45 protein-coding genes and 1 pseudogene (1 of these 46 only partly in view) are annotated in these 57,671 nt (G+C 35.9%); 37 read left to right on the top strand and 9 right to left on the bottom strand.

What is annotated here, in order from left to right; all coding sequences use genetic code 11:
• The first annotated feature begins 234 nt into the window (after positions 1–234).
• From AC2CGN_RS19845 to AC2CGN_RS19815, 7 genes are all read left to right on the top strand, one after another.
• The gene (locus AC2CGN_RS19845; RefSeq protein ID WP_429984319.1) at positions 235–1,167 is read left to right on the top strand and encodes a C40 family peptidase; all 933 of its coding nucleotides are present in this window, start codon (positions 235–237) and stop codon (positions 1,165–1,167) included.
• 292 nt (positions 1,168–1,459) lie between these two features.
• Positions 1,460–3,307: an N-acetylmuramoyl-L-alanine amidase gene (locus AC2CGN_RS19840; protein ID WP_429980322.1), complete on the top strand. Its 1,848-nt coding sequence runs from the start codon at positions 1,460–1,462 to the stop codon at positions 3,305–3,307.
• Positions 3,308–3,509: 202 nt separating this feature from the next.
• On the top strand, positions 3,510–5,435 hold the full coding sequence (locus tag AC2CGN_RS19835) for an N-acetylmuramoyl-L-alanine amidase (protein ID WP_484515795.1): 1,926 nt from the start codon (positions 3,510–3,512) through the stop codon (positions 5,433–5,435).
• Positions 5,436–5,823: 388 nt separating this feature from the next.
• Complete coding sequence (locus AC2CGN_RS19830) at positions 5,824–6,471, top strand: response regulator transcription factor (RefSeq protein WP_429980324.1); 648 nt, start codon at positions 5,824–5,826, stop codon at positions 6,469–6,471.
• A 3-nt stretch (positions 6,472–6,474) separates the two neighbouring features.
• Entirely contained in the window at positions 6,475–7,872 is a 1,398-nt protein-coding gene (locus tag AC2CGN_RS19825; RefSeq protein WP_429984322.1) for a sensor histidine kinase, read from the top strand.
• An 83-nt stretch (positions 7,873–7,955) separates the two neighbouring features.
• The gene (locus AC2CGN_RS19820; protein ID WP_484515792.1) at positions 7,956–8,843 is read left to right on the top strand and encodes a hypothetical protein; all 888 of its coding nucleotides are present in this window, start codon (positions 7,956–7,958) and stop codon (positions 8,841–8,843) included.
• A 188-nt stretch (positions 8,844–9,031) separates the two neighbouring features.
• Positions 9,032–10,873 carry an N-acetylmuramoyl-L-alanine amidase gene (locus tag AC2CGN_RS19815; RefSeq protein WP_484515790.1) on the top strand — a complete coding sequence of 614 codons (1,842 nt, stop codon included), beginning with the start codon at positions 9,032–9,034 and terminating at the stop codon, positions 10,871–10,873.
• Positions 10,874–10,948: 75 nt separating this feature from the next.
• On the opposite strand, the gene AC2CGN_RS19810 is transcribed toward AC2CGN_RS19815, so the two are convergent.
• Positions 10,949–12,874 carry an S-layer homology domain-containing protein gene (locus tag AC2CGN_RS19810; protein ID WP_484515788.1) on the bottom strand — a complete coding sequence of 642 codons (1,926 nt, stop codon included), beginning with the start codon at positions 12,872–12,874 and terminating at the stop codon, positions 10,949–10,951.
• A gap of 347 nt (positions 12,875–13,221) precedes the next feature.
• On the opposite strand from AC2CGN_RS19810, the gene AC2CGN_RS19805 reads away from it, so the two are divergent.
• Positions 13,222–14,502, top strand: coding sequence for an oligosaccharide repeat unit polymerase (locus AC2CGN_RS19805; RefSeq protein WP_286925067.1), 1,281 nt, complete (start codon positions 13,222–13,224; stop codon positions 14,500–14,502).
• A 388-nt stretch (positions 14,503–14,890) separates the two neighbouring features.
• Here the strand turns inward: AC2CGN_RS19805 and AC2CGN_RS19800 are convergent, their stop codons facing one another.
• The gene (locus tag AC2CGN_RS19800) at positions 14,891–16,852 is read right to left on the bottom strand and encodes an S-layer homology domain-containing protein (RefSeq protein WP_484515786.1); all 1,962 of its coding nucleotides are present in this window, start codon (positions 16,850–16,852) and stop codon (positions 14,891–14,893) included.
• Positions 16,853–17,087: 235 nt separating this feature from the next.
• Between AC2CGN_RS19800 and AC2CGN_RS19795 the strand changes: the two genes are divergently transcribed.
• From AC2CGN_RS19795 to AC2CGN_RS19775, 5 genes are all read left to right on the top strand, one after another.
• A complete protein-coding gene (locus AC2CGN_RS19795; protein ID WP_484515784.1) occupies positions 17,088–19,358 on the top strand; it encodes an S-layer homology domain-containing protein in 2,271 nt (756 codons plus the stop codon).
• Between the two features lie 498 nt (positions 19,359–19,856).
• A complete protein-coding gene (locus tag AC2CGN_RS19790) occupies positions 19,857–21,002 on the top strand; it encodes a polysaccharide pyruvyl transferase family protein (protein WP_484515782.1) in 1,146 nt (381 codons plus the stop codon).
• Entirely contained in the window at positions 20,999–22,099 is a 1,101-nt protein-coding gene (locus AC2CGN_RS19785) for a glycosyltransferase (protein ID WP_429980333.1), read from the top strand. The genes AC2CGN_RS19790 and AC2CGN_RS19785 overlap by 4 nt, the downstream gene beginning before the upstream one ends.
• The gene (murJ, locus tag AC2CGN_RS19780; RefSeq protein ID WP_484515780.1) at positions 22,096–23,637 is read left to right on the top strand and encodes a murein biosynthesis integral membrane protein MurJ; all 1,542 of its coding nucleotides are present in this window, start codon (positions 22,096–22,098) and stop codon (positions 23,635–23,637) included. Before AC2CGN_RS19785 ends, murJ begins: the two co-directional genes overlap by 4 nt.
• A gap of 460 nt (positions 23,638–24,097) precedes the next feature.
• Positions 24,098–24,697 (top strand): TetR/AcrR family transcriptional regulator, encoded by a 600-nt coding sequence (locus AC2CGN_RS19775; protein WP_429980335.1) that lies wholly within the window; start codon positions 24,098–24,100, stop codon positions 24,695–24,697.
• 41 nt (positions 24,698–24,738) lie between these two features.
• Here AC2CGN_RS19775 and AC2CGN_RS19770 read toward each other — a convergent pair whose 3' ends face one another.
• Complete coding sequence (locus tag AC2CGN_RS19770) at positions 24,739–26,124, bottom strand: S41 family peptidase (protein WP_484515778.1); 1,386 nt, start codon at positions 26,122–26,124, stop codon at positions 24,739–24,741.
• A 92-nt stretch (positions 26,125–26,216) separates the two neighbouring features.
• Positions 26,217–27,536: a branched-chain amino acid transport system II carrier protein gene (gene brnQ / locus AC2CGN_RS19765; RefSeq protein ID WP_484515776.1), complete on the bottom strand. Its 1,320-nt coding sequence runs from the start codon at positions 27,534–27,536 to the stop codon at positions 26,217–26,219.
• 250 nt (positions 27,537–27,786) lie between these two features.
• Between brnQ and AC2CGN_RS19760 the strand changes: the two genes are divergently transcribed.
• Positions 27,787–28,701 (top strand): C40 family peptidase, encoded by a 915-nt coding sequence (locus tag AC2CGN_RS19760; protein ID WP_429984330.1) that lies wholly within the window; start codon positions 27,787–27,789, stop codon positions 28,699–28,701.
• 47 nt (positions 28,702–28,748) lie between these two features.
• Here the strand turns inward: AC2CGN_RS19760 and AC2CGN_RS19755 are convergent, their stop codons facing one another.
• Together AC2CGN_RS19755 and secA2 are read right to left on the bottom strand one after the other, a co-directional pair.
• Complete coding sequence (locus AC2CGN_RS19755; protein WP_054770184.1) at positions 28,749–29,651, bottom strand: accessory Sec system S-layer assembly protein; 903 nt, start codon at positions 29,649–29,651, stop codon at positions 28,749–28,751.
• A complete protein-coding gene (gene secA2, locus AC2CGN_RS19750) occupies positions 29,651–32,017 on the bottom strand; it encodes an accessory Sec system translocase SecA2 (protein WP_484515774.1) in 2,367 nt (788 codons plus the stop codon). Before secA2 ends, AC2CGN_RS19755 begins: the two co-directional genes overlap by 1 nt.
• Before the next feature lie 224 nt (positions 32,018–32,241).
• Between secA2 and AC2CGN_RS19745 the strand changes: the two genes are divergently transcribed.
• The 3 genes from AC2CGN_RS19745 (at position 32,242) to AC2CGN_RS19735 (ending at position 34,743) form a co-directional block, all read left to right on the top strand.
• Positions 32,242–33,321 (top strand): glycosyltransferase family 4 protein, encoded by a 1,080-nt coding sequence (locus tag AC2CGN_RS19745; RefSeq protein ID WP_429984332.1) that lies wholly within the window; start codon positions 32,242–32,244, stop codon positions 33,319–33,321.
• A 250-nt stretch (positions 33,322–33,571) separates the two neighbouring features.
• Positions 33,572–33,865, top strand: a complete 294-nt coding sequence (locus AC2CGN_RS19740; RefSeq protein ID WP_427505128.1) for a transposase — start codon at positions 33,572–33,574, stop codon at positions 33,863–33,865.
• Complete coding sequence (locus AC2CGN_RS19735) at positions 33,865–34,743, top strand: IS3 family transposase (protein WP_484515772.1); 879 nt, start codon at positions 33,865–33,867, stop codon at positions 34,741–34,743. The genes AC2CGN_RS19740 and AC2CGN_RS19735 overlap by 1 nt, the downstream gene beginning before the upstream one ends.
• 391 nt (positions 34,744–35,134) lie before the next feature.
• Here AC2CGN_RS19735 and AC2CGN_RS19730 read toward each other — a convergent pair whose 3' ends face one another.
• Positions 35,135–36,193, bottom strand: a complete 1,059-nt coding sequence (locus tag AC2CGN_RS19730; RefSeq protein ID WP_429980341.1) for an LCP family protein — start codon at positions 36,191–36,193, stop codon at positions 35,135–35,137.
• Between the two features lie 147 nt (positions 36,194–36,340).
• Positions 36,341–36,976 carry a YigZ family protein gene (locus AC2CGN_RS19725; protein ID WP_429980342.1) on the bottom strand — a complete coding sequence of 212 codons (636 nt, stop codon included), beginning with the start codon at positions 36,974–36,976 and terminating at the stop codon, positions 36,341–36,343.
• Between the two features lie 165 nt (positions 36,977–37,141).
• Between AC2CGN_RS19725 and AC2CGN_RS19720 the strand changes: the two genes are divergently transcribed.
• The 14 genes from AC2CGN_RS19720 (at position 37,142) to csrA (ending at position 48,895) form a co-directional block, all read left to right on the top strand.
• Positions 37,142–38,290, top strand: coding sequence for a sensor histidine kinase (locus AC2CGN_RS19720; RefSeq protein WP_429990950.1), 1,149 nt, complete (start codon positions 37,142–37,144; stop codon positions 38,288–38,290).
• Positions 38,291–38,326: 36 nt separating this feature from the next.
• Positions 38,327–39,001, top strand: a complete 675-nt coding sequence (locus AC2CGN_RS19715; RefSeq protein ID WP_054770182.1) for a response regulator transcription factor — start codon at positions 38,327–38,329, stop codon at positions 38,999–39,001.
• A 368-nt stretch (positions 39,002–39,369) separates the two neighbouring features.
• Positions 39,370–39,915, top strand: coding sequence for a nuclear transport factor 2 family protein (locus AC2CGN_RS19710; protein ID WP_286925084.1), 546 nt, complete (start codon positions 39,370–39,372; stop codon positions 39,913–39,915).
• A gap of 248 nt (positions 39,916–40,163) precedes the next feature.
• Positions 40,164–41,006: a DegV family protein gene (locus tag AC2CGN_RS19705; protein ID WP_484515768.1), complete on the top strand. Its 843-nt coding sequence runs from the start codon at positions 40,164–40,166 to the stop codon at positions 41,004–41,006.
• A gap of 339 nt (positions 41,007–41,345) precedes the next feature.
• A complete protein-coding gene (locus AC2CGN_RS19700) occupies positions 41,346–42,713 on the top strand; it encodes an ATP-dependent helicase ComFA (protein ID WP_484515767.1) in 1,368 nt (455 codons plus the stop codon).
• Positions 42,710–43,300 carry a ComF family protein gene (locus tag AC2CGN_RS19695; protein ID WP_484515765.1) on the top strand — a complete coding sequence of 197 codons (591 nt, stop codon included), beginning with the start codon at positions 42,710–42,712 and terminating at the stop codon, positions 43,298–43,300. The genes AC2CGN_RS19700 and AC2CGN_RS19695 overlap by 4 nt, the downstream gene beginning before the upstream one ends.
• A 309-nt stretch (positions 43,301–43,609) precedes the next feature.
• A complete protein-coding gene (locus AC2CGN_RS19690; protein ID WP_283870813.1) occupies positions 43,610–44,023 on the top strand; it encodes a TIGR03826 family flagellar region protein in 414 nt (137 codons plus the stop codon).
• Between the two features lie 122 nt (positions 44,024–44,145).
• The gene (gene flgM / locus AC2CGN_RS19685; protein WP_283870814.1) at positions 44,146–44,406 is read left to right on the top strand and encodes a flagellar biosynthesis anti-sigma factor FlgM; all 261 of its coding nucleotides are present in this window, start codon (positions 44,146–44,148) and stop codon (positions 44,404–44,406) included.
• A gap of 27 nt (positions 44,407–44,433) precedes the next feature.
• Entirely contained in the window at positions 44,434–44,937 is a 504-nt protein-coding gene (locus AC2CGN_RS19680) for a flagellar protein FlgN (RefSeq protein WP_484515763.1), read from the top strand.
• A 40-nt stretch (positions 44,938–44,977) separates the two neighbouring features.
• Complete coding sequence (flgK, locus tag AC2CGN_RS19675) at positions 44,978–46,573, top strand: flagellar hook-associated protein FlgK (protein ID WP_484515761.1); 1,596 nt, start codon at positions 44,978–44,980, stop codon at positions 46,571–46,573.
• 57 nt (positions 46,574–46,630) lie between these two features.
• On the top strand, positions 46,631–47,533 hold the full coding sequence (flgL, locus tag AC2CGN_RS19670; protein ID WP_484515759.1) for a flagellar hook-associated protein FlgL: 903 nt from the start codon (positions 46,631–46,633) through the stop codon (positions 47,531–47,533).
• 117 nt (positions 47,534–47,650) lie between these two features.
• Entirely contained in the window at positions 47,651–48,217 is a 567-nt protein-coding gene (locus AC2CGN_RS19665; protein ID WP_484515758.1) for a DUF6470 family protein, read from the top strand.
• A gap of 16 nt (positions 48,218–48,233) precedes the next feature.
• Positions 48,234–48,677 carry a flagellar assembly protein FliW gene (gene fliW / locus AC2CGN_RS19660; protein ID WP_484515756.1) on the top strand — a complete coding sequence of 148 codons (444 nt, stop codon included), beginning with the start codon at positions 48,234–48,236 and terminating at the stop codon, positions 48,675–48,677.
• On the top strand, positions 48,677–48,895 hold the full coding sequence (csrA, locus tag AC2CGN_RS19655) for a carbon storage regulator CsrA (RefSeq protein ID WP_484515754.1): 219 nt from the start codon (positions 48,677–48,679) through the stop codon (positions 48,893–48,895). The genes fliW and csrA overlap by 1 nt, the downstream gene beginning before the upstream one ends.
• 159 nt (positions 48,896–49,054) lie before the next feature.
• Here csrA and AC2CGN_RS19650 read toward each other — a convergent pair.
• Positions 49,055–50,117 (bottom strand): annotated as a pseudogene (locus tag AC2CGN_RS19650) (transposase).
• Positions 50,118–50,398: 281 nt separating this feature from the next.
• On the opposite strand from AC2CGN_RS19650, the gene hag reads away from it, so the two are divergent.
• From hag to AC2CGN_RS19620, 6 genes are all read left to right on the top strand, one after another.
• On the top strand, positions 50,399–51,214 hold the full coding sequence (hag, locus tag AC2CGN_RS19645) for a flagellin Hag (protein WP_484515752.1): 816 nt from the start codon (positions 50,399–50,401) through the stop codon (positions 51,212–51,214).
• Between the two features lie 94 nt (positions 51,215–51,308).
• Positions 51,309–52,949, top strand: coding sequence for a motility associated factor glycosyltransferase family protein (locus AC2CGN_RS19640; RefSeq protein ID WP_484515750.1), 1,641 nt, complete (start codon positions 51,309–51,311; stop codon positions 52,947–52,949).
• A 183-nt stretch (positions 52,950–53,132) separates the two neighbouring features.
• Positions 53,133–53,471 carry a DUF8042 domain-containing protein gene (locus tag AC2CGN_RS19635; protein ID WP_484515748.1) on the top strand — a complete coding sequence of 113 codons (339 nt, stop codon included), beginning with the start codon at positions 53,133–53,135 and terminating at the stop codon, positions 53,469–53,471.
• Positions 53,472–53,546: 75 nt separating this feature from the next.
• A complete protein-coding gene (locus tag AC2CGN_RS19630; protein WP_484515746.1) occupies positions 53,547–54,560 on the top strand; it encodes an acylneuraminate cytidylyltransferase family protein in 1,014 nt (337 codons plus the stop codon).
• A gap of 10 nt (positions 54,561–54,570) precedes the next feature.
• Entirely contained in the window at positions 54,571–56,061 is a 1,491-nt protein-coding gene (locus AC2CGN_RS19625; protein ID WP_484515744.1) for an N-acetylneuraminate synthase family protein, read from the top strand.
• Between the two features lie 24 nt (positions 56,062–56,085).
• Positions 56,086–57,671 carry the 5' portion of a sulfatase-like hydrolase/transferase gene (locus tag AC2CGN_RS19620; RefSeq protein ID WP_484515742.1) on the top strand. It continues 445 nt past the right edge of the window, so the window shows 1,586 of its 2,031 coding nt (coding positions 1–1,586); it begins with the start codon at positions 56,086–56,088; the stop codon falls past the right edge of the window.

Here is a 57,671-nt window from a genome sequence, read left to right as displayed (position 1 = left end):
ATTCAATATAGCAATCTATTATGACAAAATGTCGCTAATATTACAGGAATGTTACAAAACTCCGATATACCCATTATTTAATACCCATATTTTAGCGTTGGTAAACCAGCAAACGTTGGTATATCAGCGTTTTTTTGTATTCAAAAACCGTTACACAATTGAAAAATTAAAATAGCATCTTTTATGATAGTCTATGTATAGGCAAAAAAGTTCTGAGAGGGGTATACCGAAGCTATGAAAAAGAAATGGTTATTACCGATTTTTGCATCTTTCATGTTATTTTCAACAACTCAAATAGATAACGCTGAAGCAGCATCTTTAACTGATGTTACTGATACAGCAACAAAATATTTAGGTACTCCTTATGCTTATGGAGGCACAACTACTAGCGGATTTGACTGCTCAGGTTTCACTTCCAAGGTCTTTTCAGATTTAGGGATTAAATTAAATCGTACATCAGGCTCTCAATATCAACAAGGGACTGCAGTAGCAAAAAATGATCTTCAAGTAGGAGATTTATTATTCTTCAACACTAGTGGTAGTGGTATCTCACATGTAGCGATATACATAGGTGACGGAAAAATGATCCACTCTCAAACTGATAAAGGTGTTAGTTATTCAAATGTTAACGATCCATATTATTGGAATTCTCGTTATGTTGGTGCGAAACGTGTAGCAACATTTGATAGTGAACAAGCAGAAGCTGTTAAAGAAGAAGTTAAGAATGCTGCTATCGATTTCACTGTATATGCTTCTCGTGCAGAAGTGGCAGAGCAAATCGCGAAAGCACTTAACTTGGATACATCCGATAAAAACACAAAATTTACAGATGTTAAGCCAACATATGCACATGCTGGTGCAATTGCTGCTGTATCGAAGTTAGGTATTTTTGATGGTGATAGTAACGGTAAATTTAATCCTTCTTCACCAATTACACGTGCACAAGTTGCGAAAGTTTTAGTACATGCTTTCGGCTTAGAGCAAAAAGGTGAATTAATTGCATTTACTGATGTACCTGCTAATCATTGGGCAAATGAATTTATTTCAATTTTAGCTTCTAATGGTATTACAGAAGGTAAAGGTAACGGTAACTTTGGTTATGATGAAATGTTAAAAATTTCTCATCTTCAAGCATTTATTGAGCGAGCAAAACAAGTACAGAAATAATTGAATTCCGTTTCACTTTGAACAGGGCTACGTTTAAAGTGACACATTGCAAGGAAGTTCTTTAAAATATTGTATAAGTTGAGGAGAGTTTGCACTTGCAGACTCTCTTCTTTTTATGAAGTAAGTCACAATGATGGAGGTGATGCCGAAAACAGGAGAAAATTACATTCGTATGATAGTTTTGTCAGTGAAACTTTGCTAAAATGAACACGAGAACAGGAAGGGAGGAAATAAGACATTGTACCTCAAAAAGATCAGTCTTATATTATGCGTCTTATTCATTTCAGCTTCTATGTTTACTATACATAGCGCACAAGCAAGTGGCGGTTTTGTAGATGTTTCGAAAGATCATGAAGCTTATGAAGAGATCAATTATTTAGTTAGTTTAGGAGTTATTAAAGGATATACGGAAAATGGCAAAACGTATTACAAACCTTATAACTCAGTAACACGTGGACAAGTTGCCAAAATGGCTGTTGTTGCTTCAGGTAATAAGCCATTAGTTGTCAGTAAATCAAACTTTTCAGATGTAACAGTTGGAACAGAGCTTTCTGGCTATGTAGAACGTGCTGTACAACTTGGTTTCTTTAGAACCAATACAAAGGGACAATTCTTACCAAACAAGCCTTTAACTCGTGATGAAATGAGTTATGTCCTAACGAAAGCGTTTAAGCTGGATACAAGTGAATATGAAAATATTGATTCTCCATTTGTGGATGTAGGGATTACACATGCCTACGTTCAATATGTGAATACAATTTACTATAATGGTATTACAAAAGGTGACGGTTCATATTATAAACCAAGTAATCAAGTGACACGTGCACAGTTTGCGTTATTTGTCGCACGCGCAAAAAGTGAAAAATATCGCTTAGAACCCCCTGTTAAAGGTGTAGCAGTTCCTGATACATCACAAGTTATCGGATTGATTGCTAGTACATCTGATGGTTTAAATATTCGTAAATCAAAGGATTCCTCATCTTCTACTAATATTGTAGGCACAGTGAATAAAGGAGGTAAACTATCCGTCTATGCAGTAGAGGGAGACTGGTTAAAGATTACCTATAAAGGCGCCTTTGCCTATGTTTATAAAACGTACGCACAATTTTTAGATGCTGATGGAAATGCACTAGGGAATGTCCAAAAACAGGTCACAACAACGCAAGGTATCAATCTCTATGTTAAGCCAACATCTTCCTCAAAAATCATTGCCTCAGTGAAGAGTGATGTGAAATTACCAGTTTATAAGACTACAGGTGGCTATTATTTAACTGTAGTAAACGGTTTACCAGGTTATATTGTTGCTAATAGCACAGTCGATGTTGAAGTTGAGCAGCCTACTACGCCAGATCCAGACCCAACTCCTCCAATAGTGACAGGTGATTTACTTGGTCGTGTGACAGTAGATAATTTAAACATCCGCAAAGAAGCGAATTCTACTTCTACAGTACTAGGCAAACTTACTAAAGGTGAGTATGTCCAAGTGAACAACATTAACGGTTATTGGGCACAGGTTACGTATGAAGGTCAAAAAGGGTATGTCCATAAATCATACTTAAAGCTTTTAAATCAAAATGGCAATGCATTAAAAAATCGAATTATCATTCTTGATCCAGGTCATGGTGGTAAGGACCCAGGAACTGTAGTAGGTTCTAACTCTGAGAAAGCTATTACATTAAAAGTCAGCACACTTGTGAAGCAAAAGCTTGAAGCGGCAGGTGCAAAAGTATTAATGACTCGTACAAGTGACACTTATCCATCTCTACAAGACCGAGTAGATTTTACAAATGAAAACTATGGTGAAATCTTTGTAAGTATCCATGTAAACTCAGCAACGAATACTTCTGCACAAGGCACTGAAACATATTATGCTATTACAACAGGTGATATGCATCAGGAAGATATTGATCTAGCATCATTTGTTAATAATCAAATTGTTAATAACTTAAAAATGAAAAATCGTGGTGTTAAAGAAGAACAATACTACGTTATTCGCAATACGATTATACCAGCTATTCTAGTTGAGCTAGGGTTCCTAACAAATAGTGAAGATCGCGGGAAAATGACAGATGATCAATATGTCGAGCTATTTGCTGACTCAATCTACAAAGGAATTTCCCAATATTACGCAAAACAATAACAATAAAAACTACATTGTTCAAAAGTAGAACAATGTAGTTTTTTCTTATATAATTAGAAATAAATTTTGTTAAAATTACGAAATTATGTAACAAAAGGTAGAGATATATCGTTCTAATAAAAGGAGGTTTAAAACTCTTTGTTTTTACTAAATCCATAGTTCGAAAAATGAACGAGGCAAAATAAAAAGGAGGGAATATGGATTGTATTTAAAAAAAATTAGTCTTATGTTATGTATTTTGTTAATATCAACCTTTTTTACCATACATAGTGTAAGTGCTAGCAGCAATTTTGAGGATATTTCTTCTAAGCATGAGGCTTATGAAGAAATCAATTATTTAATTAAATTAGGTGTTATCAAAGGGTATACAGAGAAAGGAAAAACCTATTATAAACCTAATAATAAGGTAACTCGTGGACAAGTTGCCAAAATGGTTGTAATTGCATCAGGCAATAAACCACTAACTGTAAAAAAATCGAGCTTTTCCGATGTAACTGTTGGTACGGAGCTTTCGGGTTATGTGGAACGTGCTATACAGCTAGGTTACTTCGCAACAAATACGAAGGATCAATTCTCACCAAATAAACCCCTAACTCGTGATGAAATGAGTTATGTATTATCAAAGGCATTTAAGCTTGATACAAGTCAATATGAAAAAATTGATTCTCCTTTTGTTGATGTAAAAACAACACACCCTTACAATCAATATATTAATACTATTTATTATAATGGTATTACGAAGGGAAGCGGTCAAAAATATAATCCGAATGACCAGGTATCGCGTGCACAGTTTGCGTTATTTGTAGCGCGTGCAAAAAATGATAAGTATCGTTTAGATTTGCCGATAAAAGAAGTAGTTGTTCCTGATAATTCAGCAATTATAGGGACTATTCAAGTTACAACTGACGGCTTAAATATTCGTAAGTCAAAAGATTCTTCAACTATAGATAATATTGTTGGGAAAGTGAATAAAGGTAGTAAATTAGCAGTCTATGCAATAGAAGGGGACTGGTTAAAAGTTTCATCTAATGGCGGCTATGCTTATGTTTATAAAGCTTATGCTCAGTTTTTAGATATGGATGGCAAAACATTAGGAAATGCTAAAAAACAGGTTACTACGACACAAAATATAAATCTTTACCTAGAACCAACATCTACTTCAAACGTTATTTCAACTATTAATAGTAAAGTGAAATTACCTGTTTATAACACTGTCAGCGGCTACTACTTAACTGTAGTAAACGGTTTACCAGGCTATATCGTAGCAGATAGTACAGAGGATGTAGTAGAAAAGCCTTCTATACCAGATTCAAAGCCAACTCCAGATCCAACACCAACACCAGATCCGACCCCACCATCAGTTTCAGGGGATTTATTAGGTCGAGTGACGGTGGATAATTTAAATATCCGAAAAGAGGCAAACTCTACTTCTACAATTGTAGATAAGGTGAAAAAAGGTGAATATGTTCAAGTAAATAGTGTGAATGGTTATTGGGCACAGGTAACCTACAAAGGTCAAAATGGGTATGTCCATAAATCCTATATAAAGCTATTAAATCAAAATGGTAATCCATTAAAAGATCGAATTATCATAATTGATCCAGGTCATGGCGGCAATGACCCTGGAACTGTAGTTGGTACTATTGCAGAAAAAAATGTTGTATTAAAGGTCAGCACTCTTGTTACGCAAAAGCTTGAGGCAGCAGGTGCCAATGTTCTAATGACTCGTACAGGGGATACATATCCTACAAGAGAAGGTCGAGTTGACTTTACGCATACTAATTATGGTGAGATCTTCGTAAGTATCCATGCTAATTACGCAGATAATACTGCTGCACAAGGTACTGAAACCTACTACGCTAAAACACCAGGTGATGTGTATGAGGAAGACATTGATCTTGCGACATTTGTAAACAATCAAATTGTTAAAAATGTAAATATGAAAGATCGTAGGGTCAGAGAAATGAAATATATTGTAATTGCTAATACGAATATTCCAGCTATTCTTGTCGAGTTAGGCTTCCTATCAAATAGTGAAGATCGCGCTAAATTGACAGATGATCAATATGTTGAGCTATTTGCTGAATCTATCTACAAGGGTATTGTGGAATATTACTCAAAACAATAATTATAGAGGGCTACATTGTTTACGAACGATGTAGCTCTTTTTGATTTTAGAGGTTTTGGGAATTCCGTCAAGAGAATTTTCCTATAATAAAACTTCTAGATACTATAAATGTAGTGATGTTAAAAAAGCAGATTATTTGATATGAACTTTGCATTATACGAGTTAATTTCATAATTTAATCCTTTAAGTATCAAGGATTCTAAAAAGGCACCTTCTCAAATTTTGTTGATACAGAAAGATTCCCACGATGGTCCTTGATTCTTAATTCTGTTTGGATTTCGGATATTGTTTCTTCTGAAGTGTTTTAACGTACGGCTGTATCCAATTATTTTAAGGATTTTACAACTCTATTACATAGAAATGCTATGCTAATGATGAGGTGATTCTGGTGGCAACCATTTTAATTGTTGAAGATGAAATTCCAATCAATGAGCTAATCAAAAGAAATCTTCAATCAGTTGGACATAGATGTATTTCTGCTTTTGATGGAATGGAGGCGATGGACAAGCTTGCACAGCAAGAAATAGATCTTGTATTGTTGGATATTATGCTTCCAGAGATTGATGGATTTGAAGTATTTCAACAGATTCAGGGAACGCCTACTATTTTTTTGACAGCTCGAAGTAGTTTGTCAGATAAGGTAAAGGGGCTGACTCTCGGAGCAGACGATTATCTTGTTAAGCCATTTGAGATGCTGGAGCTTTTGGCGCGAGTCGAAGCATTATTAAGACGCACGAACAAAGAAAAAAGAAATTTTGAATTAGATGGTGTGGAAATCGATTTTAAAAGCAGACAAGTATTCCTTCATAAAAATTTAGTTGAATGTACTCCGAGGGAATTCGATTTGCTGGAGGTATTGGTAAATAATCGTAATATTGCTTTATCACGAGATAAGTTGCTGGAGCTTGCTTGGGGCTATGATTATATGGGAGATACAAGAACAGTAGATGTTCATATTCAAAAGCTAAGAAAGAAACTAAAACTAGAATCTAGAATTAAAACTGTCTATAAAATGGGATACCGTTTGGAAGTGTAAAATATGAAAATAAAGACTTTTTTATTCACACTTATGCTATTTCTCTTATTTTTTTACAGTGGAATTATACTCATTTCAGCAATGACGCTTATAAGCAATCTGGAAAGTTCTAAAGATCGCAGTCTAAGAGAGCATTATTTTATCGCATCGTCGTATGCAAAGGATTTAAATGCATTAGAAAATAGAGGTCTTTCTATCGATAATGGAGTGGAATCTCTTTATCGCTCTTATTTTAATTTTTATAGTAAACAAAAAGTGATATTGACTATTTCAAAGGAGAACAAGCAACTTTATGCAGATTTAATAGAAGAGTCCTATGAACTACCTAAAATCCCTAAAAATATTAAAACAAGTGAAAGGCTTGTTTCGATTGAAAAGCTTGCAGATAAGGAGTACATCAGAGTGGTAGGCACTCTGCCAGCACCATATGATTCCTATACACTTACCTATTATTATAATGTATCTGATGTTATTTCTTCATGGAACAAAATGACAGTTTCGCTGTTTTTAATTGGGATGCTAATCTGTGGATTCCTAGCAGTTTCTTTATTATTTGTACTGAATCGTGTGTTTAAGCCATTGCAGCTCATTTCGTCTACTTCTAAAAGTATTGCAAACGGGCAATATGGAAAACGGATTGAGGTTAAAGGAGATGATGAACTCGCTGAAATGGCACAAAGTTTCAATCATATGGCTGAAGAAATACAAAGTCAGATGCAGCAACTTGCTATTGCAGCGGAACAGAAGCAACAGTTTGTTGATAATTTAGCTCACGAACTTAGAACACCCTTAACATCGATTTATGGCTATGCAGAATATATTCAGAAGATCGTTCGTACTGAAGAGGATAGAATTTTTGCAACAAATTATATAATGTCTGAATGCCGTAGACTGCAAAATATTGCTAATCGATTACTGGAGATGGCAACTCTTCGCACAAGCGAAAGTGAACGGAAAAAAGTTGAAATGAGCGAGCTCATTCATGATGTTGAGCAATCTTTATCTATGAAAGCAAAGAAAAAACAGATCGAGATATCCTATGAGTATCATTTTAATACACTGTTTTGTGACGCAGATCTCATGCATATTCTGCTAGTTAATTTAATCGATAATGCGCTTAAAGCTTGTAGTTCAGGTGGATTGATTACACTAAATGCCTATATAGAGAATGAACATAAGGTAATTGTTGTTCAAGATAATGGAAAAGGAATGTCCAAGGAACATCTTAATCATATAACAGAGGCATTTTACCGGGTAGATTCTTCTCGAAGTCGCTCTGCTGGAGGTGCAGGATTAGGTTTAACGCTTTGCAAGCAAATTGCGGTTAATCATGAAGCAGAGCTAAGCTTTTCATCGGAAATTGGTAAAGGGACAACAGCTAAAGTAATTTTTACAAGTTAATAATAAGTTCATGATAGTTTGATAACCTTCTGTCTATATACTCATAACTGTGATCACACCATACAAATGAGAAGGAGAATGACATGAAAATGGCTAAAAAAAATGAAATGAAGAAGCTTGTACTAGGATCTGTAGGAGCAATAGCTGTGACTACAATGGTGTTTAGTGGCATTAATCAAACAATTAAGGCGGCTGAAATTGGCAAAACGCAGATGGTTCCTACTAGCTATAATGTTTCTTATACGGAAATCGGAAGTAAAAGCGTACCACAGGATTATGTAAAAAAAGATTATAAAATAAAGTTCGTTGGAGAAGACAAACCGACTGTAAACGACATGAAGATGGAAGAGGCAGCAGAGCTTGCGAGTCAAAATCTGTGGAAGGTTTTCAAACTTGATTTGAATGGTAAAACGGTAGAAATGACGTATAATCCAGTAAACAATGAGACACTGCAACGTGCTACATGGGAAGCAAATGTTAAAATCAATGATATGCTGTCATATGCATTTCAATTAGATGCAGTAACAGGAGAAAATCATTTAATAGCAAAGTGGGTTTACCATAAAGCAAAAATTAGTGCAGGCATGGATAAAAATCTATTAAAGAATAATCAGGAATATCAAATTTTAGCAAAAGAGGCAGTAGAAAAATATCAATTATTATCTGGTAAAATAACAGCTGTTGAGTATAGCGGACAAGGGTATTCAGAAGATAGACAAGGGGGTAAAAATGCGGACATTTTCTTCCGTGTAAGGTCTGATAAAGGTGAGGCTGTGCAAATCGTTTTCTCTAGACATAATAAAGAACTTCTTCAGGTGGGCTATGACAGCTGGATGAAGGAAACTGAGCGACATGAAAAGAAAATAGAGCAGGAATTAAAAGAACTAAATAATCGAGAAGTCATTTTTACAGAAGAGCAGCGAAAGAAATTTGAAGAAGACGGGCCGATGCTGTTGGAAATAAAAGACTAAACTAGTTTAAATAAAGGAAAACGTTTTATAGAAAAATAACAATAGTAGTGCTATCGTACTTTGTTATAAATACGATAGCACAACAAGATTAATGAATTTTACTAAAATGAACAGTAAAACAGAAGGGAAGAATTAAGAAATTGTATCTCAAAAGGATTAGTTTTATACTATGCATCTTATTTATTTCTATGTTTACTGTACATAGTGCACAAGCAAGTGGTGTTTTTGTAGATATTCCGAAACAAGATGAAGCATTTGAAGAGATTAATTATTTAGTGAATTTAGGTGTTATTAAAGGATATACGGAAAAAGGTAAAATGTATTATAAACCCAATAATAACGTAACGCGTGGACAAGCGGCAAAAATGGTTGTTGTAGCTTCAGGCAACAAACCGCTAGTTGTTCATACATCAAGCTTCTCAGATGTAAAAGCTGGCTCGGAGCTTTCAGGCTATGTAGAACGTGCTGTACAGCTCGGCTTCTTTAAAACAAATACAAATGGACAATTTTTACCGAATAAACCTTTAACTCGTGATGAAATGAGTTATGTATTAACGAAGGCGTTTAAGCTTGATACAAGTAAGTATGAAAATAGCGATTCTCCTTTTATAGACGTTACTATTAACCATCCATACGTTACATATGTGAATACGATTTATTATAACGGTGTCACAAAGGGGAGTAATCAAAAATATAATCCAAACGAACAGGTCACACGTAAACAATTTGCGTTATTTGTAGCGCGAGCAAAAAATGAAAAATATCGCTTAGATGTACCTGTAAAAGGTATGGCTACACCTGATGCATCACAGGTTATTGGATTAGTTGCTGCGACAACCGATGGATTAAATATTCGTAAATCTAAAGACACTTCATCTGCTGCTAATATTGTAGGTACAGCCCATAAAGGTGGCATACTTTCAGTCCATGCGGTTGAAGGAGATTGGTTAAAGGTTTCAAATAAAGGGTCCTTTGCTTATATTTATAAAACATATACACAATTTTTAGATGCAGATGGTAACACATTAGGAAATGTTCAAAAGCAGGTTACTACAACACAAAATATAAATCTTTATGTAAAGCCAACAACTTCTTCGAAGGTAATTTCGACTGTAAATAGTAAAGTGACATTACCAGTTTATAAGACGGTAGATGGCTACTATTTAACTGTAGTAAATGATTTACCTGGCTATATTGTGGTGAATAGTACAGAGGATGCTGTAGTAGAAAACCCTTCTAATCCAAATCCCACACCACCATCCGTTTCAGGTGACCTATTAGGCCGCGTAACAGTGGATAATTTAAATATCCGTCAAGAAGCAAACGCTACTTCTACGGTTGTAAGTAAGCTGAGAAAGGGCGAATATGTTCAAGTAAATAGGATTAATGGTTATTGGGCACAGGTTACTTATAAAGGGCAAGAAGGATATATTCATAAATCCTATATAAAGCTATTAAACCAAAGCGATCATCCCTTAAAAGATCGAGTTATCATTATTGATCCAGGACATGGTGGTACGGATTCAGGGAATACTTTTGGTACCATTTATGAAAAAGATGTTGTGTTAAAGGTTAGTAAATTGGTGGAGCGAAAATTAGCTGCAGCAGGGGCCAATGTTTTAATGACACGTACTGATGATGTGTATCCTACATTACCAGACCGTGTAGATTTTACAAATGCGAACTATGGTGAAATTTTTGTCAGCATCCATGCGAACTCTGTTTTAAATAATACTACTGCAAATGGCACTGAAACATTTTATGCGATGACATCAGGGGATAAGCAAGAGAGTATTGATCTTGCGACATTTGTGAACAATCAAATTGTTAATGATTTAAAGATGAGGAACCGAGGCGTCAAAAATGAACAATTCTATGTAATTCGCAACACAATTATTCCAGCTATTCTAGTTGAACTAGGCTTCCTAACAAATAGTGAAGATCGCGCTAAATTGACAGATGATCATTATATTGAACTATTTGCTGAATCTATCTACAAGGGTATTGTGGAATATTACTCAAAACAATGAGAAAAAGAGCTACAACGTGCTAGGTAAACGTTGTAGCTTTTATTTGTTTTATTAAAAAGACTTACTTATCCTATTTTATTTCGAATTTGCATGAAGTGTTCTATTGATGAATTGAGCAAAGTTTTGACGTGTCACAGTACCATTTGGTTTAAATGTGTGATCCGCATAGCCCGTTGTGATGCCGAGTGCATAAAGTGCTTGTATCTCTTTAAAATAGGCGTGAGCATTAGGTACATCTGAAAAGGTGATTTCTACAATTCCCTGCAACTTGAAGCCGTTAACAAGTGCTCTTGCCATAGCAGCTCGAGTCATTGGCTGATGAGCATTTATTTTGCCATCCTCTAAAGTAATAATGCCATAGCGTGCGCCTGTTGCTAATACGGCATAGCCATAATCACCTGCTTTAATATCTTGGGCATTTAATGCAGCTGAGCTTGAAGTAGGAATATTTAGTGCTCGTAGTATCATTTCTGTTGCCTGTAAGCGTGTCAAAGTACCCTGTGGATTAAATTTCCCATTACTTCCTTTGACAATTCCTAATGCTTGTAAATTTTTAATATCATAGTAAGCTCCATTCGATTTGGCTACATCCTGGAAGAATGGTGCAGCCGCAATTGTTGCTTTATTGGAACCTTTTGCGCGTGTGAGCGTTTTAATTTCTGCAATCGTAGCATATTTTTCATCAGCATTTTTACGATCTTCACGCCCTTCTATAAAGGATGTACGTATTGTATATGTTCCAGCAGCTAAATTACCAGGCATAAAAATTTGATATTTTTCCGTGTGAGAACTGATGTCTTTTTGATCAGCATTATTTGTTGTAGCATCTGCAGCTAGCCCGGGTATGTAGCGTTCATGCCCTTTGCCTACGACTTTATCGTTTGCATCTAAAATCTCTACTTGCAAGGTACCGCGTGCTGGCACATTGCCATTATTTTTAATCGTGACAGTAGAGTAGAAAACAAACTTTCCGGACGGAGCTACATAACCTTGAACACTATCAGAGTATAGTGACAGATTATAACGACGTGGAACAAAACCATTGTGATTTTCGGTTACCCAATTTAAAGCATGCTTCATAAATACTTGGGCATCTTTGTCGCCATGTGTTGTTGAATAGGCAGCCCCATTTTCATTATCCTGCCAATCTGCTTTCGTATCTATATCAATATAATCATAGATTTTAAAGCCAATTTGAACGACTCGGCCTTTACCATATTCGATAGCATGTGCTGCACCAAATTCATTTTTTTTCATAGTCTTTGGTTTATCTGTACTATTATAATCTGAGAAATATAATATAGGTGTTGCAGACCCACCTTGCCAAGGTTTTATGATTTCCACCCAATCTTGATCTGTTTTTGTAAGACTAATCTTACTTTTGCCAAGCTCTTTTGTTGTATGTTGAATAATGGGATGAACGGTATTAACATTACTTATTGTTGAATTTCCAAGCATAATATCGTCAATAAAACGTGAATGGAAGACCTCCGTTAAATTATCCCACTCCATAACCCATGAATTTACATCATAAATTAAAGGAGAAAGATCCATTTGACCTGGCTTAGGAAATTTAGTAGATTCGTTCCGTGCTGTTTGGAATGCAAAGATGGCACCGCCACCATTTCTTATGTACATTTTTACATTTTCACGTTGCTGATGATTCATCATAACTGTATAAGCGAAGACGATTGCGTCATATTGACTTAAATTTTCTAGATTATTTAGGTCCTTCTCATAAATTTTTTCTACTTGAAAGCCCTGTTGCTGATAGAGGAGAAAAGCCTTTAATTCTTTATTATAAGTAGAGCTATAATCTACCTTGGGTGAAACAGCTTGTCCTTTATATGTACCACCTGGGTGTGTTGTATTCGCATATTTTTCACTGCTTTCTGAAAAAACAACACCGATTTTTTGTGCTGCTTTTGCTTCCGTAGGTGATAAGGAAGCAATCACTATAAAAGTACAAAGTAAGAAAAATGAAACGCATAATTTCTTCATTAAATCCACATCCTTTATTTGTATATTACATCAACGTGCATGACTATTACTCATCATACATCTAAATAATGGATGAATCATTAATATTTGGCTCTTTTCTAAAATTTTCATCTGCTATTTTTAAATTAAAGAAAGTATGGATATATTATAAAATGGGTTTCTAATTCCCATTTGGACAAATAGAGAAATGATCGAATAATTTCATATAAAATACATTCATTCCTTTCTATAAGTCTACCTGTATTTATGATATAATAACCTTTGTTTTGTATAGAAAATGAAAGAATTACACAACGATGATTCACGATAGAGGAGGGCAATCACATCTACTGAGATGTATGACATTTATGAATAAACTGAAACAAACTTTTGAAAAGGTCAACAAGATTGATACGTTTTCACCGTACTTCTTTTTACCTTTTATATTAGTACTCTATTTCTTTACAAGTCTTTTTGATTTCCATCGATTTGAACTATTTAATGTACGTGTGTCAATTTGGCCAGCGGTACTTTTAGCGATTGCTTGCTATTATATTGGAGTCTTTATTATTGATAAATTGCAGTGGACAATCCCATCATTTGGTTTATCCTTCTTTGGGAAGTATGTTGTTCATTTCATTGTATTTTTAACATTACTTGGTCTAGCGTCATACTTTTTAATGATTTTTGGTGGAGGATTAGGAATTGCTGATGAATCCAACCGACGTAACCTCAATCCAAAGTTAAACTTCTTTGCCCAATTATTATGGTTTGGTGTGTTATTGCTATTATCCTATAAAATGATATTAGAAAAGCACATGTCATGGAAGAAAGTTTTAATATATGGTTCCATTTACGCTGGTGTTATGTTCTTATTCTTATTAATGGGATATCGTACACCACTAATTATCATGTTATTTACAGGTATTATTATTTTCCACTATGTTGTAAAGCGTGTGAAACTGACATGGTTCCTGACTGCATTATTGGTGATTGGTGTAGTATTTTCAATGTTCGGCTTCCTCCGTGTTTTAACTGAGGATACAACGAAGGAATTTAATAGCCGTGAACAGCCAGATGTAGAATTAACCGAATCAGAAAAAGAAAAGCTGTTAACTGTGGAGCAAAAAGTTAATTTAACACCTAAATGGATTCGTTCATTAAATGGTGAGAGTGTGACTGGTCATATTGTTTTAAGTAAAATTATGGAGTATACACAGGAGGAAGGTTACCTAAATGGAGAAATTCATGGGGGTATCTTCAGTACGATTTTACCGGGTGAGCAAGTGTCACCACGTATGCGAGTAACCGAGGTTGTCAATTCCTTAAGTGTTGAGGAAGGTAAATATATCACACGTCCAACAAGAACAACTACACCGACATTTATCGGCCAATTATTCTTAGATGGTGGTTATTTGCTTGTGGCAATTGGCTTCTTCTTGTATGGGGTACTAATTTCACTTATTTATAATAAAGTGAAGCAAGGTGGTATCCGTAGCTTCCACTCAGTAGCCTATGCTTTTGTTATTACTTTATTTACAGTATCAATGCACACAGGCTTACTAGATTTAATCTTTATTTTAATGCTTGGCTTTGTGATATTAGCCTCAGCGATTATAAAAACGGAAAACAAAAAACTTCGCTATTAACATCTAAAGGTGTCTCAAATTTTTTGAGACATCTTTTTTTATAGAAATTATTACCCAAGCAATATTTTTGAGATGTATGGAAAATTATACCGTTAATCTTTATGAATAAAGGGGTTTTATTCAAAAGTTTTTGGGTCGAATATATTTGGAAATCTTTGTTTTTGGGGGAGGGTTGCTGAATTGATGAGGAAAAGTGCATGATTGACTTGTAATTGTGCTAGATAGAAGGCTACTTGTGCTAAATAGACTAACAATCTTCAGAGCCCAATAGTTATTATATTTATAAGCTTTTCTGTGGTGTGCTTCGTTTTGCCACAGAGTACTACATGTCATCGATATAATAGTTAACAAAAGAAAAGTCGCCCTTGCATGAAGGACGACTTTTCTTTTATTTTACAGTGTTAATCACTTGTACATAGTCCTTACTAATAAAAGCTGTTCCCGAATGAAGCTTATCAGAAAGGACTTCATACCAGCCATTTGTAGCAGAGCTTGTAATGATAACAGGCATACCACTTCTTGCATAAGTGAATAGTGGGCTATTGCTTGTCGATGCATCTGTACGAACATTTAAACCAGTAGTCGTTGTGATACCAACTATATATGGATTTTTGGCATCCTTAAAGCCTAAAGCCTTTTCAGCACGGTAGTAATGACCTGCAATTTTCGCTCCCCAGAATGGATCAGAAGCATATTTCACATTAAAGCCAACAGCCTTTGAACCAACGACTGCACCATTAGCATAGTTTCTTCCAGGAGACCCCCCTGGAGTAATGTAGTTTGGCTGAAGGAACTTTTCAACAAGCTCACTGATATTTGCAGCAACACTATCAAATTTTTTGTTTAGTGGGTTTGTATCATATTCATATAAACCAAATAAATTATTTAAGTTTTGGGCGTTCTTACTCATACCATAAGCACTTTCATGCTGAGCAAGTGATAAAATAAGCAGTGCATTAATTTGTGAATTCTCTTCTACCTCTTTTAATATTTGCCCTAAGCCAATAAGCTTACTTTTCGTTGTAGCATCTTTATAGAGAGTAATCCCTGTGCTTTCCACTTCCGCTAGTTTGTTCATAATATACGCATCAAGTTCCTCTGCTGTATATTGTGTTTTAGCGCGAGCCGGTAAAAATTGATAGTAATTATAGGCCTCACCCTTAGAGGAGCCATTTCCATTTGTGAAAAAGATACCATCCCAGCTATAGTATTTTTCGCCTGACTTCATAAAGGAAGGTGCTTTTCCGAAGACATAGCTAGATGAATACTTATTAGTTTTGTAATCGTAAAGCGTGTGCTTAATTTCACCATTTTCATTTGAATAGTAAGAACGACCTTTACTCATTGAAAATGGGATTAATGTCACATCTGCGTGCTTTAAATAGCCTACTTGTCCTGCTAGTCGAACCTTCACCTGCGTAGCATCACTGCTAAGGTATTCCATTTCAGTATCCCCAGCAACCCCAATTTGATCCTTAATTGTTTCTGAGTTTAAGACAACATAATTATTTGTCACAACATAGCCAGAGGACATTTTCATAATTTTATTATTTTGAACAATTACCTGCGTATTGTTTGTTATAGCCTTCCCGGCAGCATCAAAGGTAGTAAATTCTTGATTACCAACCAATGTGCCATTGGAGATTTCCTTCACAGCAAACTTAGTGGTATTTGATTCGCCTGGGCTTGGAGTACCACTGTTAGGGTCACCAGAGTTTGACTCCCCACCATCACCGCTACCAGTATTTGCATCAGCAAGTGTCATTAATCGATGGATAAATGTAGCCGCTTGACCGATTGTTGCATTTTTTTCTGGCATAAAGTAACCATTCGAGCCCTTAATGATTTCTAATTGAGCACCTATAGCTACTGCCTGGCGATATTCTTTAATAATTGCTGCGTTATCCTTAAAGGTAATAGAAGAAGTACCTTTTGGAATTTCTAAATAGTTTATAGCTCTTTCCAGCATTATCGCCATATGCTGTCTTGAAATAGCTGCATTCGGTTTAAATGAGCCATCTTTGTAGCCTGTAATAATTCCAGCCGTGGCAGCGAGCTGAATATCTGTCGCATACAAATATGTACTTGGGACATCAGTAAATACGATGTTGTTTGCTTCTTCAAGATTCATAGACTTTGCTAAATAAGATGCGAATTCGCCACGGGTTACATTGGCATTTGGACGGTAGCTTCCTTTGGCATCTGTGATTAATGCATTTTTGGAAATTAAATAACGAAGACCCGGTTCATGGTCATGTCCTGACAGTTCATCGGCTGATGCTAGCTGTGGCTGCATAAAAAGCAAGCCAACTACAGTCATGAGCAATGCTATGATTGATAGTTTTTTCATATTTTTACCCTCCTAAACTTCTACATCATTTTAACAAAGTTATAGTGTCGCGATAAGGGTCAAATGTTAGAAAAATCGTAAAATGAGACTATATAAACAGTTTTCTTTACAATTAAATGAAACTGGAAAATAGCATAAATGTTCCATAGCTATTTTGGCATATTTTTGATAATGTTATAGAAGTAAAATATGTGAGGGGAGAGTGAGGGCTCTAAATTATTTGGGAGCGCAAAAAATGAAAAGAATAGCAAAAAATTTACTAGTTTTAGTTGTGTTATTGTCAATGGTGATGACCCCGTTAAATGCTTATGCATCTCAAACGGTCAAAAAGGATTATCCGCTCTCGAAAGGTGTGCAGTATAAACAATATACATACAGCAATACCTATACAAATTCCATTAATCATATAGCGATTGATGTAGGTGATCCAACAACAGAAGTACAATTAGGTATGCCTGCAGCAGTCAATGGAAAAGAATCGACAACAGCAAATGCTAATCGTCTTTCACGTGAAGGCAATCGTGTAGTGGGGGCTATTAATGCAAGCTTTTTTAATATGTCTGAAGGCTACCCATTATTTTTATTAGCAAAAAATAATGTGATTTTAAATGGCGGGGCTGTGTCAAATGGCTCTGATCAATATATGAATGTACCTACTGCATTTGGGATGGCAGCAGATGGACGCGGTGTTATTGATTATTTTGACTTTGATGTCACGCTTTCTCATAACGGTACAAATTATGAAATGTCAGGTATGAATCGTGAACGTAATATCTATGAATCAATTATTTATACGCCACAATTTTATAGTAAAACAACAGATACAAATGAATATGGTTTTGAAATCGTCGTAGATACGGGTGAACCAATTACTGAAAATAAATTTGGACAAACGTTAACTGGAAAGGTGACTAAAATTACACCTTACGGATCAAAGGAAAAGGTATCCATTCCTGCGACTGGATTCGTAGTATCTTTACAAGGTGGAGATTGGCACAAGAAGCTAAGCCAAATAGCAATTGGAGATGAGCTAAGTGTTAACTTCTCAATTGATAAGCTTTGGCAGGATGCACAGTTTATCATGGCAAGTGGTCCATATTTAGTAAAAGATAATAAGCCTTACATTATGATGAGCACATCTAGCTCTCGGGCGAAAGAAGTTGCACCACGAACAGTTGTAGCTACAAGTAATAATGGGAAAACAGTTCATTTTATTACAGTTGATGGGCGTCAAAGTCATAGTAAGGGAATGAATATGGTTCAACTTGCGAACTATTTAGTATCTCTTGGTGTAGATCAAGCGATTAACTTAGATGGTGGCGGCTCAACAACAATGGGTATTCGCAACTACGGTAGCAATAATGTTGTATTAGCAAATCTACCTTCTAATTCAGGTAATACACAGCGTCTTGTGTCCGCAACATTACAAGCTGTAAGTACGGCACCAACTGGTAAAGCAGCGAAAATTGAATATACAAATAGTACAAACTATGCAACTCTTTTAGCAGGTGCATCGTCTAGTATAGCAGTAAAATATGTTTTAGATGAAAACTATAATACACTTCCACTTGATGGTCGATTATCGCTAACATCTGAGAATAATACTCTAAATATTAACGGCTTGAATTATACTTCAACGAAAGCTGGCAATGATCGTATTAACATCAACTATGATGGCTCACCTGTACAATCATTCCAAGTCAAAGTAGTAGATGCTGCAGCAACAATGAACGTTGCACCGAAATCAAAAACAGTGAGCGCTGGCGAAACTGTCAAATTTACTATGGATGCAAAGGATGACGAGGGCAAACCTCTAGTTTACAATGCATCACAGGTAAAATGGTCTGTAGAAGGAGATATCGGTACCATTACTAATGATGGTAAGTTTACAGCTAAAAATCCAGGTGCTACTGGTAAGATAGTGGCGACGTTAGGGACAAAAAGTGAAGCGGCTACGGTAACTGTAGCAAAAGCTGCTTTGTTTAAAGACATTCCAAATAATTATGTGTACTATAAGGAAATTGAATATTTAACGAAAAATAAGATTATTACAGGGCAAGCAGATGGCACATTTAGACCGAATGATAAACTGACAAGAGCACATGCGGCAGTCATTATTAGTCGAGCACTTGGTTTAAATACGTCAAATGTAAAAAATCCAGGATTGAAAGATATCCCTGCGAATCACGTATACTATAAACAGATTGCAGCAGTTGTAGAGGCAGGTATTATGAGTGGAAAAGGTGACAATACCTTTGATCCAAATGGTACCTTGACTCGTGCACAAATGGCAAAAGTAGTAGCATTAGCTTATAAATTAAATGGGACAAGCAGCATTAACTTTAAAGATGTACCGAAGAATCATTGGGCTTACTCATATGTTCAACAATTAGCGGCAAATAAAATTACAACTGGCTATAACGATAATACGTACAAGCCAAATGAATCTATTAGTCGCGCTCACTTCGGATTATTCCTATATAGAGCCATTCAGCCAGGGAAATAGTCTTTAAAGAAGAGCATTGTATGTAAAAAATAGCAAACTAGTCACTATATCTAGTTTGCTATTTTTGTTTATCTTCATTCAGTAGAAGACTCCTACCTCTACAGGTGGTTAGATGAATGCGGATTTAGTTCCTTTTCATTGGGTGTCCAAACACCTACTGAAATAGCGGAGCTCAGTCTAGGAACGCCACGTCCTGTGGCAACGACTGAGTGACCAACATCATGTTAGCCCAAAGCCTCTGGCGGATGTCACGGATTTTCAAAGGAATGAATTGTGCGGGCACAATTCAAAATCCGGACGCAATTACGCCAAGGCGAAATTGATAAAGACTAGTAGATTCATCATGAGAAATCGATTCGGACGACTGCTATATTAACCTCACATTAAAGGGATGAATCAACTAGTATAAAGCTTCTCTTTTTTTACTATTTTTAAAAAGAACGATGATGAACAATTGTGGTATAATCTCAGTATTAAAAAGTAAAAGGATGTTTTTTAATGAAAATAGGCATTGTGGGGAATTACGGCAATGATAATAATGGTGATGAATCAATATTATACGGCATTCTTCAACAAGTAAAACAAACATTTTCGGTAACTAGTGATGACATTACCGTTTTTAGTAATAACACACAACAAACATCCGAGCGTTATGGGGTACATAGCTATCCATTGTATTACAGAAAGAGTAACTTATTTAAAACGTTTATCCATACTTATAAAAATAATAAACCATACGTATCAAAATTTGACCTCCTCATCATTGGTGGAGGTGGTATTTTAATGGATTTCTATAAACGTGAGGCTCACCTGTATGGAGCATATGCAATGATGGCCAAACAAAGTAATATTCCCTACATTATTTACGGATGTGGTGCTGGACCACTGGATACATTTTCTGGAAAGATTAGCATACGTGCTATGTGTCGTTATGCAGCAAGTATTTCTGTAAGGGATCCTCAGTCTAAAAAGCTATTGCAAAGTATTGGCGTAAAAAAGCCAATCGAAATTATTGGTGATCCTGCCTTTACATTAAAAGGGGATCGCCATAATTATGCTGAAAAACCGGTTAAAATAGGGGTGTCAGCGGTTCCTTACTATAATGCAAATTATTGGCCAGAAGGAAATGTTGAAAAATACGATGCATACGTGACAAGCATGGCAAAAAATTTAGATCATGTAATTTCTGAACACAATATCCAAATTACTTTTTTTGCTACAAAGTTTCCGCAGGACGTTACTGTGACGAAGGATATTCAGAAAAAAATGCTGCAACGTGCACATACAGAAATTATTGAGGAAAATTTGGTGCCAGAGCGATTACTTGAAGTAACTGAGGAGCAGGATATTATTATCGGTACACGTTTGCATTCTCTTATTTTGGCAACGAATTCAGAAACACCAATTATTGCAATATCCTACCATACAAAAGTTCAGGATTTTATGTCCTTTGTGGGCGCATCAGATCGTTGCTTACAAATGCAGGATTTAGAGGATGATGAGAAGGCCCTATCCACAATGGTTAGCAAACTAAGTAGCGATTGGAAGCAGTCAATTGCAGAGACGAAACAAATTGCTACACAAATTCATAAAGAGGCCATGCATGGTCAGGAATTAATGAAAAAGGCAGTGACACGTCTATGAAAAAAATACTCGTCATTAGTAATATGTATCCAACATCTGATCATTTATCTTTCGGTATTTTTGTGAAAAACCAAGTCACAGCACTTGAAAAAGCAGGGCTAGATGTAGAAATATCTGTAAATACTAACCCAGCAACAGGCAAGAAAAACACTATTATGAAATATGCAAAATGGGGTTTTTCAACGTTGATGAAGGGCTTTAAATATAGAAAATCCATTGATGTTACACACGCCCATTATGTGTTCCCTTCTGGTATGTTGTCTTTACTTTTGAAGAAAATGTTTGGTATACCGTTTATTGTTACAGCCCATGGTGGCGATATAGAACGTATGGCTAAAAAGAATGCAAGAATTCGCAATTGGACAGCAAGTATTTTGCGTGAAAGTGAGCACGTTATCGCAGTGGGTCCTGTCCTAGCGCAACAAATAGAACAAGATTTTGGCATTGAACAGAATAAAATTTCTGTTGTTAGCATGGGGGTCAATCGAGAGGTATTCACCAAAGAAAGCCAAGCTGCTATACGTACAGAATTACAATTAGCTGCTGAGCCCTTCCGATTTTTATTTGTTGGAAATGTAATTAAGCAAAAAGGTGTGGAAGAGCTATTACAGGCTTTCCAAATGCTTAAAACAAAGGTATCACGTCCTGTAGAGTTAACGATTGTAGGCTCTAGAAGAGACCAGACATTTTACCAATCCCTGCAACCATTAATTAGTGAGGACGTCAAATTTGTAGATCCACTAAAACAACAAGAACTAGTGAAGTGGTTCCAAGCAAGTGATGTCTTTGTATTACCATCCCATTTAGAAGGGTTTGGATTAGTAGCATTAGAGGCATTAGCAACAGATACACCTGTTATTGCATCAAATGTAGGTGGCCTTGTCTCTTTGCTTGGGGAAGGCGCAGGGCATTTAGTGGAGCCCGAAAATGCTATGGTTTTATCTGAGGAGATGCTGCGTGCCGTGAACACGCCAAAAGAACAATATATGAATCGTGAAGCAGTCGAGAAAGTTTTAGACATTCACGATGAAAAAAATATAACAGCTCGCTGTATAGCGATTTATAAGTCGGCCATTGAAGGTGGGGATGACTTATGAATAATTTCTTAAAAATAATCGGGGCAGTTACGATTATTAATATTGTATCTCGTGTTTTTGGATTCTTACGCGAAGTAATTATTGGTTATCAATATGGTAGTAGCCATATTGCTGATAGTATTTTTACAGCTTATACAATTCCAAATTTTTTATATCTAGTCGTAGGTGGTGCATTTACTACTGCTGTTATCACTATTTATAATCGAGAAACAACGGACCGTGCCCTATTTGTTAAACAGTCATTTACAATTGTATTGTTAACTGTCTCCATAATGACCATTGTAATGTTAGCATTTACTAATCCGATTATGGACATGTTTAATCAAGCTAAAGACGAAGATGGGAAATTAAGTCAAAGTGATTTAGAGTTAGCTAAAAATCTGTATTATTGGATGATGCCTTCGTCAATCTTACTCGTATTATCCTCATGGTATAGTGGGTTGCTAAATGCAAATCACAAATTCCATTTGTCTAGTTTTGCCATTTTAATTTATAATGCAGTTTTTTTATTAATTGCTGTAGTTTTATCTAATATTGAATCTATCGATGCAGTGGGATATGGGATTAGTGCATTAGTAAGTGCGATAATAATGATATACTTCTTAATTATCGGTTATCGTAAAATGGGTTCATATAAGGTTGGTTTTTCATTTGAACGTAATATGGCATCAAAGCAATTGTGGGTAATAATTTTACCGATGATGCTCGGTGGCGCTACAATTCAACTTTATGCATTATTACAGCGTGTTTTTGCAGGGATGTTATCTGAAGGGGCAGTAGCTGCTGTAAACTATGCCTCAAGACTTATGCAATTCCCGCAAGCAATTTTAATTACAGCTGTAACGACTGTTATCTTTCCAATTTTGAGTAAAAAAGAGGCAGAGAATGACCATGCTTCTATTAAAAGCTTATACTCCAAAGGTTTACATTATCTATTGTTGTTGCTTTATCCTGTAACAATCTACTCATATTTTTACGCAGAGAATCTTATACAGGTTGTTTATCAGCGTGGTAATTTTAATGAAGTTTCAACTGCAATTACTACACCAGTAATGGCAATCTTCTGTTTATCGATGTATTTTTTAGCTGCAAACATGTATATAACTCGCTTTTATTATGCAAAGGGTGACTCAATAGCACCGGTTATCTTCAGCTTAATAAATGTATTTGTTGTTAACATTGCCTTTATTATGCTGCTTGTCGATAAATATGGAGCAGAGGCAATTGCATGGGGTACTTTAGTGAGTTCAGTAACAAACTTTATTATGCTGATTGTTTATGCAGCCTATAAGTATGATTTGAAAATGGGTATTTTTAGCAAAGAGCTTCAATTTTTCAGAGCAGTTCCGCCAATGATTATTATCACAATTGTTTTGTATTTTTCAAGTAAGTTTTTAATATTTGACAACAGATATATAACGTTCATTGTAAGCCTTGTTATTTTTAGCGCAGTTGTCGTAGGCTCGTATTTATTATTTGGAGTGAAGGAAGTCAAAGAATTTAGTGATAAATTAAAAAGAAAATTTTTAAAGCAATAAAGTAATGGGTATCCGAGAATTCATTTAGGATACCCATTTTTGTTTGGTCTTTATTAAAAAGCTTATCCTCTATACTTGTTAATCATTGTTCTAAAAAATTGTCATATTCATAATGTTTTATAGTAAAAAAATAGGGTCTGTATTATAATTAATTTTATCTCCATTCAGCAGAAGACATCCATCTCTTCAGGTGGTGAGATGAATGCGGTTTTGTTTCCTTTTCAGTGGATGACCAAACACCTACTGAATGAAGATAAAGCCTCCGGCGGATGTCACGGATTTTCAAAGGAATGAATTGTGCGCGCACAATTCAAAATCCGGACGCAATTACGCCAAGGCGAAATTGATCCAGTGTCACGGATATTTTGCGAACATTCAAAGAAGTTTGTATTTAAAATAGGGCATATATTTAATATTGCTCAGAGATTATATCTACACAAACAAAGATAAGGTGGAAAGCATGGCAAGAGGTAGAAAGATTAATTCGAATGGTGAACGGAGTAAACAATTATTGCTTGAAAAAGCGATGGAGCTATTTTCTATGAAAGGTTATCATGAGACAAAAATAAGTGATATTGTAAAAGCAGCCAATGTCACACAGCCTACTTTTTATTTATATTTTGAAAGTAAGGATTCTCTCTATAACGATCTGAATAGAAGATTTTTGTATGAATTTGATCAAATCATGAATAAATCATCAGGGCAAGTTGAAAAGGGATTCGCAGGTTTTATAAGAGCATTAGAACAAAAAATAACGCTGATCTTCATCTACATAATCGAAAATCCAACTTTGACGAAAATAGGCTTTTTAGAATCGACCCAGTCACATTTAGTTAAATCTCAACTTTCAGAGCATTTTCTTCATCTTATAAATCTACATGATTGTATGCATATATTACAATCTTATAGAGTTGATAGTCTAATAATGGTAGATAGTTTTGTGGGGTCTTTAGAGCGGTTAATAGTCACCCATTTGTTTGAACAAAAAAAACAGCCAGTTGATTTAGCAAAAGATGTGATTCATTTATATTTTTTGAGAGATTATTCTGGAAATACATAAAAAAATTCGCCTCATCTATAAAAAGAGATGAGGCGGATTTTTTAGTTTTTCACTGAAATATGCAAGTATATACCTTTTTGAAGCTTACTGCCTGTTTGTTGCTGAACAGATGGATGTACAAGAAGCATATATTCTTGTCCGGTGTTTAGTGGTTGGGATGGTGTCACAAGTAATGAATGGCCATCAACCTTAGTATTGACCGGTACCTCAGCACCACCTAAAGCAACAAGTTGTACACTGCCATCAGCGATTTTAGATGTGAGCGCTTGTGAAAATTTCACCGTAAATGTTTTAGTATTTGCTACATTTTTTAATCCTGTAAGCTCTTTGTAATCCTTATATTGTTCCTTTAATGCATCATAATGAGCCTGGAAAATAGGTGCTGTCTTAGTCGTGATGTTTGGCTTGACCCCTACTTCATTTATTGTTTGACCTAAGGGACCTGTAAATTTCCCTACAGTTAGCTTTAAATAGCTACCATCGTGAAGTTCAAAAAAGCCTTGCATAGCTCCTTTTCCATAGGTTGTTTCCCCATACAAAATAACAGCTTGTTGATCTTGTAAAGAAGCGGCTAGCATCTCAGAAGCACTTGCACTATAACGATTAACTAAAATACGTGTATTCGCAGGAAACTTTTCGTTTTGGCGGACTGCTCGAACTTCATAAGAGGCATGTGCTTCCTCAAGTAAATAGGCGATTTTTGCATTTGAGAAAAGGCCTGTAATTTCCTCTGCCGTTTCTACATAGCCACCACCATTGTTTTGTAAATCTAAAATAAAGGAAGTTGCACCTCGCTGCTTTAATTGAATAAGTGCATCTTTTACAAGTTTCGCCCCATCCTCTGAGAAAGAAGACATGGCAATATAACCAACATCTCCGAATAATAATTCCGATTCCACATTCGGTAGGGTGAATTTTTTTCTTGTAATAGATTTTGTGGAAGTCTTGCCATCTGCATTTTGCAATGTGATATCGATCTTAGTACCTTCATCGCCAACTAATAGGGATGAGGCTTCTTGGGTAGAGCGTCCTACGATAGATTGACCGTTAATTTCGGTAATGATGTCACCAGCGATAACGCCAGCATCAGAAGCACCGCTATTGTCAATTACCTGTAAAATATGAATACCATCCTCATGTTCCTCAATGATAACGCCAATACCAATTGTTGCTAGGTTAATGCTATTCATAAATTCTTCAAATTCCTGTTTCGTAAAATACGTGGAATAAGGGTCTAACATATCAATCATTTCGGGAATTGTTTTTGCGTTTTGCAAATCACCTTTAATCGTACCAACATAATTTTCTTTAATAATTTCTTTGATTTCCTTGACAAGCGGTTGTTCATTGCTAGCTGCTTGCGTGTTGGTAAATGGAATGATGAAAAAACTTAACATAAATATGAAAGACCACACTATTTTTTTCATAGGACACCTCTTTTCTAATACTATTAGTATACATGAATTTCCATATAACCGCGAATAGGAAAGAGGCATTTTAGTAGTACGGGAGAGAGATTCTATCTTTTAAGAATTTTATGAATTATTAAACCAATAAAAGCACCTATTAATGCGGGTACAAGCCATCCAAGATTTTGCTCATACAAAGGTAGAATTTTTAAGATTCTCTCGTATAGTGATATTTTTATATCCATTTCCTTGAAACCATCATACAAGCTAACAAAAAATGTTGGAATTAATGCTAGAATGTAAACAATTTGTCCACCTTTAAAGAAGTTATCGAAAAGTGATAATACCATTAACACCATAGCCAATGGATAGATCATTAATAAAACTGGCAGAGATGCACTAATAATTGTAGAAAGACCAACGTTTGTAATTGCCGTACTAAAAATAGTGAAAACGATTAGAAATGTTTTATATGAGATTCTTGGGAATAACTTGTTAAAATATTGAGCATTTGCAGTAAGTAAACCTACTGCTGTCGATATACAGGCTAGTAAAATAGTAATAGATAGAATTACGTTTCCTAATCTGCCAAATAGTGCTTCTGCTGATTTTGCAATAATATTTCCGCCATTATCTAAGGCGCCGATTGCATCAATACTAGTGTTTCCAATATGGCCAAGTGAGATGTAAACAAATGATAAACCAAGAGCAGCTACAACGCCTGCAAATACTGTTGTATTGACCTGCTTTCTCCTATCGTACATACCCATGCCCTGCAATGCTTGTAAGATAACGATACCGAAAACAAGCGCACTTAGTACATCCATTGTTAAATAACCTTGTACAAAGCCTTCAGCAAAAGGGGTTACGGTGTATTTTCCAACAGCATTGCCTGCTTCACCCATTGGCGAAATAAAGCTTTTAACTGCTAATAATAAAATAACAGCCAAGAGTGCTGGTGTTAGTATTTTACCTACTCGATCTACAAGCTTTGAAGGATTGATGGCTAAATAGAGTATTAAAGCAAAAAATAAGACAGAGGTAATGAATAGCGGTGCCCAATGATCTGTTGCTGCCTCTGGAAGAAAAGGGACAATCCCTATTTCATACGATACGGATCCTGTCCGTGGAACAGCGAAAAATGGCCCAATCGCTAAATAAACAATGGACGTAAAAATAACGCCAAATGTAGGGCTCACACGGTTAGCGAGCAATTGCAAGTCGCCACCCGCTTTTGCTACAGCTACTATTGCAAGTAAAGGTAAACCAACACCTGTTATTAAAAATCCAATCATTGCTGTTAGGATATGCTCACCAGCCTGTTGACCTAATAACGGTGGAAAAATTATATTCCCAGCTCCTAAGAACAGGGCAAATAGAAGTAAACCTACTGCTAAATTTTTTTTGATGAAAAGCATGATGTTTTTCATAAAATTTAAAACTCCTTTAAAATTGAAAAAATAAAACTTTCTAAAAATTTTAAATACAGAAGTGTATATTACCATATTCAGTCTAATCTTGCAATTATAATACTATTGTAATATAGTCGGAATCTGTCATTTCCTATAAGTTTGATAGATTGTTTGAAAAATAGTCAGTATTTCCGATTTCTGAACAATTAAATATCTAGTATGATAGACACACAAGGAATTATTTTAGCATGAACGGAGGCAATTGGGTATGCAAAAATCAAAAAAGTGGAGAATCCTTGCTTTAAGTACTATCGCTACTTCATTTTTCGCATTACAGACTGCAGAAGCAGCAACTTATACTGTACAAAAAGGGGATACCCTATCTAAAATCGCCCAAAACCATCAAGTAACGATACAAGATATCAAAACATGGAATAATCTAACGAAGGATACGATTTATGTAGCCCAAAAACTAGAGGTTACAAAGCAACCTTCGAATCAAGAAGTGAAACCATCAAATCCATCGTCATCGACAACAAAACCAGTAACACCATCAAAGCCTATTAGTACTTCCTACACGGTCGTTAAAGGTGACACATTATCAAAAATTGCTAAGCAATATAATGTGACATTAAAAGAGCTTAAGGATTGGAACGAATTAACAACAGATGCTATTTACATTGGACAAGTATTAAAGGTGTCTCCTGTTGCATCCATCCCTGAGGGTGAAACAATACATAATAATGTGACTTCAAATACGGGAACGCCTTCAAAGGTAACGACAAAGGATCCAACATTGAGTGGACAAGCTATCTATAAGAAAACAATTGAGGTAGCTAATTTGTTGGTAGGGACACCCTATCTTTACGGTGGTAATACTCCTGAGGGGCTTGACTGTAGTGGCTTTATTTTCTATGCCTTTAATCAAAGTGGGTTGAAAATTGGAAGAGATAGTAGTGAAGGGTATTTTTATGGAAATACATCACATGTAAAGACCCCAGTAGCTGGAGATTTAGTATTTTTTGAGAACACATATAAAGAAGGAATATCCCATATGGGTATTTATCTTGGGAATAATAAATTTGTCCATGCAGGAACAGATGGAGTTGAAATTTCTGATGTGACATACTCTTACTGGTCAAGCAGATTGGTCGCTTATAAACGATTTGATCTATTGAAGTAAAAAAATCCTCTTATTCTTTGCTGAAAGAATAAGAGGATTTTTGCTTTTTATTGCGTTACGCGTGCTGTCCAGCGGGAAAGATCTGCACCTTTTGGATTGACTAGTTGTGGTGGGAAAATGAATGTCCATGGCTTTGTAGAGTTAGGCTGAACAGTTAAAACAGGGTCCATATTAAAGGAGCCTTTAGCGATTTGTTTACCTCTGGCATCAATTATTTCTAAAGGAAGCTGTTCAAGATTAATAGCTTTACTATGGCCATTACGAATAAAGATAGAGACGTTTAAACTTCCGTTGTTAGCAAACTTGGCTTGGAGTCCAGTAAAATTGACTTCTGTTTCGCCTAGCTTTGGCAATGTTTTGACGATTTTAGCAAGCTCTTCTTTTTGTGCATCTGGCAATTGTTTTTCCCATGTTGGGTCTAATTCTAGCTGATGTTCACGTAATGATACTAGATTAAAAGCTAATTTCCAGCCTTCTTCAGGTATTTCATCGACTTTGATTGTTGATTTTTCAAATTCAAATACCCATGGGCGAGCACTTTCAGCGGGGATTGTACCCAGTGCCTTAAAGTCGAACCTTTTCGTTGCTACGAGCTCATCATTTTTATCCATGATGAATAGCTCAATTTCACCTAGTTCAATTTCTTCAGCTAATGAAGAACGGAAAAATGCACGTACTAACCATTTCCCAGTACGTGGGTCTGGATCAATACTAATAGAAGAAAGAGATAATTGGTTAGGCTTAAGCGGCTCTAGTTCATTTGCAAGGAAGTTAAAGATATATTTCTGCTCTTGCGGAACATCCCAATCTGGATGAAATGACAATTTCGTTTCAACATCTCGATCATCGTCTGTATTTTCTACCTTAATATTTTCTAGTAAATCTTTAGAATCAATTGTATTTTCTTGTCCAAGCTTATCGGACTTTTTAAAGAATGAGAATAGACCCATTATTGTTGTACCTCCTGTTCAGTTTCAATCATTTTCATAAAGCCTGTGATTTCAATAATTATAGAACGACGTAATTCTTGGAAGTTTTTAGCGAATAGCTCTAAACCTTCACGCTGATAGATACGCATAGGATCTTCTTGTTGATAATGGCGTAAACCAATACCTTCTTTTAAGTGTGCCATTGCTTCTAAATGTTTTACCCAGCCACTATCTAAATAACTCAGCATTACTTGGGGAATGATTGAAATAACTCGGTCGTTTTCTGCGAATTTTTCCATTTTTGCTGTTAGCTCATCTACGGGTTTTTGTAGTGAATCTAAAATTGGGATCACCTTTCCAACCTCTCTATCGATTGTGATAGGTGTAAGGAATAGACTGTTTAATGTTTTTTCCATACCATCATAATCCCATTCAGTTGAAGGTAATTCCTCTGGTGAAGCATCACGTACTGCAAAATCTACTGTTTCGTAGAACATTTGCTTCAATTGTTCTAATAAATCCTCGCCAGCTAAAATTTTGTCACGTAGACCGTAAATAACTGTACGCTGATCATTAATAACATCATCCAATTTTAAATTGTATTCTCGCATTCCGTATTGGGAGCCTTCAACAATTCGTTGTGTGCGGTTAATAAGCTCTTGTACATCTTTGTTTTGGATAATACCTTTTTCATCAACAACCATTTTTGCAGAGAATTTTTCAACTTCTTCTTTTGCGTAACGTCGGAACATATCATCTTCAATAGAGAGAATGAAGCGGCTTTCACCAACATCACCTTGACGACCTGAGCGACCACGAAGCTGATTATCTACACGACGGCTTTCATGCTTTTCGGTACCGATAACATATAAGCCGCCAAGCTCATGTACTTCTTCACCTAGCACAATATCTGTACCACGTCCGGCCATATTTGTCGCTACTGTAATACGTCCTTTTTGACCTGCTTGAGAAATAAGTTCAACCTCTTGCTCAACTGTTTTTGCGTTCAGCAATTGGAATGATAAGCCTTCTTTTTTCAAGTAATCAGCAACTGTTTCAGACTGTAAAATAGATGTTGTACCAATTAAGACAGGTTGTCCCTTCTCATGGCGTTGTTTTGCTTCAGCTGCCACGTATTTATATTTCGCTTCCTGTGTGCTAAATATAATATCAGGCTTATCGACACGTTGGCGTGGACGGTTTGTAGGAATTTGAATAACTTCCATGCCGTACACTTCTCGTATTTCTTTTTCTTGTGTTTTCGCCGTACCCGTCATCCCAGAAAGCTTCGGATACATGCGGAAATAGTTTTGAATCGTTATTTGTGCTTGTGCTTTGTTTTCTTCAGTAATCGTCACACCTTCTTTAGCTTCAATGGCCTGATGTAAGCCATCCGAAAGCGAGCGACCTTCTAAAATACGACCAGTGAACATATCTACAAGCTCGATTTTGTCATCTTTAACAATGTAATCAACATCACGCTTGAACATGACATGAGCACGCACAGCTTGGATAACATAATGATAAAGTGTTTGGTGTTCAAGATCATATAAATTCTCAACATTGAAGGCAGCCTCAACCTTCTCAATGCCCTTGTCTGTTAATGAAGTAGCCTTTGTTTCATCATCAAAGTCATAATCTACTTCAGCTTTGAAACGTTTCGCAAGCATAGAGGCAATACGATGTAGTTCATCATTCGCAGCCATTTTTCCAGCAATAATTAGTGGCGTTTTTGCCTCATCAATTAGTACACTATCTACTTCATCAATAATGGCAAAGTGATAAGGACGTTGAACTTTCTCTGCTAAGCTATGAGCCATGTTGTCACGTAAGTAGTCAAAACCAAATTCAGTCCCGACTCCATAAGTGATATCTGCATTATATGCTTCTTTTTTTGCATCTGGCTCCATCATTGGAACGTTTAAACCAACTGATAAGCCAAGGTATCGATGAATTTGGCCAACTAGTTCATAGTCGCGCTTCGCCAAATAATCATTCACGGTGATGACATGAACACCTTTTCCTTCTAATGCGCGTACATAGGAGGGAAGGGAGGCGACAAGCGTCTTACCTTCACCTGTAGGCATTTCTGCAATATTGCCTTCCGTTAAAACAAGGCCGCCAATAAGTTGTACATCGAAATGACGCATACCTAATACACGTTTTGAGGCTTCGCGTACAACAGCAAATGCTTCTGGGATGATTGATGTAATCGGTTCGCCTTGTTCTAAACGATTCTTGAAAACAACAGTCATCTCTTTTAATTCTGCATCTGACTTGTTGACATATTTTTCTTCAAGATTATTAATTTGATCTACTATTTTATAGTAGCGTTTTAATTGACGAGCACTAGTTTGCTCATCGTTACGTTTAAAAATTGAGAACATGAAATATACGCTCCTTTTAGGTTGTCTAAATGCTAGACACCTCATTATTCTATCAAATTTTACGAATGGTGACTACATTTGACATACAGTAATCTACCATATTAAAAGTAAGGAATAATTTTTGTGAATTGGTGGAAAATAAATAGAAAAAGTATATTTCGTTGCCAGTTCGTGCTATAATCAATTTGGATTCCAATGTAGATTATTTTTTGAGGAGGAGAGACATGATTTACGTGTCTTTAATAGTAGCATTTGTTGCTTCCATATTGTTAACTCCACTAGTTAAACGATTAGCGTTCAGAATAGGTGCGGTTGATGCACCAAACTATCGAAAAGTTCATGCACGAATTATGCCAAGACTTGGCGGATTGGCGATTTTCCTTGCTTTTTTAATAGGTGTTGCCATACTGTATCCTTATTTAACTTCAAACGGTGTACTACCATGGAATGTTAGTAAATATAGTTTATTGGCAATCATAATTGGTGCCTGTATTATTGTAGCAACAGGCGTTATAGATGATATGCGTGAGATTTCTGCAAAGGCCAAAATGCTAGGTCAGCTTGCAGCAGCACTTATTATTATTTTTGTGGGTGGTATTCAAATTGATACAATTAACTTACCATTCGTCGGAGTTTTAGATTTTGGATTACTAAGTATTCCTTTAACAATTTTGTGGATTGTTGGCATTACAAATGCTATAAATTTAATCGATGGTTTAGACGGTCTAGCTGCAGGTGTTTCAACGATTGCCCTTATAACATTAGCAATCATGGCCTTTATTATGAGCAATATGTTTGTTTTGGTCCTTGCCGCTATATTAGCAGTAGCATCATTCGGCTTTTTATTTTATAATTTCCACCCTGCCAAAATCTTTATGGGTGACACAGGAGCGCTGTTCCTCGGATTTATGATTTCTGTCCTTGCATTACTTGGATTTAAAAATGTCGCATTCGTGGCTTTGATTATTCCAGTAATCATTTTGGGAGTACCAATTTCTGATACATTCTTTGCAATTGTTCGCCGTGTACGGATGAAGAAGAAATGGTCTGATCCAGATAAATCACACTTACATCACCGTTTACTGGATATGGGCTTCACACATCGCCAAACAGTGCTTATTATTTATGGAATTGCAATGATGTTTGGTTTAGCAGCCATCATTTTCTCCATGGCAAAAGTATGGGGCGCTATTTTACTAATCGCTGTCATATTAACGGCAATTGAAATCTTTGTTGAAGTCATTGGACTAGCAGGGAAAAACTACAAACCATTACTGAACTTTGTTCGGATATTTAATAAATAAAATATTAAGCAATCATACATGTTTATGTGTGGTTGCTTTTTTGGTGGTTGAAAATAGCGAAGGACTAGCTATGAAATTGAATCAAGAAGTAGCCTCGAGGTGTAGAAGAAAACTGCTCTAAAAGGGTAATGTTCAGGTCGCGAGGAAAACTGCTCAGGTCCGGTTGGGAATTGAGGTTAGTATAAAAAGTGGACACGGAAAACTGAGAGTAGCTATGATAGAAATAACTATTTTAAAGGACGTGTACCGAATGACTAAAAAAATAACCCAAGAATATCGTGATTATGTTGTGAAATTAGTAGTAGAAGAAAATCGAAAAGTAACAGAATTATCGTATGAATTAGGGATTGGGGAATCTTCTATTCATCGCTGGGTAAAAAAGTATCGTGATGGAAAAAAGCAAGAAAATGGCGACGTGAAATATATAACCCCTTCGGAGCTAAAGAAGTTAGAAGCGACTTATGAAAAGAAACTTCGTGACTTAGAAGAGGAGAATGCCATTCTAAAAAAGGCGATGCACATCTTTGCCAAAAACCCGCAGTAGTGTTTGAATTTATTGAAGCGCATAAACGGGAGTTTTCGATTGTAAAGATGTGCCGTGTTCTAAAAGTATCGACGAGTGGCTATTATAAATGGTTGGCAAAACAGGCAGCACCGATAACAGAAAAAGAAGAATATAAAATGAAAGTCACACAAAAAATTAAACAATCGTTTCATGAAAGCTATGGTACGTATGGCAGCCCGCGAGTACATAAAGATCTGTTGGAATGGGGTTATCCGCTTTCACAAAAAACAGTGGCAAATATCATGCGAGGACTGGAACTGTGCGCAACACAGCCGAGAAGCTATGTGACGACAACAGATTCAAATCATGATGCACTGGTGTATCCGAATATACTGAAACGCATGTTTTATGTGGAAGAACCAGATCAAGTATGGGTCGCTGATTTTACCTATATCCGAACGCTGGAGGGATGGGTGTATTTAGCGAGTATTATGGATTTGTATTCTCGTAAAATTGTAGCGTGGGAAATGGCCGATCATATGAAAGTAGATTTAGTGTTAATAGCTTTGAAAAAAGCGTTCTTCATACGCCGACCAAAAAAAGGACTCATTCATCATTCAGACCGAGGGGCGCAATACTGTTCAACGGAATATATCGAACTTTTAAAAAAGCATGGTTGCCAAATTAGTATGAGTAAAAAAGGTGACCCGTATGACAATGCCTGCATTGAATCGTTTCATGCGACCATAAAAAAAGAAATGATTTATCGCCAAAAATTCCAAACAAAGAAAGCAGCCTTCAAAGCGATAAATGGCTATATTTCAAATTTTTATAATGAACGTAGAAGACATTCGACCCTTGGCTATCGTTCACCGAACCAATTTGAACGCTTGACGTTACAGAAACACGCAAGTTAATCTCAAAACCGTTTCAAGCGATGGAAATCAATTGTTCGAGCTCTTTGAACAATTGACTTCCATTGCCCACCAAACGCAGTGCGGTAGCTTTAAAGCTCTCACTTTTTTATGTCCACTTTCTTGACAGAAGACCAGAATTGATCAGGTAGCAGGGAAAGCTGCTCAGGTCCGGTTGGGAATTGCTCAGGTAGTAAGGAAAACTGCTCAGCACCAAATGGAAATCGCTCGGGTAGGTGAGGAAACTGCTCAGGGATAGATGAAAATCGCTCAGATTGCCAAAATCAAAGCCCCTATAACCCAAGATAGCGAGATACAATGAATCGACACAAAACAAAAGTATCCCATATAAAAAGCCTTTCCACAAAATATCGTGGAAAGGCTCTTATTTTAGTTATTGGGCGTTTCTATTATCTGCTTCCTCATCTCCAGCCGCGTTCACTTTATCATGATTATTATTCGTTAAGCTAGAGGACGTTTTATTAGCATCAAGATGGTTGTTAAGTATTTCAGATACTTCATCAACCGATTGCTGATTTAATTGATAGTAATAAACACCAGTAGACATATCATCAACACCATCTAATGTTAAAGAATCAATACGCGGCATGCCTTGTGTTAAATAGGATAGGAATGACTTCATTTCAGTAAATGTCATATTGGTCTTCATGTTATCACCAAGTGCTCTAATAACATCATCGTATTTTGTAATGGATTTAACAGAAGCAACTTTATTGATAATGGCTGTTAATATTTCTTGCTGACGTTTGCCACGTTCAATATCACTATCCTGCTTACGTGTTCTAGCTAGAGCTAGAGCTTGACTACCATTTAAATGCTGTAGACCAGGTTGTAGATTAATGGAATTTCGGTCGAATTCATCCTTTTCGTGTAGCTTATATGGTACTTCCGCTTCGATGCCGTCTAATGCATCCACCACATCGATAAAGGCATTAAAATTCATACGAACATAATAATCGATAGGAACATTTAATAGCTTTTCTACTGTATCGATTGTTGCCAATGTGCCACCGTATGCATGAGCATGAGTAATTTTATCCTCATAGCCTACTTTTGGGATAAAAACGTATGAATCGCGAGGAATACTTAACATTTTAATTGTTTTAGTTTCGTTGTTTAGTGTTGCTAAAATAAGAGCATCGGAACGAGAGTTATCAGAACCTTGACCTCGATTTTCGCTATCATCCACGCCCACAAACAAGATGGATACATTATCATGTACAGGCTCTACTTTTTCTTCTCGTAGTGTAGAAACATCTCGACCTTCTAATTCTTCATGTGCTGAATTTGCTGCATGCTCCGCTTGCTTTGTGATATAGACACCATAAGCTGATGCGCAAATTAGTAAACTAGCCACAAGAAGAAGGGAAACTTTTATAATTAAAGAAGTTTTAGAGCGCTTCTTGTTTTTATTATTTATTCTATTTTTCATATTTAGTATATTCTCCTCTGAATTTTGGGAATAATAGAGCGATGAAACTAGTTTTTTATCAAAGAACCTAAAAGAATGTGTGATTGATAAAATAGCTCAATATTAAAATTATACTATGGATATTAAGCTTTCGACAATTAAAACTATTTATTTCACAACAAATTCGATAAATCGAGCTTCTTCAAAAGAAATTTTCGCTTGCCCATTTGTCATTTCTGTTATCCAGTTTCGGAACTGTTCTTCCTCTTCTTTTAGCACAGATACAACAATTTCTACACCTTCCAAATATCGAATTTCTTCTAACGTATACGAAGAACCTCGAATTTCGTTTTCTACTTTACCTAGCCAAGTGTAGTCAATGGCGATTTTCATAAAATGATGAAGTTTGCGTTCAACAACCTGTGCTGCAAGTAATCCTTCAGTTGTTGCTTTACCGTATGCACGGATAAGACCGCCACCGCCAAGTTTTATGCCACCAAAGTAACGTGTAACCACAACGACTGTATCCTTTAAGCCCTGTTTCTTTAGGACCTCTAACATAGGGACGCCAGCTGTACCACTAGGTTCCCCGTCATCATTCGCTTTTTGAATATGATCATGCTCACCAATTAGATAAGCAGAGCAATTATGTGTCGCATTATGGTGCAATTTTTTTATGCGATCAATAAAAGAAATTGCATCCTCTTCCGTTTCTGCACGTTCTATATAAGTAAGGAAGCGTGATTTAGAAATTACAATTTCGCTTTCTCCATATCCTTTTACAGTTAAATAATTTTCTCTCATATGTGACATTCTCCTTTAATCTAGGGTTTTATTCTATAATTTTCATGAAGAAAAAGCATTAATTTTTATCATTGTGATGCTATAATAGGTGTAGACTGTAGAATATATGAAATTGGTCTATTAGAATAGTAAGTAATCATAAGACATTAGACTGGGGAGTACACTATGTTTTCAAATGATACCTTCGATTTAAAGTCGCTTGATGACGTATTTAATCGAATGTTAGAAACAATCATGAGCTCTAAAGATGATATCTTTATTATAAGTGAACAAAGCCGAAGAAGCTTTGAAGATATGCAAAAAGAGCTAGAAATTGTTAGAAAACAAATTTCAATTGTCATTGAAGAAGGCGATGCTTTAGAAAAAAGTACACAGCTTGCAAAGCAAAGACTTGTTTTAGTAAGTAAAGCTTTTGATAATTATACCGAAGAACAAGTTAGAGATGCATATGAAACTGCGCATGATTTTCAAGTAAAGCTCTCCGTTATTAGAACACAAGAAAAGCAGCTACGTGATAAAAGAGATGATCTCGAGAGAAGATTAAGAGGTTTACTCGATACGATAGAACGTGCAGATCATATTGTCAATCAAGTAAATGTCGTTTTGAATTACTTAACGTCAGATTTAAAAAATGTTGGACGGGCACTTGAGCAAGCAAAGATGAAGCAAGATTTTGGTATACGTATTATCGCTGCACAGGAAGAAGAGCGAAAACGTTTATCGAGGGAAATTCATGATGGACCTGCTCAAATGCTAGCAAATGTATTAATGCGTACGGATTTAATTGAAAGAACATACCGTGAAAAGGGTATTGAATATGCTTTGGCTGAAATTGCTGATTTAAAGAAAACCGTGCGTAATGCATTATCCGAGGTACGACGTATCATCTATGATTTAAGACCAATGGCACTTGATGATTTAGGAATTGTTCCGACATTAAAAAAGTATTTATCGACAGTGACAGAATACAATCCTGGTGTTGAGATTCATTTCCAATCGAGCAGCACTGAAAAGCGTATACCTTCTAATTATGAAGTCTCTATTTTCCGATTAGTGCAGGAATGTGTCACTAATGCCATGAAACACGGAAAATGTAAGGATATTTGGGTGAAACTTGAGTGGCTGAGAAATGCCGTAAATATTGTCGTCAAGGATGATGGTATAGGGTTTGACCCACAAGTAGTGAAAGACCATTCATTTGGGATTTTAGGAATGCGGGAGCGTATCGAAATACTGGATGGTACAATCTCAATTAAAAGTGAAATAAACCGCGGCACTACGGTACTATTTAAAATTCCGTTAGAAGTCGAATAAAAGTAATTGTTGTAGAAATCTAGGGGGTAAAGACAAATGACGAAGATTATTATTGTAGACGATCACCAGCTATTCCGTGAAGGAGTAAAACGTATTTTAGATTTTGAAGATACGTTTGATGTAGTAGCAGAAGGTGATGATGGCACGGATGTGGTATCCTTATACGCTGATAACCAACCAGATGTTGTACTAATGGATATTAATATGCCAGGCAAAAATGGAGTAGAGGCTACAGCGGAGTTAATTAATGAATTCCCTGATGCAAAGGTAATTATGCTTTCTATCCATGATGATGAAACTTATGTAACACATGCACTTAAATCAGGTGCTCTTGGCTATATGCTAAAAGAGATGGATGCGGATGAAATCGTTGAAGCAATTAAGGTAGTAGCAAACGGTGGATCTTATTTACATCCGAAAGTTACTAAAAATTTAGTAGCAGAATTCCGACGCCTTTCTGAGCATGAAAATAAAGGAAACTTCCATCAAGCAGAAATTCGCCGTCCATTCCATTTATTAACAAAACGTGAGTGTGAAGTATTACAGTTATTAACGGATGGTCAATCAAACCGTACAATTGGTGAAACACTGTTTATCTCTGAAAAAACTGTTAAAAACCATGTTTCTAGCATATTACAAAAAATGAATGTCAACGACCGTACACAAGCTGTTGTTACTGCCATTAAAAACGGCTGGGTAGAAGTACGATAATTGCATAGCATTACGATAAAAGCTGTTTTAAAAAATTACTTAATGATTTAGTAATTTTTAAAGCAGTTTTTATTTATCTGTATTTAAAATGAAGCGTCAGGTACAAGACTAGATTTGAGCTAAGTAAAAAAATATAAGTGGGAGATTGGTTCAGCTAGCAATCAGTGGGGGATGAAGAAAACCTATTGATTGTGAGGTACTTCTTCTTGATGAAAAGTGTCACAATTTATTGAAGAGAGCGTTTAAATGGTGCAACATTTTAAAGTTATGAGCGTCATATGAAAGATGTAGCACCTAAATGTTGAAAATACACAACAAAATTCCTACGACAGCATTTATATGCTACAATATGCGCGGGAGGTTTTTGGATGTTAAAGAAAAGTATTCTAGCAGTTTTTACCTTATTAATACTAACTGCCTGTGGTAATAAAAATGAAGATATGAGTGCGGAAGAACGCGCAAAAGTTATAGAGGATGGAACTGTTGGTTTTGAAATGATGGGTGAAAATGTAGAGAAAGCTACAAATGTGCCAGCAGAAGAAGAAAAAGCCATTTTAGGGGCATTCGATGAATATATTGCTGCTTTAAACGCAGAAGAAATTGAACGTTATATGCAAACAATATCGAAAAATCCAAAGGGCTTTAAATATGATGAAGAAGAGGCTTACGCAACTGAGGCATTCGACCAATTTGATATTACCCGTGATGTTGAAAATGTCACAATTGCAAAATATGGTGATGGAGAAGCACAGGTTTTTGCTAATATAAGGATGCATTCCTTACAAGTTGAAACAAATATAGAACATGAAAGTGCGGGTCGTCAGGTAACGGTCTTTGTTAAAGAAGATAATCACTGGAAGGTAACGAGCGTCTTTTATATCGGAGATGACACGAAATCAACTACAGGAAAATAGCGAGGAGGAATATCTTCATTTTTATTCTACAAAGAAAGAACTGAGTGAAGATATCCTCTAAAGTAAGAATCTGACTATACATAGAAAATGAATGTGAAATGGATGCTAGTCCTCTAGCAAAAATCTAGAATAACGGAAAGTAAATCTTGCTTCCTATTCAAAATCGGACGGGTTTACATATGACCGTAATTCATTTCACATTCATTTCTTTTTATTGTAAACTATGAAGAATAGGAGAGTGGACATGGATGAGGACGGCAATCGTAACAGATAGTACAGCATATATTACACCTGAAGAACGAGCACGCTTAAACATTCATATGATTCCGTTAAGTGTAAATATCTCAGGACAATTATTTGCTGAGGAAGTAGATATCACAGCATCTGAGTTTTATGATAAGGTGCGTGGGGCGAAAGAATTCCCTAAAACAACACAGCCTCCAATTGGAGAGTTTGCCACTCTCTTTGAAGAGCTTGCAAAAGATTATGATGCGGTTATATCTATTCATTTATCGAGTGGCATTAGCGGGACCTATCAAGGTGCAGTTCAAGCTGGAGAAATGGTGGAAAGCATTGATGTTTATACCTTTGATAGTGAAATATCCTGTGCCGTACAAGGCTTTTATGTATTACGAGCAGCTGAAATGGCAGCACAGGGTTTTTCAGCAAAAGAAATACTTGCTACATTGGCGGACATGAAGCAGTATACTCGTGCTTACTTCATTGTAGATGACTTAGCTCACTTACAGCGTGGGGGACGTTTATCTTCAGCGGCAGCATTAATTGGGGGCTTATTGCAAGTAAAGCCTGTTCTGCATTTCGTAGACAAGGTTATTGCCCCTTTTGAAAAAATTCGCACACGTAAAAAGGCATTAAAACGTGCAGAGGATTTGTTAGCCGAAGATGCGAAAAAATATCAAGCGATGGATGCGGTTGTGATTCATGGTAATTGCCAACGTGAGGCAGAAGAATGGCTAGCACAATTAGCGTCAACCTACCCAAACGTGAACTTCACATTGAGCTATTTCGGTCCTGTTATTGGTACGCACTTAGGTGAGGGCTCTATGGGACTTGGTTGGACCAAAAAATAACTTAGATAAGACAGTCTCTACATAATATTTGTAGGGGCTGTTTTTTATCTTCATTCAGCAGAAGATCCACACCTCTACAGTGGAGAGATGAATGCGGTTTTGGTTTCTTTTCAGTGGGCGAAGATAAAGCCTCCGGCGGATGTCACGGATTTTCAAAGGAATGAACAAAAGGATGTTACCCTAAAATCTTCGCATCCTGCGAAAACGGCTAACTGACCTGCATCGTGCAGGCCTAGGCACAATTCAAAATCCGGACGCATTGTTTATCTGTGCGAAAGCGAAGCGACAGCAACAATTACGCCAAGGCGAAATTGATTTCGTATCGAAAGGAGCAAAAAAATGAAATATAGAGGTTGGATATTACCACCTGCTTTGAGGGATTTTCATGAAGGACGTATTTGGCTTAAGGAGCATTCACCGTTTACAAAAGATCATATCGATAGGGTCATTGAATGCAATTACTTCCATATAATAGAAGGAATCCAAAAAGAGCCACATTTAAAATGCAATCGTTGTCATAATCAAGACCCTCGGCAATTTACTGTGTTTGATTGTTCAAAATGCGAGCAATCATGTATTTATTGTAGACATTGTCTTCAAATGGGAAGAGTAAGTAGCTGTACAGAGTTACTTATCTGGATAGGCCCCCGTGCAATTAGATCAAGAAAGCACCCACTGAAATGGGCTGGACAATTTACAGAGCTTCAACAGCGAGCGGCAAATGAAATACTAGAAAGCATAAAAGCAAAGCGCTCTCATCTGTTAGCGGCGGTATGTGGTGCAGGAAAAACAGAGCTACTTTTCCCATCAGTCCATTATGCATTAGTGCAAGGCCTACGTGTATGCATTGCAACACCTCGGACTGATGTAGTACTAGAATTATTTCCTCGCCTTCAAACGGCTTTCCCTAGCACAATTATCCATGCTTTATATGGTGGAGCACCAAAGCAGCAAGGCTATGCGCAGCTTGGACTAGCAACTACTCATCAGCTTTATCGCTTTGAGCAAGCGTTTGATGTGATGATTGTAGATGAGGCAGATGCTTTTCCATATACATTTGATGAAACCTTACAAAGAGCTGTAAAAAAAGCAAAAAAGAAAGATGCCCCAATAGTATTTGTCACTGCAACACCTTCTCAAAAGCTACTTCATCAGTATCGAAATAACAGTTACTCCTTTATCCCAAAACGTTATCATAATTATCCATTGCCTGTTCCAAGTTTTTGTTCTTTATGGAGCTATGAAAAATCCTTTAAAAGAGGAAAAATCCCAGGCAAACTGAAACAATGGACTGAAGAGCGTCTCGTACAAAATGAGCCATTTCTAATTTTCTTTCCAAAGGTAGAGTTAATGAAAATAGCTGCACCACTTTTTCAGGCATTAGATGCCAGCATTACCACAGTACATGCTGAAGATCCTGATCGTAAAGAAAAGGTGCTTAAGCTGCGTAATGAAGAAGTTAGAGGATTGCTGACAACCACTATTTTAGAGCGAGGAATTACGATAAAGAATGTGCAGGTGGCGGTCGTTGGGGCTGAATCCGCCATCTTTAATTCTAGCGCACTTATACAAATAGCTGGACGAGTTGGACGTCATGTTGAATTTGCAAATGGTGATATTGTATTTTTTCATCATGGTATTACGGTTGAAATGGATGATGCACGAACGAAAATTCTGGCTTATAATAAGGAAGGCTTTCCTCAATGAATAAAATAGATACACATTGCTTATTATGTGCAAATCTGTTAAAGGATCCCATCTCATGGACAACTCTATTAACTAAACGATTTCAACCAACTATATGTGAAAAATGCTCAGCACGCTTTGAAAATTCCCAATCAGCAACGGCTCTTTATCAATATAATAATGCTATGAAGGAATATTTACATCAGTATAAATTCCTTCAGGATGTCGCACTGGCAAAAGTATTTCGACAAGAGCTTTATGATCGCTTCAAACGTGAAAAAGCTACTATCATTCCAATTCCTATGCACCCTCTCAAACAAAAAGAGCGTACCTTTTCGCATATGGAAGAGCTATTAAAAGCTGCGAATATCCCGTATAGTCAACTATTAGAAAAAACGACAACTGAAACGCAAAGTGCCAAAAATAGAGAGGAGCGCATGCAAGTGGCCCCGCTATTTTGTCTAAAAGAAGGGGCTTACGTAGAGCATAAAGAATATCTCCTTTTTGACGATATAAAAACTACTGGAACTACTTTACAACATGCCACTGAGATTTTAGTAAATGCTGGTGCCAAAAGTGTCCAATGCTTCACATTAATTAATGGATGAAAATGCTAATGCATCATGTATAATAGAAAACGAGTATAGAAGAAATCGCAGATAACTGTTATTTATCTTCATTCAGCAAATGTTTTTTGTATCGAAAGCATAGCGGCAGATACAGAAGACTCCCACTTCTACAGGTGGTGAGATGAATGCGGTTTTGGTTCCTTTTCAGTGGGTGTCAAACACCTACTGAATGAAGATAAAGCCCCCGGCGGATGTCACGGATTTTCAAAGGAATGAATTGTGCATGCACAATTCAAAATCCGGACGCAATTACGCCAAGGCGAAATTGATACAGAGGAGGAAGAGTAGATGGCAGAGGTTCGTAATTGTCCAAAGTGTAATGAATTTTTTAATTATATAGGTGTCAGAGAAGTATGTCATAAATGTGCTCAATCTGAAGAAGAGCTCTATCAAATCGTTTATCGCTTTTTACGTAAACGTGAGAACCGTGCTGCAACAGTGGAACGTATAGTAGAGGCAACTGGAGCTGAGGAAGAGCTATTATATAAATGGGTGCGCAAAGGTCGTTTACAGCCTGCAATGTTTCCTAACCTAGGCTACCCATGTGATAATTGTGGTCACCTCACAACAAAAGGTAAGCTTTGTTCGAAATGTCAGGATGAACTGAAGTCAGAGCTTCGAACGTTTGAGGCCGCTAAGGAGTTCCGTGATAGTGTAGAAAAGCGTGATCGTGTCACATATCATTCTGAACGAAAACGATAAAGATGGAAAGTGTGTTAATTTTAAACAAAATTAGCACACTTTTTTTATGTTTGAAAACTTAACATTATGCAAGACAATCCGAAATAATAGGAAGATAAGCTTTTTAGATAGGAGGGGAAAAAATGAAAATTACATCTTATGGCATCAATGCAGTAAACGCCTATAAAAATCAAGTCCGCAATGTAAAATCAGGCGATAATAAGGCATCCTTTGCGGATAAAATCGAAATTTCAAAGGCTGCACAAAATATGCAAGGGATTTCAACATACAGTACTGAGCGTGCTGAACGCGTTCAGCAATTAAAGGAAGATATTGCTTCAGGCGAATATAAAGTCAATGCTCGTCAGGTTGCAGAAGATATGTTGAAATACTATCGTTTCTAGGGAATAACGGAAAGGGTGTTTAGCAATATGTCGATAGAAGCGATTTGCTCTACATTAACAAAGCTAGAAAGAATGCATAAAAGCTTGCTAGAACTAGCTAATAAAAAAACGGAAATCATTACAGTTGGCGATATCGAAGCACTGGATCAAATGCTCAAGGACGAGCAAGCCCATGTAGCGGCAATCGATAAGCTCGAGCAACAGCGTCAGAAACAGGTAACGGACTACCTTGGAGCAAAAGGACTTGCTACCACTGACAAAACAACTGTCGCAGATGTCATCGATGCAGCTGAGCAACAGACTGAAAAAGACACACTAACAGCAGTTCGCAATCGTTTATTGCACATCATCAATGACTTAAAAAAGCAAAATGATCTCAATCAAAAATTAGTATTTCAATCATTACAAATTGTGAATCTTACATTAGATGCTACTCGTCCTTCTCGTCCAGAGCAATTTAACTACTCAGGTAATGAAGTACGAGGCACAAATACCATGGGCAAAAAATCGTATTTTGATTCACAAGCGTAAATTTTCTAGAAAATAGAGGTTATTAAAGGGAGGAAAAGACATGCGCTCAACATTTATGGGCTTAGAGGCAAGTAAACGTGGTTTATTTACACAGCAAACAGCTTTATATACAACTGGACATAATATTTCTAACGCCAACTCATTAGGATACTCTCGTCAGCGAGTAAATATGCAGGCTACTCCAGGCTTTCCAACAGCAGGTTTAAATCAACCATTTTATCCAGGACATCTTGGAACAGGGGTTGAAACTGGTTCGATTCAACGTATTCGTGATGAATTTATTGATCGCCAATATCGTCAAGAAACTAATAAATTTGGTTATTGGGAATCAAGAACAAAGGCTATATCTCAAATGGAGGATATTATTAACGAACCATCTGAATTTGGGTTAGACAAGGCTTTTGAGCAGTTTTGGAAAGGACTTGAGGATGTTGGTAACAAGCCTGCAGATGCAGCAGCACGTAAAGTAGCTATTGGTCGTGCACAGCATTTAGCACAATCTTTCAACACCATTGATACACAATTAAAAACGATTCAAGGTAATCTGGGTAAAGAACTAGATGTCTCTACAACACAAATTAACACTATTCTAAAGCAAATTGCAGCCGTTAATAAACAAATTCAAGAAGTAGAGCCAAATGGGTATGTACCAAATGATTTATATGACGTCCGTGATGTATTAGTAGATAAATTAAATGAGTACATACCTGTATCGATTGAACGTGTTCCTTCTGGCGGTCTCGCTTCTAAGGTTGCTGAAGGTAGCTTGAAAATAACGTTTAAAGGTACTGATGGTGTTGTCAGAAATTTAGTAGATGGAAAAGATTTTGCGCAGTTTACTGCAATGGGAACTAACGGTAGTAAGGTTACAGGCGATGACATTACCAATGTATTTTCAGAATTACAATTAACAGATATTGAATCGTTAGAGGATCATGAGGCGGGAACTGTCACTAGCTCCCAAGCGGCTATTGGACAACAGGATTTTGAAGCTTCAAAAGGAAAATTACTCTCCCTTATAAATTCCTATGGATACCAAAGTACTAGTGGTATAAAGGGCTACTACCCTGAAACATTAGAAAAACTGGATCAGTTAGCGAATGCCTTTATTGAAGAATTTAATAAACTGCATGCAAATGGCTATACATTAGAGCAAAAAGATTCTAATGGGGTTGTAACTACTCCTTCCACTAATGGGGGACTTTTCTTTTTGGGTGCAGGTACAGGTGCAGGTGGGATTAAATTTAATGAAGCCATTGAAAAAGATCCAAACCTTTTAGCTGCATCTTCTGGGGTTACTCAAGAAGGTGATGGTAAGCATGCCTATGAGCTTGCGAATATGCAATATAAATTGTATGCCTCAATTGGAAATGCTACGATGCAATCATTTTATCAAGGGGTTGTTGGAAAAATTGGTGTAGACGGTGAGGAAGCTCTACGCCTAGCTGCAACTTCAGAATCTCAACGTCTAACTGTGTCAAATAATCGTGATGCTGTTAGCTCTGTTTCGTTAGATGAAGAAATGACAAATATGATTACCTTCCAGCAAGCGTATAATGCTAATGCTCGTATGATTACTGTTGTTGATGAAACATTAGATAAAATTATTAATGGTATGGGACGGGTAGGTCTATAAGATAAATAATTTATGGAGAACAGCTCTCCGACTAACAAGAAGGGAGTTTTTATAAAAATGCGCGTAACACAATCAATGCTTTCAAGTAATATGTTACTTAATTTAAATAGAAGTTATGGCAAAATGTCTAAGCTTCAGGATCAACTTGCCTCCGGCTCTAAAATTACTCGACCATCAGATGATCCAGTAATAGCAGTTAATGGAATGGGCTATCGTCGAGATTTAGCAAAGGTTGAGCAGTACACACGCAATATGATAACAGCAAGTAATTGGTTAGATTCATCTGACGAATCTTTGAATCAAGTTGGCGAGCAAATGAAGCGTGTCCGTGAGTTAGTTATTCAAGCTGCCACTGATTCCAACACTCCTGAAGATCGTGATAAAATTAAAAAAGAAATTGATCAAATTCGTCAGCAACTTCAGGATGTAGGTAATACAAATATAAGTGGTAGCTTCATATTCAGTGGAACGAAAACAAATGAACCTTTATTTGTAGGGGGAACTATTAATCCAAATGTCAATACAGAAAATGTAAACATAGAAATTTATGATGGAATTCAAATTTCAGTCAACACACCTGGTAATGATCTATTTAAAAATATAGATGATATGATTGGGAAAATCTCTGATTTATTAGGAGATCCAACAAAAACTGGGAAAGAAATCGGTGATATGCTTGGAGGAGTCTCTACCACAAGCACAAGTGATGATATCACAGCAATGCATAATAAAATCCTTGAAGCACAGGCTGATATTGGTGCTCGTCAAAATCGTGTAGAGATGATGGAAAACCGTCTTAGCGTTCGTGAGGTCAGTGTTACAAAGCAACTGAGAGATAATGAATCTATTGATTATGCGAAGACCATTACAGAAATGGTCACAAATGAATCTATTCATCAGGCTGCACTTTCAGTTGGTGCAAAAATTATTCAGCAAACCCTAGTAGATTTTATCAGATAAAATAAAACCTACTAGGATTCTGGCCCGAATGCGAAGCGGGAGGGGCAAACTGTATATTGAATAAAAAAGCGTCTGGACGATATGTTCAGACGCTTTACTTGAAAGGAATGATATAAGATGAGACTTCCACAAATTCAAATTCATACAACTGATATAAAAATAGAACTTGAGATTACCAAGCCTATACAGCGCATTGAACAGCCAAGCGCTACACAAACGATTGAACAACCAGCGGCTATATTGGAAATTCATACAACTAGAGGCGTTTTAACAATTGACTCTTCTCAGGCAAGACGTGATTTAGGTTTAATTGGCCCTTTAGAATCAAGTTCAAACTATGCCGAAAAGGGTAAACAAGAAGCTCTTAAGGGAATAGAACGTAGAGCACAAGAAGGACGCCAAATGATGGAGAATGCCGGGAAAGGACAAGGGCGCTCAACCATCCAAAATATTGCCAAACAAAATTACGGTCCTCACCGACCAGGACCTTATAATATTAAATTCGTCCCTTCGATAGGTTCAGTAAAAATCGATTATACGCCAGGAACTACAGATATTAATATCGAACGAAGAGAACCAATAATTGACGCAAAGGTGAACAAACCAATTCATGAATACACACCTGGGAAAGTAACTGGTACAATGGTACAAAGACCAAAAGTTGACATCGATGTCATCATTTAAAGGAGTGCATAAAAGAATGAAAATAGCTACTAAATTTTTAGGTGAAATCGAAATTGTAGAACAAGATATCCTAACATTTGAGCAAGGCTTATTAGGTTTGGAAGATTACAAAAAATTTGTATTACTTCCTATTGATGCAAATCTTCCATTAGTATTACTGCAATCGGTTGATCAAGTGGAAGTTGGTTTTGTAGTTGCCTACCCATTTGCCTTCAAAAAAGATTATAGCTTTGACATTAGTGACGAGGATCGTGAGAAGCTACAAATTGAAAAAGAAGAGGATGCTCTTACATACACGATTGTTACAATGAAGGAAACATTACAGGATTCTACCATTAATTTGCTAGCACCTTTAATCATTAATATAGATAAAAAACTTGGTAAACAAATTGTCCTCCAAGATAATAAGTCCTATCCACTACGTTACCCAATGCAATCATTGGAAGGAAGTGTGAAATAATGTTGGTGCTCTCACGTAAAAAAGATGAATCAATTATGATAGGCGACCAAATTGAAATTAAAATATTAGCGGTAGATGGTGAGCAAATAAAGATTGGCATTGTTGCACCAAAAGCGGTTAAGGTACATCGCTCAGAGGTTTTTGAAGCCATCCATGCACAGAATAAGGAAGCTTTATCAGCATCAACAAACTTCTTGGAACAGCTAAAGAAAAAATAAGGAATATATGACCAAACTAGAATTTTAAATAGTTAAACTACTGAATCAATTTCATATATCATATTTTTCAAGAGCATTGACTGTTCCTATTAAGAAAGCTTGCGTTTTTTAAACTTATGCTACTTGATTTTTGTGTTTGTAATTAAGCGATGATTCGATCTATTGCCACTTGCAGGCATTATAAATAAACGTCACCAGGTTGAAAGGAAGTTTGGCTTTTCTTCCTGTTCTTTGACGGACATTGTTTAACTGAAAATATTCTTTTAAATAGGCATTAACACATTCTACAGCGCTACGTTCTTTATAGAGTTGTTTCCAACGTTCAGAGCCAAGTGCTGGATACGTCAATTTCCGTAAATCATTGTCACACTTGATTTTGAAAACCTTCTGACAGAGAGAATCATCAAGTAATGGACAGGTTACGCATTCCTTTGGTCTTGTAAACTTTAGTGTTCGGTACTTCTCATCAAAGCTATTGTAACAGTAGCTGTGTTCACGTACACATGTCGGTCTAAAATGCTCATCAAATCCAAGATATTCACCTTCATTGCGGATATTATAGGGAATGATCGCACGCATTTTATACGCCTGTAATTGACGGTAAATGGGTTCAAAATCATACCCTTCATCCAATATAGCGGTTGTGAAATGCTTTGGAAATTGGTCTTCTACTTTTTTTAAAAGAGGAATCGCTGCTTTACTATCCGATAAATTGGCAGATGTCATGAGGCGAGAGGCAATATATTGACACTGCGAGATGCCCTTTAAAGCCAAACCAAAACGTATTTTTGCCGTCACTGTTCTTTTTGATGCCCCATTGTGGTTCGATGGACGTATCTTGCCATAGTGTCTCCAGTGGCGTTTCAAGTTGGTGCTTGATTTCTTTTTCATAAGTCAACTGATTGACTAATGACATCCATCATATGCTTCAGAGGGCACAACATCCGAAACAAGAAAACCACAATCCAAGCGGAATAATGGATCGTTGAACAAACGTTTAATTAAATCCTTGATTGTTGGAATGTGTTCGATAATACAAATAAAGAGTGACTGTATCATCGCACCATAAGTTAATTCGAGTGGAGCACCACGTAACGAACTTTTTGAAATTAGCTGAAAAATTTCCTACACATCGAAAGTGGCGAAAATGGCATCAAAGCGACAAAAACATTTCCGATAATTCTTGGATGTCAAATAGACTCATTTGTTTTACAATAGTCATAGGGCACACCTCATTTCAGTATGGTTTAGTTTGGACGCTACCATTATACCGAATTTGGGGAGGTGCCCGTTTTTTATTTTCAGAACCCTTGATACTAAAGGGATTAGAATTATGAAATTAACTCAAATAAAAAAATAAAAAATCTTTAAAAAAACTATTAAACATTTCCAACTAAATACGATATATAGATTGTAAGGGGTAGGCAGTACATACATACTACCCCTTCCAATATTCCACATGGATGTGGAATAAAAAAATAAACATTCAAGGAGGAATTCCAAATGAGAATTCAACACAACATTTCAGCTTTAAACACACATCGTAACCTTGCATTCAACAATGCAGAAGCTTCTAAAAACCTTGAGAAGTTATCTTCTGGTTACAAAATCAACCGTGCTGGCGATGACGCTGCTGGTTTAGCAATTTCTGAAAAAATGCGCGGACAAATCCGTGGTCTTGACATGGCGTCTAAAAACGCTCAAGATGGTATTTCTTTAATCCAAACTGCTGAAGGTGCTCTTAATGAAACTCATGCGATTTTACAACGTATGCGTGAATTAGCGGTACAAGCTTCAACTGATACAAACGAGTCGACTGACCGTTCAAAATTACAATTAGAAGTAGCGCAATTAATCGAAGAAATCGATCGTATTGCTTCTACAACTCAATTCAACAACATGAACGTTTTAGATGGTACATTCACAGGTAAAGCATTCCATATTGGTGCAAACCAAGGTCAAAAGTTAGATATTTCAATTGGTAACATGAATGCAGCTAATCTAAGCGTTTCTAGTATTGATATCAGTACTTCACGTACAGCTGCAGATGCAGCAATTACAACAATTAACACCGCATTAGAAAAAGTTTCTACACAACGTTCTACATTAGGTGCATGGCAAAACCGTCTAGAGCACACAATTAACAACCTTGGTGCATCTAGTGAAAACTTATCAGCTGCAGAATCTCGTATCCGTGATACTGATATGGCGAAGGAAATGATGGGCTTCACTAAGAACAATATCTTAATGCAAGCTGCTCAATCTATGTTAGCGCAAGCTAACCAACAACCACAAGGTGTACTTCAATTATTACGTTAATTGATACCTTTTAAAAACGACTTCCATTTGGAAGTCGTTTTTCCTATATATTTAAATAATGATAATGTATGATTAAGAAAGGAAGGAGAATAAAATGAACATTCAAATAGAAACAGCAAAATCTGGAGTATCGACAATGAAGATAAATGATTTTTATATACATAGCAAATATGATCCTATAAAGGAAGCGGAAAAATTTATAACTAATAATTATAAGTTAGGAAAGACAATCATACTTTACGGTCACGGATTAGGGTATATTGTCGAAAGCTATAAAGAAGCTCGTAAACTACAGGAAAAAATTATTGTCATCGACCCTTTTCTAAAAATTGGAAAAAAGAATGAACATAATATTTATTATTTAGATGGTGAAAGAAATGCAGAATTAATAAATGATCTAAATGCTATCTTAAACGATAAAGATACTGGAAACACTGAAATCATTTGTTCCCCAAATTATCGAAATATCGATGAAAAAAAGTATGCTGAAATATATGAAATGATATCGAATATATTGAAGGCAAAGATTATTAACTATAATACAATCCAGTCAATGGCATGGACATGGTATGAAAATTTTCTAGATAACTTGAAATATACCTTTCATGATGAGACGATTACATCTTTATTTAATAGGTATACATGTCCAGTGATTGTAGTAGCTGGTGGACCTTCTTTAACAAAGCAACTAACTTTGTTAAAAAGTATTAAAGGAAAGTGTGTTATTTTATGTGCTGGTTCAACAATCCGAACACTATTAAAGCATGATATTGAACCAGACTATATTGTCAATGTTGATGGTGGGCAAAAAAATTTATTACATTTTGAAACCCTACAAAATAGTCATATTAATTATATTTATGGTCTACAATCCACAAAAGGAATTCGTGAAAATTTTAAAGGGAATTCTTTTTATTTCTCACCAATATCTGAACCATTAAGTAAGACTTTTATAAAAAAATATATGCCATCTATACGGAAAATTGAAGGCGGTGTATCAGTAGCTACATATACATTAGCAATAGCATCCTATATCTCCAGTGGACCAATTGCACTAATTGGTCAGGATTTAGCATATACCAATAATAGCTCTCATGCAGATGGTAATGTGCAACAGGAACAAAAAAAGTATGTAGAGGATCATTTCTATAAAAAAGTATTAGGATATTTTGATGACGAAGTTTTCTCAGATGCTACGCTTATTTCAATGAAGGACAACATAGAACAGGTATTACTCGGAATAAATGAACGTAAAGACGACTGTTATAATTGTACGGAGGGTGGAGCAAAAATTAATTATATTGCACAACTTCCTTTCGCTAAGTTTATAGAACAATTTATAAATGATGAAGTAGAAATAACTAGAATCAAAGAAACTAAAAAAACACCTTTTTCAAAGTATAATAACTTCCTTGAAAAAAGTATGCAATCTTTAAATAAAAGGATATTGGCTTTAAAAAAATGTATATACTCAATTGAGCAGAAGACACAAACAAATCAAATGTTGCAAGTAGAATTAAATAAATGCAAGGAATTAATTGAGGGATTAAACTTGCAAGGGGTTGTCAATTTAATTGAATTAAACATGAATAAACAATTTAAACCGATGATATATGATAGTAAAGAGCAACAATTAAATATAGCAAATAAAAAAAATGAGTATATGTTTAAAGAGTTGTTAATAATTTTTGAGCAAACAGAGGATTTAATTAAGAAACAGTTAGAAAAATTATAGCAGACAATTAAAGAACAGATTCAACAAATGTACTTGTGTTTTTAGTGGGGTTTTTTAATTAAACGGAATATTTTGTATCATCGTTTAGAACAAAAAGTAAATGGAAAAACTACACTTCTATTTTTTAAAACCGATATAAATTATGCAGTTAAAGTACTTCAGATATAGAAGGGTGAATGGATCATGCAAGATTTAATTAATGAAACTATGGACAGCTATAATCATTATATAAAAAAGGTGATAGAAGGTTCTTTGCAGATTGCAGATAAATTACGTGGAGAAGAACTGAAAGAGGCTTTAACACTGATTGGCGATTTTTCTGAGGGTACATTGTGGTTAACTGATGTTAATCAAAAATTAAACGAATTAGGTTATTCAGTTAAGCTAGATATGGAAAATATTCAAACATATTTAATAGAAATAAATGATGGCTTACAAAAACAGGACTACGTGTTAGTAGCAGATATGTTTGAATATGAGATTTTACCGTTTTTCGAACAGCTTGAACTATATAAGATATAGAATTATTGGAGTTTACGTCAAGTAGACTCTCTTTCTTTAGGAAAAGAACACTAATTAAATTGGAGGAAATTTAGTTTGCCAGAAATTTTAGCAATAATTCCTGCAAGATCAGGATCAAAAGGTGTTACTCATAAAAATATCAGACAGTTGAATGGCCAACCATTAATTGCCTATTCAATTCAACATGCATTAAATTCTCAATTGATTAATCGGATAATTGTTAGTACAGATAGTGAAGAATATGCAAATATTTCAAAAGAATATGGAGCGGAAGTGCCTTTTATACGCCCTCACAATATCTCAGGCGATTTTGCATTAGATATAGAAGTTTTTGAGCATGCACTAAAACATTTACGTGAAGTTGAAGGATATATTCCAGACATTGTTGTTCAATTAAGACCCACATACCCAATAAGGGATAGTGAAAATATTGATCAGATGATTGATATTTTGTTAAATAACCCAGACGCGGATTCAATACGCTGTATCTCTCCAGCGAAAGAAACACCATATAAAATGTGGACTAAGAATTCAAACAATCAAATATTGCCGATAATGAATGATGTAGTGGAAGCTTATAATATGCCTCGTCAAAGCCTTCCTACTGTTTTTTATCAGAACGCATGTATTGATGTAATTCGGACAGAGGTAATTACGAATCAAGGCTCGATGACTGGTGAAGTGATATTAGGCTATGAGATGAATGATAATTTTGATATTGATTCAGAAGAAGATTTCTTGAGAGCTGAACAATTTCTAAAGCTTTTACAAGATGGCAATAGATTTGTTATTGATATTGATGGTGTAATTGCTCAATTCCGCAAAGATTTAAATTATGAACATGCTCTCCCAAACCAAAAAATGATTGATGTAATTAATGATTTATATAATAAAAATCACCAGATAATATTATTTACTGCTAGAGGTTATGTTACAAAAAAAGATTGGCGTGATATCACAGAGAAACAGTTGGGAAAATGGGGGGTTCAGTATCATGAACTCCATTTCGGAAAGCCAAATGCGGACTTCTATATTGATGATAAAATGCTTAATATGTATGACCTAATTAATCAAAAAGTAAAAAGATAGGATGAATAGCATGAAATTATTTAAGGATTTAATCATTTTCGAAATGGCAAATAGCCATCAAGGTAGTGTCGAGCACGGTATTAACATTATTAAAGAGATGGGGAAAATTGCTCGAAAATATAATGTAAAGGCAGCAGTAAAGTTACAATACCGTGATATTGATAGTTTTATCCATCCGGAATTTAAAGAAAAAACTGATGTTAAGCATATTCCTCGTTTTATGGATACAAAACTAACTTTTGAACAGTTTTGCGAGCTAGTAGATGCTGTTCGAGAAGAGGGATTGATTTCGATGAGTACACCATTTGATGAGCAAGGAGTGAAATGGTGTATTGAACAAGGATTAGATATCATTAAAGTGGCAAGCTGCAGTGCAATGGACTGGCCATTACTAGAAGAAGTAGCGAGTGCAGGAAAGCCAATTATTATTTCTACTGGTGGCAAAACAGTTCCGGATATTGATAAGATTTACAACTTTTTCATACATAGAAATTGTGAATTTGCATTATTACATTGTGTCGCAGAATACCCGGCACCGATGGAAAGGCTTCAACTCGATTTTATTGACCGGATGAAGAAACGATATCGAAATGTATCGATTGGTTATTCAGGCCACGAAAATCCGGATGATCATATCGTTTCGATGTTGGCAACAGCTAAAGGTGCGACTATTTTTGAAAGACATATTGGATTACCAACAGAAACAATTACATTAAATGCATATTCAATGAATCCACAACAAGCAGATAATTGGGTAAAATCTATAGTTAATGCAAAGGAAATTTGTTCTTTGAAAAAAGAAGATACAAAATATATTAGTCAGGAAGAGTTGGATTCTCTTTCATCATTAATGCGCGGTGTTTATTTGAAAAAAACAGTTAAAAAGGGAGAAGCAATTAATCGAGAAGATGTATACTTCGCGATGCCGATTCAAGAAGGGCAAATGAGCAGCGGAGAATTCTATGAGGGTGTTATTGTTTCGTCTGATTATGAAATGAATGAGCCATTAAAAGAGAAAAAGCTTGTGACAGATATTAAAAGTGCAAGAAGTGTTATCCATGATGCAAAAGGGATGCTATTTGAGGCAGGCATTGCTTTAGGTAAAGATTTTGAAGTAGAATTATCGCATCATTATGGAATAAAAAACTTTAGACAAACAGGTGCAGTTATTGTCAATATTATTAATCGAGAATATTGTAAAAAGCTAATTATCGTTTTACCTGGTCAAAAGCATCCTCGTCACCTACATAAAATTAAAGAGGAAACATTCCAACTTTTATATGGAGACTTAGAAGTTGAAATCAATGGTGTAAAAAGAGCTATGAAACCTGGGGATATGGCAACGGTTTTACGTAGTCAAATTCATGCATTTTCATCTAAGACAGGAGCTATTTTCGAAGAAATATCTACAACCCATGTCAAAGGTGATTCGTATTATACAGATAAAGAAATATCGAAATTAGATGTGATGGAGAGAAAAACGATCATTAAAGAATGGTAGTAATAAAAAAGGGGCTATGAAGTCGTGAAGGAAGTAGTAATTGAGGAAATTTTAACATTAAAAAAACTATATAAAGAGATTGCAGATAGAATTTCAACTAATCAACTTAAAGAAGCGCAGGATGCTCTACAGCAAATAAAAGAAAGTGAACAAACAGAGAAATACTATGAATTACTAAGCACAGTTTACTTAAAGAAAAAAGAGTATATGAATGCTAAAAGAATAATAGAGACAGGTTTGTATGATTTTTTAAATTCTAAAGTACTTTATTATAAATTATATGAGGCATTATGGGGGCTGAAACAATATGAAGATGCCATTATTGCTTTGGCTAGATCTATACGATTAACTTTTAATGATGAAGCGCGTGATAAAGCTACAGAAAAGCTGAAGGCTACGATACCAAGATTATTTGATTTTATTGGGGAAGAGAGAGCGAGAAAGATTATTTCAGTAGCCACTCTAATTTTGGGAGAAGGAGATGAAAGGGCATTTCCGATGGATAAGGATGCTCAGAGCTGGATTAATCGCTACTTAACGGATAGTAAAGGTAAAAAGTATTATATTAACCTATATAAAGGATATACAGCTGAAGATATCAACATGGATGTAAGATATTTCTTAAAAACGGAAATTGTACAAGGAAGGAATTATCGATATACAAAATTAAATTTAAGTGAAGAAAGCATAATTCCTTTTTCTTCAAGCTTTAATGAGGGAATCGAACTTCAAAATGCCCAGGGATTTTCTAGTGTAATTGAAGAAAAGCATATGCAGAAAAATCGAATGAATTATGTTAATTTACCAAAAGGTGAATATAGATTAAAAAGTAATAATGAATTCTTTTTAGGTAATCCAATTCCTAATACTAAAAAAGAGAAAAATAAGCTTTGTATCGTACTTTACATAGATGGATTATCACAAGTTTTTTTAGATAGATATGGTCTTGATAATCTTATGCCTAATACAGCGCAGTTTTTCAAAGAATGCTATTGGAACAAAAATTGTTATACAACGAGTGATTGGACATTCCCAAGTGTAGCAAGTATTTTTACAGGACGCTCAACATTCAAGCATAAAGTATATCACCCGAATGTTAATATAGATATTAACAAGAGGGGAAATATGTTTACTGAGAAATTTAGAGAGCAAGGTTTTTATACAACTCAAATAAATAATAACTGGAGAATTGCTCCGAGCGCGGGGTATATGGAGGGATTTGATAGAACAATTTTTCAAAACTTCAGAGGTGGGTTTGCAATTGCAGAAGTTCTGGGCGAAGCAATGGAGCACCTGTCCTCATTCCCTAACAATGACCATTTTTTATGGGTAGGTATTGAAGACTTACATGATATCGCAGATGGATATAATCAAGACATATATCAACAAACAAATTTAACATTGGAAGAGCGTTTGAAAAATGAAAGAGCTGAAATTTCTGTGAACGCTGAATACAGTGAAGATAAAATTGTGAAATATAAAAATCAATTAAAAAGAATTGATATATATTTAGAATCACTATATCACTATTTAGAGAAAAATCATCAAAATAATGATGTTTATGTCGCGATCATCTCTGATCATGGACAAGGCTATATAGAAAATTCTGA

It is taken from the genome of Lysinibacillus sp. DFXJR4, assembly GCF_057196045.1.
This window is presented reverse-complemented; position numbering and strand designations above follow the sequence as displayed.

Bases quoted from the DNA above. Each gene is read 5' to 3' on its own strand.
- AC2CGN_RS19845 (WP_429984319.1), top strand. From the start codon at position 235: ATGAAAAAGAAATGGTTATTACCGATTTTTGCATCTTTCATGTTATTT.
- AC2CGN_RS19840 (WP_429980322.1), top strand. From the start codon at position 1,460: ATGTTTACTATACATAGCGCACAAGCAAGTGGCGGTTTTGTAGATGTT.
- AC2CGN_RS19825 (WP_429984322.1), top strand. From the start codon at position 6,475: ATGAAAATAAAGACTTTTTTATTCACACTTATGCTATTTCTCTTATTT.
- AC2CGN_RS19820 (WP_484515792.1), top strand. From the start codon at position 7,956: ATGAAAATGGCTAAAAAAAATGAAATGAAGAAGCTTGTACTAGGATCT.
- AC2CGN_RS19815 (WP_484515790.1), top strand. From the start codon at position 9,032: ATGTTTACTGTACATAGTGCACAAGCAAGTGGTGTTTTTGTAGATATT.
- AC2CGN_RS19810 (WP_484515788.1), bottom strand. From the start codon at position 12,874: ATGAAGAAATTATGCGTTTCATTTTTCTTACTTTGTACTTTTATAGTG.
- AC2CGN_RS19805 (WP_286925067.1), top strand. From the start codon at position 13,222: ATGAATAAACTGAAACAAACTTTTGAAAAGGTCAACAAGATTGATACG.
- AC2CGN_RS19800 (WP_484515786.1), bottom strand. From the start codon at position 16,852: ATGAAAAAACTATCAATCATAGCATTGCTCATGACTGTAGTTGGCTTG.
- AC2CGN_RS19795 (WP_484515784.1), top strand. From the start codon at position 17,088: ATGAAAAGAATAGCAAAAAATTTACTAGTTTTAGTTGTGTTATTGTCA.
- AC2CGN_RS19790 (WP_484515782.1), top strand. From the start codon at position 19,857: ATGAAAATAGGCATTGTGGGGAATTACGGCAATGATAATAATGGTGAT.
- AC2CGN_RS19785 (WP_429980333.1), top strand. From the start codon at position 20,999: ATGAAAAAAATACTCGTCATTAGTAATATGTATCCAACATCTGATCAT.
- murJ (WP_484515780.1), top strand. From the start codon at position 22,096: ATGAATAATTTCTTAAAAATAATCGGGGCAGTTACGATTATTAATATT.
- AC2CGN_RS19775 (WP_429980335.1), top strand. From the start codon at position 24,098: ATGGCAAGAGGTAGAAAGATTAATTCGAATGGTGAACGGAGTAAACAA.
- AC2CGN_RS19770 (WP_484515778.1), bottom strand. From the start codon at position 26,124: ATGAAAAAAATAGTGTGGTCTTTCATATTTATGTTAAGTTTTTTCATC.
- brnQ (WP_484515776.1), bottom strand. From the start codon at position 27,536: ATGAAAAACATCATGCTTTTCATCAAAAAAAATTTAGCAGTAGGTTTA.
- AC2CGN_RS19760 (WP_429984330.1), top strand. From the start codon at position 27,787: ATGCAAAAATCAAAAAAGTGGAGAATCCTTGCTTTAAGTACTATCGCT.
- AC2CGN_RS19755 (WP_054770184.1), bottom strand. From the start codon at position 29,651: ATGGGTCTATTCTCATTCTTTAAAAAGTCCGATAAGCTTGGACAAGAA.
- secA2 (WP_484515774.1), bottom strand. From the start codon at position 32,017: ATGTTCTCAATTTTTAAACGTAACGATGAGCAAACTAGTGCTCGTCAA.
- AC2CGN_RS19745 (WP_429984332.1), top strand. From the start codon at position 32,242: ATGATTTACGTGTCTTTAATAGTAGCATTTGTTGCTTCCATATTGTTA.
- AC2CGN_RS19740 (WP_427505128.1), top strand. From the start codon at position 33,572: ATGACTAAAAAAATAACCCAAGAATATCGTGATTATGTTGTGAAATTA.
- AC2CGN_RS19730 (WP_429980341.1), bottom strand. From the start codon at position 36,193: ATGAAAAATAGAATAAATAATAAAAACAAGAAGCGCTCTAAAACTTCT.
- AC2CGN_RS19725 (WP_429980342.1), bottom strand. From the start codon at position 36,976: ATGAGAGAAAATTATTTAACTGTAAAAGGATATGGAGAAAGCGAAATT.
- AC2CGN_RS19720 (WP_429990950.1), top strand. From the start codon at position 37,142: ATGTTTTCAAATGATACCTTCGATTTAAAGTCGCTTGATGACGTATTT.
- AC2CGN_RS19715 (WP_054770182.1), top strand. From the start codon at position 38,327: ATGACGAAGATTATTATTGTAGACGATCACCAGCTATTCCGTGAAGGA.
- AC2CGN_RS19710 (WP_286925084.1), top strand. From the start codon at position 39,370: ATGTTAAAGAAAAGTATTCTAGCAGTTTTTACCTTATTAATACTAACT.
- AC2CGN_RS19705 (WP_484515768.1), top strand. From the start codon at position 40,164: ATGAGGACGGCAATCGTAACAGATAGTACAGCATATATTACACCTGAA.
- AC2CGN_RS19700 (WP_484515767.1), top strand. From the start codon at position 41,346: ATGAAATATAGAGGTTGGATATTACCACCTGCTTTGAGGGATTTTCAT.
- AC2CGN_RS19695 (WP_484515765.1), top strand. From the start codon at position 42,710: ATGAATAAAATAGATACACATTGCTTATTATGTGCAAATCTGTTAAAG.
- AC2CGN_RS19690 (WP_283870813.1), top strand. From the start codon at position 43,610: ATGGCAGAGGTTCGTAATTGTCCAAAGTGTAATGAATTTTTTAATTAT.
- flgM (WP_283870814.1), top strand. From the start codon at position 44,146: ATGAAAATTACATCTTATGGCATCAATGCAGTAAACGCCTATAAAAAT.
- AC2CGN_RS19680 (WP_484515763.1), top strand. From the start codon at position 44,434: ATGTCGATAGAAGCGATTTGCTCTACATTAACAAAGCTAGAAAGAATG.
- flgK (WP_484515761.1), top strand. From the start codon at position 44,978: ATGCGCTCAACATTTATGGGCTTAGAGGCAAGTAAACGTGGTTTATTT.
- flgL (WP_484515759.1), top strand. From the start codon at position 46,631: ATGCGCGTAACACAATCAATGCTTTCAAGTAATATGTTACTTAATTTA.
- AC2CGN_RS19665 (WP_484515758.1), top strand. From the start codon at position 47,651: ATGAGACTTCCACAAATTCAAATTCATACAACTGATATAAAAATAGAA.
- fliW (WP_484515756.1), top strand. From the start codon at position 48,234: ATGAAAATAGCTACTAAATTTTTAGGTGAAATCGAAATTGTAGAACAA.
- csrA (WP_484515754.1), top strand. From the start codon at position 48,677: ATGTTGGTGCTCTCACGTAAAAAAGATGAATCAATTATGATAGGCGAC.
- hag (WP_484515752.1), top strand. From the start codon at position 50,399: ATGAGAATTCAACACAACATTTCAGCTTTAAACACACATCGTAACCTT.
- AC2CGN_RS19640 (WP_484515750.1), top strand. From the start codon at position 51,309: ATGAACATTCAAATAGAAACAGCAAAATCTGGAGTATCGACAATGAAG.
- AC2CGN_RS19635 (WP_484515748.1), top strand. From the start codon at position 53,133: ATGCAAGATTTAATTAATGAAACTATGGACAGCTATAATCATTATATA.
- AC2CGN_RS19625 (WP_484515744.1), top strand. From the start codon at position 54,571: ATGAAATTATTTAAGGATTTAATCATTTTCGAAATGGCAAATAGCCAT.